The 56,702-nt window shown below is 72.0% G+C and carries 53 protein-coding genes and 1 pseudogene (1 of these 54 running past the window's edge); 34 read left to right on the top strand and 20 right to left on the bottom strand.

The genetic code is table 11. The features are described from left to right. Positions 1 to 845: the 5' portion of a pyridoxal phosphate-dependent aminotransferase gene (locus ACWGIF_RS09945; RefSeq protein ID WP_453493748.1), read on the bottom strand. It extends 346 nt beyond the left edge of the window; 845 of the gene's 1,191 nt are visible here — the first part of the coding sequence; the start codon lies at positions 843 to 845; the stop codon falls past the left edge of the window. 670 nt (positions 846 to 1,515) lie between these two features. On the opposite strand from ACWGIF_RS09945, the gene ACWGIF_RS09940 reads away from it, so the two are divergent. The 11 genes from ACWGIF_RS09940 (at position 1,516) to ACWGIF_RS09890 (ending at position 13,493) form a co-directional block, all read left to right on the top strand. Continuing rightward, positions 1,516 to 2,064 carry a DUF2617 family protein gene (locus ACWGIF_RS09940; protein WP_453493745.1) on the top strand — a complete coding sequence of 183 codons (549 nt, stop codon included), beginning with the start codon at positions 1,516 to 1,518 and terminating at the stop codon, positions 2,062 to 2,064. Between the two features lie 177 nt (positions 2,065 to 2,241). Continuing rightward, complete coding sequence (locus ACWGIF_RS09935; RefSeq protein WP_453493742.1) at positions 2,242 to 3,885, top strand: polyamine aminopropyltransferase; 1,644 nt, start codon at positions 2,242 to 2,244, stop codon at positions 3,883 to 3,885. Between the two features lie 32 nt (positions 3,886 to 3,917). Further along, entirely contained in the window at positions 3,918 to 4,730 is an 813-nt protein-coding gene (locus ACWGIF_RS09930) for an SRPBCC family protein (RefSeq protein ID WP_453493739.1), read from the top strand. Positions 4,731 to 4,810: 80 nt separating this feature from the next. After that, positions 4,811 to 5,599: an aldose epimerase family protein gene (locus ACWGIF_RS09925; RefSeq protein WP_453493737.1), complete on the top strand. Its 789-nt coding sequence runs from the start codon at positions 4,811 to 4,813 to the stop codon at positions 5,597 to 5,599. Positions 5,600 to 5,620: 21 nt separating this feature from the next. Beyond that, positions 5,621 to 6,184 carry an orotate phosphoribosyltransferase gene (gene pyrE / locus ACWGIF_RS09920; RefSeq protein WP_453493734.1) on the top strand — a complete coding sequence of 188 codons (564 nt, stop codon included), beginning with the start codon at positions 5,621 to 5,623 and terminating at the stop codon, positions 6,182 to 6,184. Positions 6,185 to 6,432: 248 nt separating this feature from the next. Then, positions 6,433 to 7,455, top strand: coding sequence for a class II fructose-bisphosphate aldolase (gene fbaA / locus ACWGIF_RS09915; protein ID WP_453493731.1), 1,023 nt, complete (start codon positions 6,433 to 6,435; stop codon positions 7,453 to 7,455). Positions 7,456 to 7,770: 315 nt separating this feature from the next. Continuing rightward, a complete protein-coding gene (locus ACWGIF_RS09910) occupies positions 7,771 to 8,184 on the top strand; it encodes a DUF3151 domain-containing protein (RefSeq protein WP_453493729.1) in 414 nt (137 codons plus the stop codon). A 165-nt stretch (positions 8,185 to 8,349) separates the two neighbouring features. Next, entirely contained in the window at positions 8,350 to 9,198 is an 849-nt protein-coding gene (locus tag ACWGIF_RS09905; protein WP_453493726.1) for a tryptophan 2,3-dioxygenase family protein, read from the top strand. After that, positions 9,191 to 10,435, top strand: coding sequence for a kynureninase (kynU, locus tag ACWGIF_RS09900; RefSeq protein ID WP_453493723.1), 1,245 nt, complete (start codon positions 9,191 to 9,193; stop codon positions 10,433 to 10,435). The genes ACWGIF_RS09905 and kynU overlap by 8 nt, the downstream gene beginning before the upstream one ends. Before the next feature lie 171 nt (positions 10,436 to 10,606). Continuing rightward, entirely contained in the window at positions 10,607 to 11,488 is an 882-nt protein-coding gene (locus ACWGIF_RS09895; protein WP_453493720.1) for an alpha/beta hydrolase, read from the top strand. 352 nt (positions 11,489 to 11,840) lie between these two features. After that, positions 11,841 to 13,493, top strand: coding sequence for a hypothetical protein (locus ACWGIF_RS09890; RefSeq protein WP_453493718.1), 1,653 nt, complete (start codon positions 11,841 to 11,843; stop codon positions 13,491 to 13,493). 45 nt (positions 13,494 to 13,538) lie between these two features. On the opposite strand, the gene ACWGIF_RS09885 is transcribed toward ACWGIF_RS09890, so the two are convergent. The 3 genes from ACWGIF_RS09885 to ACWGIF_RS09875 all read right to left on the bottom strand — a co-directional run bounded on the left by ACWGIF_RS09885 (position 13,539) and on the right by ACWGIF_RS09875 (position 16,023). Then, positions 13,539 to 14,498, bottom strand: coding sequence for an MASE1 domain-containing protein (locus tag ACWGIF_RS09885; protein ID WP_453493785.1), 960 nt, complete (start codon positions 14,496 to 14,498; stop codon positions 13,539 to 13,541). Between the two features lie 43 nt (positions 14,499 to 14,541). Beyond that, on the bottom strand, positions 14,542 to 15,366 hold the full coding sequence (locus ACWGIF_RS09880; RefSeq protein WP_453493715.1) for a PP2C family protein-serine/threonine phosphatase: 825 nt from the start codon (positions 15,364 to 15,366) through the stop codon (positions 14,542 to 14,544). A 192-nt stretch (positions 15,367 to 15,558) separates the two neighbouring features. Then, positions 15,559 to 16,023, bottom strand: a complete 465-nt coding sequence (locus ACWGIF_RS09875) for a carboxymuconolactone decarboxylase family protein (protein WP_453493782.1) — start codon at positions 16,021 to 16,023, stop codon at positions 15,559 to 15,561. A gap of 326 nt (positions 16,024 to 16,349) precedes the next feature. Here ACWGIF_RS09875 and ACWGIF_RS09870 point away from each other — a divergent pair, with 326 nt between their 5' ends. Continuing rightward, a complete protein-coding gene (locus ACWGIF_RS09870; protein WP_453493712.1) occupies positions 16,350 to 18,038 on the top strand; it encodes a hypothetical protein in 1,689 nt (562 codons plus the stop codon). A gap of 95 nt (positions 18,039 to 18,133) precedes the next feature. On the opposite strand, the gene ACWGIF_RS09865 is transcribed toward ACWGIF_RS09870, so the two are convergent. Continuing rightward, entirely contained in the window at positions 18,134 to 19,417 is a 1,284-nt protein-coding gene (locus ACWGIF_RS09865) for an adenylosuccinate synthase (protein WP_453493709.1), read from the bottom strand. A 181-nt stretch (positions 19,418 to 19,598) separates the two neighbouring features. On the opposite strand from ACWGIF_RS09865, the gene ACWGIF_RS09860 reads away from it, so the two are divergent. Then, a complete protein-coding gene (locus tag ACWGIF_RS09860; protein ID WP_453493779.1) occupies positions 19,599 to 20,432 on the top strand; it encodes a diacylglycerol kinase in 834 nt (277 codons plus the stop codon). Between the two features lie 285 nt (positions 20,433 to 20,717). On the opposite strand, the gene ACWGIF_RS09855 is transcribed toward ACWGIF_RS09860, so the two are convergent. The 8 genes and pseudogenes from ACWGIF_RS09855 to ACWGIF_RS09820 all read right to left on the bottom strand — a co-directional run bounded on the left by ACWGIF_RS09855 (position 20,718) and on the right by ACWGIF_RS09820 (position 29,706). Continuing rightward, positions 20,718 to 22,034, bottom strand: a complete 1,317-nt coding sequence (locus ACWGIF_RS09855; protein WP_453493706.1) for a protein kinase domain-containing protein — start codon at positions 22,032 to 22,034, stop codon at positions 20,718 to 20,720. 44 nt (positions 22,035 to 22,078) lie between these two features. Continuing rightward, positions 22,079 to 23,287, bottom strand: a complete 1,209-nt coding sequence (locus ACWGIF_RS09850) for a cytochrome P450 (RefSeq protein WP_453493703.1) — start codon at positions 23,285 to 23,287, stop codon at positions 22,079 to 22,081. A 29-nt stretch (positions 23,288 to 23,316) separates the two neighbouring features. Beyond that, positions 23,317 to 23,976 carry a response regulator gene (locus ACWGIF_RS09845; RefSeq protein ID WP_453493700.1) on the bottom strand — a complete coding sequence of 220 codons (660 nt, stop codon included), beginning with the start codon at positions 23,974 to 23,976 and terminating at the stop codon, positions 23,317 to 23,319. Further along, positions 23,973 to 25,315: pseudogene (locus ACWGIF_RS09840) on the bottom strand (sensor histidine kinase). Before ACWGIF_RS09840 ends, ACWGIF_RS09845 begins: the two are co-directional and overlap by 4 nt. 85 nt (positions 25,316 to 25,400) lie before the next feature. Beyond that, on the bottom strand, positions 25,401 to 26,072 hold the full coding sequence (locus ACWGIF_RS09835; RefSeq protein WP_453493697.1) for a response regulator: 672 nt from the start codon (positions 26,070 to 26,072) through the stop codon (positions 25,401 to 25,403). Beyond that, positions 26,069 to 27,412 carry a sensor histidine kinase gene (locus tag ACWGIF_RS09830; protein WP_453493695.1) on the bottom strand — a complete coding sequence of 448 codons (1,344 nt, stop codon included), beginning with the start codon at positions 27,410 to 27,412 and terminating at the stop codon, positions 26,069 to 26,071. Before ACWGIF_RS09830 ends, ACWGIF_RS09835 begins: the two co-directional genes overlap by 4 nt. Before the next feature lie 22 nt (positions 27,413 to 27,434). Next, positions 27,435 to 28,652 carry an acyltransferase family protein gene (locus ACWGIF_RS09825; RefSeq protein WP_453493692.1) on the bottom strand — a complete coding sequence of 406 codons (1,218 nt, stop codon included), beginning with the start codon at positions 28,650 to 28,652 and terminating at the stop codon, positions 27,435 to 27,437. After that, a complete protein-coding gene (locus ACWGIF_RS09820; protein WP_453493689.1) occupies positions 28,645 to 29,706 on the bottom strand; it encodes an alpha/beta hydrolase in 1,062 nt (353 codons plus the stop codon). The genes ACWGIF_RS09825 and ACWGIF_RS09820 overlap by 8 nt, the downstream gene beginning before the upstream one ends. Positions 29,707 to 29,898: 192 nt before the next feature. On the opposite strand from ACWGIF_RS09820, the gene ACWGIF_RS09815 reads away from it, so the two are divergent. Further along, positions 29,899 to 30,378, top strand: coding sequence for an HIT family protein (locus ACWGIF_RS09815; RefSeq protein WP_453493686.1), 480 nt, complete (start codon positions 29,899 to 29,901; stop codon positions 30,376 to 30,378). A gap of 77 nt (positions 30,379 to 30,455) precedes the next feature. Here ACWGIF_RS09815 and ACWGIF_RS09810 read toward each other — a convergent pair whose 3' ends face one another. The 4 genes from ACWGIF_RS09810 to ACWGIF_RS09795 form a co-directional block, all read right to left on the bottom strand. After that, positions 30,456 to 30,845: a nuclear transport factor 2 family protein gene (locus ACWGIF_RS09810; protein ID WP_453493684.1), complete on the bottom strand. Its 390-nt coding sequence runs from the start codon at positions 30,843 to 30,845 to the stop codon at positions 30,456 to 30,458. 81 nt (positions 30,846 to 30,926) lie between these two features. Continuing rightward, complete coding sequence (locus tag ACWGIF_RS09805; RefSeq protein WP_453493681.1) at positions 30,927 to 32,552, bottom strand: serine/threonine-protein kinase; 1,626 nt, start codon at positions 32,550 to 32,552, stop codon at positions 30,927 to 30,929. A gap of 245 nt (positions 32,553 to 32,797) precedes the next feature. Then, positions 32,798 to 33,280 (bottom strand): MarR family winged helix-turn-helix transcriptional regulator, encoded by a 483-nt coding sequence (locus ACWGIF_RS09800; RefSeq protein WP_453493678.1) that lies wholly within the window; start codon positions 33,278 to 33,280, stop codon positions 32,798 to 32,800. Further along, positions 33,273 to 33,902, bottom strand: a complete 630-nt coding sequence (locus ACWGIF_RS09795; RefSeq protein ID WP_453493675.1) for a DJ-1/PfpI family protein — start codon at positions 33,900 to 33,902, stop codon at positions 33,273 to 33,275. The genes ACWGIF_RS09800 and ACWGIF_RS09795 overlap by 8 nt, the downstream gene beginning before the upstream one ends. A 261-nt stretch (positions 33,903 to 34,163) precedes the next feature. On the opposite strand from ACWGIF_RS09795, the gene ACWGIF_RS09790 reads away from it, so the two are divergent. The 3 genes from ACWGIF_RS09790 (at position 34,164) to ACWGIF_RS09780 (ending at position 37,111) form a co-directional block, all read left to right on the top strand. Next, complete coding sequence (locus tag ACWGIF_RS09790; RefSeq protein ID WP_453493673.1) at positions 34,164 to 35,543, top strand: aminotransferase class III-fold pyridoxal phosphate-dependent enzyme; 1,380 nt, start codon at positions 34,164 to 34,166, stop codon at positions 35,541 to 35,543. 145 nt (positions 35,544 to 35,688) lie between these two features. Beyond that, a complete protein-coding gene (locus ACWGIF_RS09785; RefSeq protein WP_453493670.1) occupies positions 35,689 to 36,354 on the top strand; it encodes a GntR family transcriptional regulator in 666 nt (221 codons plus the stop codon). Between the two features lie 106 nt (positions 36,355 to 36,460). Continuing rightward, positions 36,461 to 37,111, top strand: a complete 651-nt coding sequence (locus ACWGIF_RS09780; RefSeq protein WP_453493667.1) for a hypothetical protein — start codon at positions 36,461 to 36,463, stop codon at positions 37,109 to 37,111. A gap of 139 nt (positions 37,112 to 37,250) precedes the next feature. Here ACWGIF_RS09780 and ACWGIF_RS09775 read toward each other — a convergent pair whose 3' ends face one another. After that, positions 37,251 to 37,997 (bottom strand): SLATT domain-containing protein, encoded by a 747-nt coding sequence (locus ACWGIF_RS09775; RefSeq protein ID WP_453493664.1) that lies wholly within the window; start codon positions 37,995 to 37,997, stop codon positions 37,251 to 37,253. A gap of 272 nt (positions 37,998 to 38,269) precedes the next feature. Here ACWGIF_RS09775 and ACWGIF_RS09770 point away from each other — a divergent pair, with 272 nt between their 5' ends. The 7 genes from ACWGIF_RS09770 to ACWGIF_RS09740 all read left to right on the top strand — a co-directional run bounded on the left by ACWGIF_RS09770 (position 38,270) and on the right by ACWGIF_RS09740 (position 44,363). After that, positions 38,270 to 38,614 carry a YbaB/EbfC family nucleoid-associated protein gene (locus tag ACWGIF_RS09770; RefSeq protein WP_453493661.1) on the top strand — a complete coding sequence of 115 codons (345 nt, stop codon included), beginning with the start codon at positions 38,270 to 38,272 and terminating at the stop codon, positions 38,612 to 38,614. Between the two features lie 60 nt (positions 38,615 to 38,674). After that, a complete protein-coding gene (recR, locus tag ACWGIF_RS09765; RefSeq protein WP_030010802.1) occupies positions 38,675 to 39,274 on the top strand; it encodes a recombination mediator RecR in 600 nt (199 codons plus the stop codon). After that, positions 39,267 to 39,914: a DUF5063 domain-containing protein gene (locus ACWGIF_RS09760; protein ID WP_453493658.1), complete on the top strand. Its 648-nt coding sequence runs from the start codon at positions 39,267 to 39,269 to the stop codon at positions 39,912 to 39,914. Before recR ends, ACWGIF_RS09760 begins: the two co-directional genes overlap by 8 nt. Positions 39,915 to 40,034: 120 nt before the next feature. After that, complete coding sequence (locus tag ACWGIF_RS09755) at positions 40,035 to 41,309, top strand: aspartate kinase (RefSeq protein ID WP_453493655.1); 1,275 nt, start codon at positions 40,035 to 40,037, stop codon at positions 41,307 to 41,309. After that, complete coding sequence (locus ACWGIF_RS09750; protein ID WP_453493652.1) at positions 41,306 to 42,379, top strand: aspartate-semialdehyde dehydrogenase; 1,074 nt, start codon at positions 41,306 to 41,308, stop codon at positions 42,377 to 42,379. The genes ACWGIF_RS09755 and ACWGIF_RS09750 overlap by 4 nt, the downstream gene beginning before the upstream one ends. Positions 42,380 to 42,549: 170 nt before the next feature. Continuing rightward, positions 42,550 to 43,284, top strand: a complete 735-nt coding sequence (locus ACWGIF_RS09745) for a SigE family RNA polymerase sigma factor (protein ID WP_453493649.1) — start codon at positions 42,550 to 42,552, stop codon at positions 43,282 to 43,284. Further along, positions 43,281 to 44,363 carry a hypothetical protein gene (locus tag ACWGIF_RS09740; RefSeq protein ID WP_453493646.1) on the top strand — a complete coding sequence of 361 codons (1,083 nt, stop codon included), beginning with the start codon at positions 43,281 to 43,283 and terminating at the stop codon, positions 44,361 to 44,363. The genes ACWGIF_RS09745 and ACWGIF_RS09740 overlap by 4 nt, the downstream gene beginning before the upstream one ends. Before the next feature lie 61 nt (positions 44,364 to 44,424). Here the strand turns inward: ACWGIF_RS09740 and ACWGIF_RS09735 are convergent, their stop codons facing one another. Together ACWGIF_RS09735 and ACWGIF_RS09730 are read right to left on the bottom strand one after the other, a co-directional pair. Further along, entirely contained in the window at positions 44,425 to 45,204 is a 780-nt protein-coding gene (locus ACWGIF_RS09735) for an SURF1 family protein (protein ID WP_453493643.1), read from the bottom strand. 43 nt (positions 45,205 to 45,247) lie between these two features. Then, entirely contained in the window at positions 45,248 to 47,053 is a 1,806-nt protein-coding gene (locus ACWGIF_RS09730) for a prolyl oligopeptidase family serine peptidase (protein WP_453493640.1), read from the bottom strand. Positions 47,054 to 47,141: 88 nt separating this feature from the next. Between ACWGIF_RS09730 and ACWGIF_RS09725 the strand changes: the two genes are divergently transcribed. From ACWGIF_RS09725 to ACWGIF_RS09680, 10 genes are all read left to right on the top strand, one after another. Continuing rightward, a complete protein-coding gene (locus ACWGIF_RS09725) occupies positions 47,142 to 47,309 on the top strand; it encodes a hypothetical protein (RefSeq protein ID WP_453493637.1) in 168 nt (55 codons plus the stop codon). Between the two features lie 17 nt (positions 47,310 to 47,326). Beyond that, entirely contained in the window at positions 47,327 to 48,628 is a 1,302-nt protein-coding gene (gene codA / locus ACWGIF_RS09720) for a cytosine deaminase (protein WP_453493634.1), read from the top strand. A 6-nt stretch (positions 48,629 to 48,634) separates the two neighbouring features. Next, positions 48,635 to 49,222 carry an HD domain-containing protein gene (locus ACWGIF_RS09715; protein ID WP_453493631.1) on the top strand — a complete coding sequence of 196 codons (588 nt, stop codon included), beginning with the start codon at positions 48,635 to 48,637 and terminating at the stop codon, positions 49,220 to 49,222. A 147-nt stretch (positions 49,223 to 49,369) separates the two neighbouring features. Beyond that, on the top strand, positions 49,370 to 49,891 hold the full coding sequence (locus ACWGIF_RS09710) for a DUF5956 family protein (RefSeq protein WP_453493628.1): 522 nt from the start codon (positions 49,370 to 49,372) through the stop codon (positions 49,889 to 49,891). A gap of 70 nt (positions 49,892 to 49,961) precedes the next feature. Continuing rightward, a complete protein-coding gene (locus ACWGIF_RS09705; RefSeq protein WP_453493625.1) occupies positions 49,962 to 50,240 on the top strand; it encodes a hypothetical protein in 279 nt (92 codons plus the stop codon). A gap of 126 nt (positions 50,241 to 50,366) precedes the next feature. Then, a complete protein-coding gene (locus ACWGIF_RS09700) occupies positions 50,367 to 51,431 on the top strand; it encodes a PucR family transcriptional regulator (RefSeq protein ID WP_453493622.1) in 1,065 nt (354 codons plus the stop codon). 137 nt (positions 51,432 to 51,568) lie between these two features. Then, a complete protein-coding gene (locus ACWGIF_RS09695) occupies positions 51,569 to 52,078 on the top strand; it encodes a hypothetical protein (protein ID WP_453493619.1) in 510 nt (169 codons plus the stop codon). A gap of 70 nt (positions 52,079 to 52,148) precedes the next feature. Continuing rightward, the gene (locus ACWGIF_RS09690; RefSeq protein WP_453493616.1) at positions 52,149 to 53,672 is read left to right on the top strand and encodes a flotillin family protein; all 1,524 of its coding nucleotides are present in this window, start codon (positions 52,149 to 52,151) and stop codon (positions 53,670 to 53,672) included. A gap of 511 nt (positions 53,673 to 54,183) precedes the next feature. After that, entirely contained in the window at positions 54,184 to 54,618 is a 435-nt protein-coding gene (locus ACWGIF_RS09685) for a hypothetical protein (RefSeq protein WP_453493613.1), read from the top strand. 104 nt (positions 54,619 to 54,722) lie between these two features. After that, the coding region (locus ACWGIF_RS09680; protein ID WP_453493610.1) for a tetratricopeptide repeat protein at positions 54,723 to 56,702 on the top strand (1,980 nt) is incomplete at its 3' end.

Raw genomic sequence — 56,702 nt, 5'->3', positions numbered from 1 at the left:
AAGGGTCCCGAGGAGACGTAGGTGAGGAACTGCTTCGCCGAGCGGACCGCCGTGACCAGTTCCGGGGGCGCGGTGACCCAGCCGACCTTCCAGCCCGTGAACGAGAAGGTCTTGCCCGCCGACGAAATGGTGACCGTGCGCTCGCGCATGCCCGGGAGCCCCGCCAGGGGGGTGTGGGCGCCCTCGAAGACCAGGTGCTCGTACACCTCGTCCGTGACGACCAGCAGGTCGCGCTCGACCGCCAGCTCGGCGATCGCGGTGAGCTCGGCCGGGGTCAGGACGGTGCCCGTGGGGTTGTGCGGGGTGTTCAGGAGGAGCAGGCGGGTGCGTGGGGTGACGGCGGCGCGCAGTTCGTCCAGGTCGAGGACGAAGGCCCCGGCGTGCGGGCGCAGGGTGACGGGGACGCGTACCGCGCCGGCCATCGCGATGCAGGCCGCGTACGAGTCGTAGTACGGCTCCAGGGCGATGACCTCGTCGCCGGGCTCCAGCAGGGCGAGGAGGGAGGCGGCGATTGCCTCCGTGGCGCCCGCCGTGACCAGGACCTCGGTGTCTGGGGCGTAGCCGAGGCCGTAGAAGCGCTGCTGGTGCGCGGCGATCGCGGTGCGCAGCTCCGGGACGCCGGGCCCCGGCGGGTACTGGTTGCCGTGTCCCGTGAGGACGGCGCGGGAGGCCGCCTCGGCGATCTGCGCCGGGCCGTCGGTGTCGGGGAAGCCCTGTCCGAGGTTGATCGAACCGGTGCGGGCGGCCAGGGCCGACATCTCCGCGAAGATCGTCGTGCCGAAGGCCGCCAGACGGCGGTTCAGGAAGGGGCGGTCGCTGCTCGCGGGTGTGCTCATGGGCGTCATCCTGCGGGCAACCTCTGGACTTGCTCAAGTGTGCTTTGGGCCGCGCGGGCCGAGGGCATCCACCCCTCACGCGGGACGCGGGGATCCCGCTCTCCGGGAGGACCGGAGCGTGAGAGAAGGGCGGGCATCATGTTCGCTTTGCTGGGGATCGGGCTTCTGTTCATCGCGGTCATCGTGTTCATCGTCTTCATCGCGGCCAAGGGGGCCGGTCCGAGCCGTCGCCACAGCGGCGGGCACCGCAGCGGGTGGGCCGGGGACGGCGGCTCGTCGTCGGGCTGCGGGTCCTCCTCGTCGTGCGGCGGATCGTCTTCCTCCTGCGGGGGCGGAGGGTGTGGCGGCGGCAGCTGACACGGGGCAGCTGACGCCGTCCGGACGAGGGCGCCCGGCGGTCCGATTTCCGTCGGGTGCCCTCTCGTTCGCCCCTGCATGACGACGCGCGGGACGCAACTCGTTGAACACGTGAACTGTGGAGCCCCCGGGGGGATGTAAACCCCGTCAAGTTGGGTAAAAGCGCTGTGAGTGCCGTGCCTTTCATGATTCCCTCGGTTGAGTAGACCAGTCCTCGGACCTTTCCTGGACTTCCTGTGGACCCGTGCCGGTGTCCCCCCACCCGTTGACTACCGCTGGCGGGCCCCGGCCCATCTCCCTCGCGCGTTTGCGGAGCCGACTCATGCTCACGACCCTCCAGACCTCATACACCGACACGCGTGCCGCCGATCTCGCCTGGGCGCTGGGTCGGGACCCGCTGCCCGCCCTGGCCGTACTGAACCTCGAACTTTCGAGCGCGAAGGTGGAGTTGCGCCTGCTCGGGGCCTCTCATCAGGTTCTCCTCGAGGAGGGGGAGGTGCTCTGCTCGGAGACGGTCGCCTGCATGCCCGGCAGCAGTACGCCGCTGCCGCTCGGCGTGGCCAAGCGGGTGGGCGACTGGGAGTACGAGTTCGCCGCGCGCGTCGAGACCCTGTCCCGCGGGTCGTTCGCGGGCAGGGCGCAGGAACTGCTCGCGCTGGTGGCGGACCACCCGAACGGGCTAGCGGGGACCTTTCCGGGAAGTCCGCACGCCTTCACGGCCATGCTCGCGCAGCGGTACGAGGGTCAAGTGCGCTGGCGGACCTGGCACGCGTACCCGCAGGAGGGGCAGCTCGTGGCCACCCGGACGCGGGTCGGAGTGCGGATGGGGGCCGCCGCGGCAACGGCTGTCGTGTCGTCGGCGCTGCTGTAGCGGGGGCGGGCGGGGCGACCGGCGGCCGACTGGGCGCGACCGGCGGGTGACCGGCGGCCGGTCGGCGCTCCGGGGTGCGGAAGGGCGACGCGGTTACGCCAACTGGCCGTACCAGCACACCACTTGCACCCATGTGGGTGACCGGATGGAGGTGGGCGGTGACGTACGGTTCGCTGCATGATCGACCGTTCCGTCCCGCGCCGGGTGCTCCCGGCTCCGGAGCCGCGGGGCGCCGCGACCGTCCCGGCCGCCCTGCCCGTACGGCCCCGGACCGGCCGACTCCTCGTCCTGGCCACCGTGTTCGTCTGCGCCGCCTGCGGGCTCGTGTACGAACTGGAGCTGCTCGCCCTGGGCACCTACCTCATCGGCGACTCCGTCACCCAGGCGTCGGTCGTGCTGTCCGTCATGGTCTTCGCCATGGGGGTCGGCTCCCTGCTCGCCAAACGCCTCCGCCACCGGCCCGCCTTCGGCTTCGGCGCCATCGAGGCGGGGCTCGCCCTCCTCGGTGGGCTCTCGGCCATGGCCCTGTACGCGAGCTTCGCCTGGCTGGGGGAGTCCCGTCCCGCGCTCGTCGCCTTCTCCTTCGCCATCGGGGTGCTCATCGGCGCGGAGATCCCGCTGCTGATGGTCCTCATCCAGCGGGTCCGCAGACAGGACGCGGGCGGGGCCGTCGCGGACCTGTTCGCCGCCGACTACGTGGGCGCCCTCGTCGGCGGTCTCGCCTTCCCGTTCCTGCTGCTCCCGGTACTCGGCCAGCTCACCGGCGCCATGCTCACCGGCACCGTCAACGCGGCCGTCGGCGGCGGACTGGTCCTGTGGCTGTTCCGGCGCGACCTGAGCCGGCGCTGCCGCTGGGTGCTGATCGCCGCGAACGTGACCGTGCTGGCGGTGCTGGCGTCCGCGACCGTCCTCGCCGACGACTTCGAGCGGCTCGCCCGGCGCGCCGTCTACGGCGGGGAGGTCCGGGTCGCCGTCCAGACCGGGGTGCAGGAGCTGGTTCTCACCGGGCCCGCGACCGGCTCACCGCGCTCCCTCGACCTGTACCTCGGCGGGCGGCTGCGGGTCAGCGGCTACGACGAGTACCGCTACCACGAGTCCCTGGTGCACCCCGCGATGACCGGGCCGCACGCCCGCGTCCTGGTCCTCGGCGGCGGCGACGGGCTCGCCGCCCGCGAGGTGCTCCGCTACCGGGACGTCGCCTCCGTCACCGTCGTCGAGCTCGACCCCGGGGTGGTCCGCCTGGCCCGCACCGATCCGATGCTCTCCGCGCTCAACGCCGGGGCGTTCGAGGACCCGCGCCTGGGCGTCGTCACGCAGGACGCCTTCCGCTGGCTGCGGGGGCCGGCCGCCCGCGACCGCTTCGACGTCATCGTCTCCGACCTCCCCGACCCGGGGATCATCCCCAGCACGAAGCTGTACTCGCAGGAGTTCTACGGGCTGGCCGCGCGGGCCCTGCGCCCCGGCGGCCGGATGGCCGTGCACGCCGGGCCGATGGCCACGCGTCCGCGTACGTACTGGACCGTCGACTCCACCCTGCGCGCGGCCGGCCTGCGCACCGCCCCCTACAGCACGGGGGGCCGCCTCTCGGGCTTCGCCGCCGGATCCGACCGCACCCCCCTCGGCGTATCCGAAGCGCCGCCGCGGGACTGGGGCTTCGTTCTGGCCGCCCGCGAGCAGGCGCCGCGGCTGCACGTGGACCACGACACGCCCGCGCTGCGCTCGCTGTCGAGCCGCTCCCTGCAGGACGCCGGGCGCGACGCGGAACGGACCCGGGTGCCCGGACTTCCGCCCTCGACCCTGCCGCACCCCCGCTATTCGTGACCGGTGCGCCTGTCCTGGGTAGGCTCGACCGCATGGAGCATCAGGTGTTCGTCCCGGTACCGGCAGACGATCTCCGCGCCGTGCTGCGCGACCCCGCCCGGGTGGCCGGGTGCGTCCCGGGTCTCCAGCAGGACGCCGACACCGAGTCGGGGCCGGTCTCGGGCCGGCTGAAGGTCCGGGTCGGCGGGAGCACCGTCACCTACCGGGGGTCCCTGGCGGTCACCGAGCGGGACCCCGGCCACTTCACCTTCGACGGTGAGGGCACCGAGGTCCGGGGCAGCGGCACCGTGAAGTTCTCCCTCGACCTGCGGCTGACCCCGGCCGAGGGCGGGACCCGGCTGGACTTCACCGGCGGGGCCACCGCGGACGGCCGCGCCGCCGCGTTCACCCCCGAGGCCGCGGCCACCGCAGTGCGGCGGCTGCTGGACCGGGCCGCCGGCCGGCTGACCGACGGGTCCGCCGTCAGCGACCCGGTGGCCGAGGCCGAGGACGCCGAGGACGCCGAGGGTGGTGCGGGGATCACCGGGGACGACGTCACCGAGGTCTCCGCGTCCGTCTTCGAGACCGAGGTGCCGGCCCCCTCCCTGGACCCCTTCCTGGCCGGGGAGTTCGAGGACCTCGACGGGACCCCGCGGCCCCCGGCCGAGGCCGCCCACGCCCGCCGCACCATGATCGGCCGTAGTGCGGAGGAGGTGGATCACGCGCCTCCGCGCGGCCGCTACGCTCCGGTCCCCGCCCCCGCCACCACCACCGCCGGTGACAGCCTGCGCTGGATCGCCCCGGCCGCAGCCCTCGCGCTGGCCTCGGCGGTCGTCATCGGCCGAGCCCTGCGCCGCCGCCGCTGACCCGCGGTGAGGGGTGTCCGGTGGATCATGGCCGGCCCTGTCCACCGGAGGCCCCCTGGACCCGCATTAGGGTCGTCCGCATGAGTACGCAACTGAGCGCCGGCGGCGCCGAGGTGACGGTCGACCAGGAGAACGGCTGCCGGATCAGCAGCCTGCGCATCGACGGGACGGAGCTGCTGCGCCAGGGGCCGAAATTCGGGGCCTTTCCGATGGTCCCGTGGTGCGGCCGGATCGAGAACGGCCGTTTCCACGACGGTGCCACCGTCCACCAGATGCCGGTCGACCACCCGCCGCACGCCCTCCACGGGTTCGGCCGTGACGCACGCTGGCGCCCGGCCGGAGCCACCGCGACCGAGGCCGCCTTCACCTACGACCTCGCCGACCCGTGGCCGTACCCCGGCCGGGTGACCCAGGTCGTCGCCCTCGCCGAGGACGCGCTGACCCTCACCATGGGCGTCGAAACCTACGGGGACTCGTTCCCCGCCCAGGCCGGCTGGCACCCCTGGTTCCGGCGCGACCTCGGGACCGGCGGCGGGGACGTCGAGATCGCCTTCGACCCCGCCTGGCAGGAGGAGCGCGGGGCCGACCACCTCCCCACGGGCAAGCGCATCGACCCGAAGCCCGGCCCCTGGGACGACTGCTTCGGCATGCCGCACGGGGTCGACGTCACCCTCACCTGGCCCGGCCAGCTGGAACTGCGGGTCACCAGCCGGGCCGAATGGGTGGTCGTCTACGACGTGGAGGCCGAGGCCGTCTGCGTGGAGCCGCAGTCCGGTCCGCCGAACGGACTGAACACCCTGCCGCGCCTGGTCACGCCGGTGGACCCGCTGGAGATCTCCACGACGTGGACGTGGCGGCGGCTGCGCTAGGCCCCCTCTAAGCTCGGAGGCATGAGTGACGTCAACGAAGTAACGCCGTCAGGCACACGCGATGCGCTTCTGCAGCAGATCAAGGACAAGGCCGTCGTGCACGGCAAGGTGATCCTCTCCTCCGGCCGGGAGGCCGACTACTACATCGACCTCCGCCGGATCACCCTCGACGGCGAGGCGGCCCCGCTGGTCGGTCAGGTCATGCTCGACCTCACCGCCGAGCTCGCGTTCGACTGCGTCGGCGGTCTGACCCTGGGCGCCGACCCGGTCGCGACCTCGATGCTGCACGCGTCCGCCGCGCGCGGCGGACGCCTGGACGCCTTCGTCGTCCGCAAGGCGCAGAAGGCGCACGGCATGCAGCGCCGCATCGAGGGCACGGACGTGAAGGGCAAGCGCTGCCTGGTCGTCGAGGACACCTCGACCACCGGTGGTTCCCCGCTGACCGCCGTCGAGGCGGTCCGCGAGGCCGGCGGCGAGGTCGTCGCCGTCGCGACGATCGTCGACCGCGGTGCGGCCGACGCGATCGCCGAGGCCGGCCTGCCGTACCTCACCGGCTACCGCCTCGAAGACCTCGGCCTGTCCTAGGCGTCCGGGACCGGCCACCGGAACAACTGGCGGCGACGTTCCTCGGCAGCCCTTGAGGCGGCCCTGACCTGCTCTTTCCCGGGCGGCCGGGATGTTTCACGTGAAACATCCCGGGCCGTTCGACCACCACGTGAGACCGGCAGGGTGGACCGCCGCGCGGAGTCTGGAAAGATAGGCGCGACGATGACGTCGCCCCCAGGTCAGGGCCCGCAATAAGCACACTCCCCGCACATCCAAGGAGCGGACAGATGCCCATCGCAACCCCCGAGGTCTACAACGAGATGCTCGACCGGGCGAAGGCAGGCAAGTTCGCCTACCCGGCCATCAACGTGACCTCCTCCCAGACCCTGCACGCTGCACTGCGTGGCTTCGCGGAGGCCGAGAGCGACGGCATCATCCAGATCTCCACCGGTGGTGCGGAGTTCCTGGGTGGCCAGCACAACAAGGACATGGTCACCGGCGCGGTCGCCCTGGCCGAGTTCGCGCACATCGTCGCCGCCAAGTACGACATCACGGTCGCGCTGCACACGGACCACTGCCCCAAGGACAAGCTGGACGGCTACGTACGTCCGCTCCTGGACATCTCCGCCGAGCGTGTGGGCCGCGGTCTGAACCCGCTCTTCCAGTCGCACATGTGGGACGGCTCCGCCGAGACCCTGGCCGACAACCTGGCCATCGGTCAGGAGCTGCTCGCCAAGGCCGCCGCCGCGAAGATCATCCTCGAGGTCGAGATCACCCCGACCGGCGGCGAGGAGGACGGCGTCAGCCACGAGATCAACGACGAGCTGTACACCACCGTCGACGACGCGATCCGCACGGCCGAGGCCCTGGGCCTGAGCGAGAAGGGCCGCTACCTGCTGGCCGCCTCCTTCGGCAACGTGCACGGCGTCTACAAGCCGGGCAACGTCGTCCTGCGTCCCGAGCTCCTGAAGGACCTCCAGGCCGGTGTCGCCGAGAAGTTCGGCAAGGCCTCCCCGTTCGACTTCGTCTTCCACGGCGGCTCGGGCTCCACGGCCGAGGAGATCGCCACCGCGCTGGAGAACGGCGTCGTGAAGATGAACCTCGACACCGACACCCAGTACGCCTTCACCCGCCCGGTCGTGGACCACATGTTCCGCAACTACGACGGTGTCCTGAAGGTCGACGGCGAGGTCGGCACCAAGTCCAAGTACGACCCCCGCACCTGGGGCAAGGCCGCCGAGGCCGGCATGGCCGCGCGTGTCGCCGAGGCGTGCGCGAACCTGCGCTCCACCGGTACCAAGCTGAAGTAGTCGGCCGCGCCAGGCCGCACAGGCCGTACCAGCGCTGCACCGAAGGGCCCGGTCCCCGTTTCACGACGGGGGCCGGGCCCTTCTGCGGCTCCCTGGCCGGGGTGCCGGGGGCCGGTGGACGGTGATCGGTTGGTGGTCGGGTCTTCGTCGGGGCTCAACGTCAGTCGCACATGCTCGGGCTCGCACTGGACCGGGAGGTCGCGGTCCTCCACACGAGTGTGATGCCGAGCCTGGTCGTCCCGGGGGCGGCGAGCCGGCTCGACACCGCGCCCGGCCGTGGCGGCAGGGCGGTGCACGGCCCGGCAGACTGGGGGCATGTCCATTCACCAGAACCTGCTCGGGGGCCCCGCCCCCACCCACCTCCCCGACGAGCCGGGCCGCGAGGCCATCGCCGCCGGCACCCCCGCCGTCGAGGTGGCCGCCGCGCACCCCACGTCCTCCCTCGCCTGGGCGCTCCTCGCCGACGAGGCCTTCGCCGCCGGGAGCACGGTCGAGTCGTACGCCTACGCCCGTACGGGTTACCACCGCGGCCTCGACGCCCTGCGCCGCGCCGGGTGGAAGGGCCACGGCCCGGTCCCGTGGGAGCACGAGCCGAACCGCGGCTTCCTGCGCGCCCTGCACGCCCTGGCCCGCGCGGCCGGGGCGATCGGCGAGAAGGAGGAGTACGAGCGCTGCTCGACCTTCCTGCGCGACTCGTCCCCGACGGCGGCGGACACGCTGAGCGCCTGACCCCGTACAGCGGGGAGTGACGCGGGCCGGAATGTGTGGTCTGCGTCACTCCCCGCTGGAGCGCTGCCGCGGCGGTGTCCTATGCTGCGGGCAGGGGACCGGGGCTCCACTCACCTCACGGAAGGAGCGGACCGCTACCCGGAAGCACGTGTCGAGGAGACAGCGATGTCGAACACCCTTGATGCCTCCGGAGTCGGCGGGTCGGACACCCCGAACCTCGACTTCGACGGCACGACCCCGTACGAGGACTACGTCCAGGCGGACGTTCTCACCCACCTCCAGCACCTCCGCTCGGACGATCCGGGCGAGATGGTCTTCCTGGTCACGACCCAGGTCATGGAGCTGTGGTTCACGGTCATCGTCCACGAGTGGGAAACCGCCGCGAAGGCCCTGCGCGAGGACCGCATCCCGGTCGCGATGGATGCGCTGAAACGTTCCCTCCGCGAGCTGGAGGCCCTCAACGCCTCCTGGCGCCCGCTCGCCCAGCTCACCCCCGGCCAGTTCAACGCCTACCGCGCCGCCCTCGGCGAGGGTTCCGGCTTCCAGTCGGCGATGTACCGCCGGATGGAGTTCCTGCTCGGCGAGAAGTCCTCGTCCATGCTGGTCCCGCACCGGGGCGCCCCGCGCGTCCATGCGGAGCTGGAGAAGGCCCTGCACGAGCCGAGCCTCTACGACGAGGTCCTGCGCCTCCTCGCCCGCCGCGGCTTCCCGGTGCCGGACGCCGTCCTGAACCGCGACCTGTCGCTGCGCTACGAGCCCTCGGCCGAGGTCGAGGCCGTCTGGACCGGCCTCTACGCCGCCCCGGACGAGCACCTGGACCTGCACCGCCTCGGCGAGGTCCTGACGGACGTCGCGGAGCTCGTCTGGCGCTGGCGCAACGACCACCTGGTGGCCACCCGCCGAGCGATGGGCGCGAAGACGGGCACGGGCGGCTCGGCCGGCGTGACCTGGCTGGAGAAGCGCGCGACGAAGAACGTCTTCCCGGAGCTCTGGACGGCCCGCAGCCATGTCTGACGCGATGACTCCGGCCCCGCCGGTCCCGCCGGCCCAGAACCCGGCCCCGTCGGCGGATCTCCGGGACCGAGCCGCAGTCCTGGACGCCGCGGACGAGCTCGCCAAGCTCCGCGAACGGTTCACCCTGCCCGACGGGGTCGTCTACCTGGACGGGAACTCCCTCGGCGCCCTGCCGGCCGGCGTCGCCGAGACCACCTCCGACGTGGTCCGGCGACAGTGGGGGGAGCTCCTCATCCGCTCCTGGGACGAGAGCGGCTGGTGGACCGCCCCTGAGCGGATCGGCGACAAGCTCGCCCCCCTCATCGGCGCGGCCCCCGGCCAGGTGGTCGTCGGCGACTCCACCAGCGTCAACCTCTTCAAGGCCCTCGTCGGCGCCGCCCGCCTCGCGGCGCCCGGCCGGACCAAGCTGCTGGTCGACGCCGCCACCTTCCCCACCGACGGCTACATCGCGGAGTCGGCGGCCCGGATGACGGGCCTGACCGTCATCCCGGTGGACCCCGCGCACGCGGCGCAGTCGATGGACGCGGACACCGCCGTGGTGCTCCTCAACCACGTCGACTACCGCACCGGCCGGCTCCACGACCTCCCCGCCCTCACCACGGCGGCCCGTGCCGCCGGGGCGGTCACGGTCTGGGACCTGTGCCACTCCGCCGGGGCCCTCCCCGTCGGCCTCGACGCGCACGCCGTCGACCTCGCGGTCGGCTGCACGTACAAGTACCTCAACGGCGGCCCCGGCTCGCCCGCGTACCTGTACATAGCCGCCCGGCACCAGGCGGGCTTCGACTCCCCGCTCCCGGGGTGGAACGGCCACGCGGATCCCTTCGCGATGACCCCGGCCTACGAGGCGGCGCAGGGCGCGACCCGCGGACGCGTCGGTACCCCGGACATCCTGTCCATGCTGGCCCTGGAGTCGGCGCTCGACGCCTGGGACGGGGTCTCGGTCGAGGCCGTGCGGGCCAAGTCCCTCGCCCTGACCGACTTCTTCCTCGAATGCGTGGCGGCGTACGTCCCGCAGGGCCGGGTCGAGTCGGTCACCCCGGCCGAGCACGAGCGGCGCGGCAGCCAGATCTCGCTGCGCACCGAGAACGCCCGGGAGGTCATGCGGGAACTCATCTCCCGGGGCGTCATCGGCGACTTCCGTGCGCCCGACGTGCTGCGCTTCGGCTTCACCCCGCTCTACGTCGGATTCGCCGACGCGGAGCGCGCGGCACGGACACTGGGTCACGTTTTCGGGTGACCCGTTAGCGAAACGTCACATCACCGGGCGGGCGGGGCTACGGCTCCGTCCGCCCGGCCATATCCCGGACCCCGCACGGAACCTCCCGTTCCAGACTGATACGGTCCCGCTCTGCCGGAACACCGGAACATCTGTCCCCGCTGTCCCACGCGTTACCGAGAGGTTGAGCCGATGACGGACCCCGCCGCAGTGGAACGGGACGCCGCCGAGGCCGCCTCGGCCTTCTCGCACCCGGCCGTCGCACCGGACGCGAGCACCGCGTACGGGGATCACCCCGACCACGTCATCGACTTCTACGCCCCCCGCGGCGAGACCCGGGGCGGTCCGGTCCCGCTGGTGGTGGTCCTGCACGGCGGCGCCTGGCGGGCCCCGTACGACAGGCAGCACATCACGCCTTTCGCGGACTTCCTGGCCCGGCGCGGCTTCGCCGTCGCCAACGTCGAGTACCGGCGAGGCAGTTCCCTTCCGCACCAGGACGCCGAAGGGCCGGTCGCCGGCCGCTGGCCGGAGACCTTCGACGACGTCGCCGCCGCGATGGACGCCCTTCCGGGGCTCGCCGCGACCGCGCTCCCGCAGGCCGACGTCCGCCGCGTGGTCGTCACCGGCCACTCGGCCGGCGGCCACCTCGCGCTGTGGGCCGCGGCCCGGCACGTGCTCCCGTCCGACTCCCCGTGGAGGCTGTCCTCCCCACCCGTGCTGCGCGGCGTCGTCGCCCTGGCCCCGATCGCCGACTTCGCGGTGGCGGAGGAACTGGGCGTGTGCGGCGGCGCGAGCGCGCAGCTGCTGGGTGGCGGGCGGTACTTCGCGGACCGCCTGCCGTACGCCGATCCGGCGGCCCTGCTGCCGACCGGGATCGCCACGGCGGTGGTCCAGGGGCGGGACGACATCGTGGTCCCGCAGCAGGTGGCCGAGGCGTACGTGGCCGCGGCGGCGAAGGCGGGCGAGATGGTGGGGCTGACCCTGCTCGACGGGGTCGGGCACTTCCCACTCATCGACCCGGCGGTGGACGCCTGCGCGGTGGTGGCGGAGGAGATCTCGCAGCTGGCCTGGTAGCGGCGCGTCGGTCCGGTAGTCCGGTAGTCAGGCGGTCCGCTAGTCCGCTAGTCCGGCGGCCCGGTAGTCCCGCGGTCCGCCCCGGCAGGCGGACGAGCCGCAGCACCCGTTCAGGCCGAAGCGGCGGGTCCTGTACCGGGGGACTGCGACGGCTTCGTGCTGGTGCCGGACGGCATCCGGCGGCCTGGCGATGCCGGTTCACCGTGGCCGAGCAGGATGGGGCATAGGGGCTCAGCCTGGGACAGAAATGCGCCAACTCCCCTTCGCGCCAGGGATATCCGGTGATCATCCGGTGAGGATCTAGGTACTCTGGAGCCTCATTCCTGAGCACGTTCAAAAAATGGGGGGGCCGGTGCGTAGTCGCCGTCTCGTAATATTCGTTGCCGTCATCGCGGCCACCATCGGTCTCGCGCCGGGACTGGCGCAGGCGGCCGAGCCGGTCGCGCCGGGGGTGAGCGCTCCCGTCGCGGACCCGGGGAAGTCCGCGGCGCCGACCCTCAAGACCTTCAAGAGCCCCGCCGAGCGCTCGGTTCGCAAGGCGCTGCCCGGCGGCAAGGCCGGAGCCGGAGCCCAGCAGGCCGCCGGCAACCCGGACCTGGCCATCGTCCTCAACGCCGCGAGCACCTCGGCGCACGCGCTGGACCTCGAGACCACCGTCATCAGCGCGGACGCCTCGCTCGGCGTCTCCGTCGACTGGGGCGACGGGAACAAGGACCTGATGGACGCGTACGGTTCGGCCGTGCTGAAGAGCAGCCACGCGTACGAGAAGCTCGGCGAGTACACCATCAAGGTCACCGTGACGGACCCGGTGAACCAGGCCGAGGTCGTCAACGAGTTTCAGATCATGACCGCGGGCTCGGACTTCGTCCCGTACACCCCGACCCGCCTGCTGGACACCCGCAACGGGACCGGCGCGGCACAGGGCAAGGTCGCCCCGTACGGCACGACGCGCGTGAAGGTCGGCGGCAACGGCGGGATCCCGGAGGGGGTCACCGCCGTGGCCCTCAACGTGACCGTCACGAACCCCACCAGCGCCGGCCACATCACGGCGTTCCCCGAGGGCACCGAGCGTCCGACCACGTCGAACGTCAACTTCGAGGCGGGTCAGTCCGTCCCGAACCTGGTGATCGTGCCGGTCGGCAAGAGCGGCTACGTGGAGCTGGCCAACCAGGCGTCGGACGCGGTCGACCTGATCGCCGACGTGACCGGCTACTTCACCCGTACCGAGGCGAGCGGCTACACGCCGATGACCCCGGCCCGCTTCGTCGACACCCGCGAGGGCCTCGGTACGTTCAAGGGCCAGCTCCAGGGCCAGAGGACCTTCGGGACCCAGATCAGCGGCCTGCGGGGCGTTCCCCAGGACATCAGCGCGGTCGCGCTGAACGTGACGGTGACCAACCCGAGGGAGACCGGTCACCTGACCGTCTTCCCGAGCGGCGGGTCGATCCCGACGACCTCGAACGTGAACTTCACGGCCGGTCAGACGGTGGCCAACTCGGTGATCGTGCCCGTCGGTCCCGACGGCAGCGTCAACGTCCGCAACGGCGCCTGGGCGGGCACGGACGTCGTCGTCGACGTGGTCGGCTACTACAGCGCCGACAGCAAGGGCGCCTTCATGCCGCTCAAGCCGGGCCGGCGGCTCGACACGCGTGCGGCGAGCTGGACCCACGGCCCGCTGCGCGGCCGCGGCTACGTCTGGCTGGCGATGTCCCCCGACGAGCCCGACATCGCCGGTTACGTGCTGAACACCACGGTGACCAACACGGCCGGCACCGGCTTCCTGTCGGTGGCCCCGGACCCGAACACGTGGCAGGCGTACAAGGACAAGACCTCCGTCTTCCCGGCGCGTCCCACCTCCTCGACCCTGAACTGGACGGCCGGCAGGACCGTTGCGAACCTGGTCCAGGCGAGCTCCGGCATGACCGGCGTCGTCGACTTCTGGAACCAGGGCTGGGAGAACGCCGACCTCGTCGTCGACATCTTCGGCTACTACGAGACCAAGTAGCACACCGCCTGGTGCCGTGCCCCGGGGACGCCGTCCCCGGGGCACTCAGCGTTCGGGCGGTCTGCCGTCCGGTGCCAGGTGCTCCACCAGTTCGGCCAGGTCCTCGCAGACCTGCTCGATCTTCAGGCGGACGTTGTTCTGCTCCGTGACGAGCGCCGACAGCAGCAGCCCGGTCAGGGCCGCCGCCCCGTTGAGCGCCTGGAGGTTGACCATGACCCCCAGGAGGCTGTGCTCGGAGAACTGTCCGGCGCGGTCGGTCGCCGCCGCGATCGCCAGGACCGACACCAGCAGGGTGCACGGCGCGCACCCGGCGAGCTGGAAGCGCACGGCCGCCCAGATGATCACCGGGAAGACGAGGAAGAGCAGGGAGATGGAGCTCCTGGTGGCGATGAGGGCGACGACCACGGACGTGGCCACCAGGGCCGCGGCCTCGACGGCGCGGTAGCCGTCCCATGGCCGCCGGGCTCGGACCAGGACGAGCAGCAGCGGGGTCACCACGAGCACGCCCATGGCGTCTCCGGCCCACCAGGCCGACCAGACCGGCCAGAACCGCGTGAGCGGCATGTCGCCGGAGAGCACCAGCGTCCAGGTTCCGGCCGTGGCGCTGATCAGCATCGGCAGCAGACCGCCCAGGAAGACCAGCGCCAGGGCGTCCCGCAGCCGGTCCATCTCGACGCGGAAGCCCGCCTTGCGGAGCATCAGGTACGCGCACACCGGAGCCAGGGTGTTCCCCGCGATGATGCCGAGGCTGGGGAAGTCGACGTCGCTGATCCGCTCGATGGCGAGATACGCGCCGAGGGCGATCCCCGGCCACATGCGCAGGCCCAGCCACAGCAGGGCGGCGACGGCGATGCCGGTGGGCGGCCACAGGGGCGTGACCTCGGCGCCCTCGACCACGACGCGCTGGCGCAGGCCGAGCCTCCCGCTCGCGTAGTAGGCGACGGCGACGGCGAGGATCGGAAGAAGGACTGCCGGGAAACGTCGCCATTCCTCGATGCGCACCACAGCATCAGACAACAGCCCGGCTCCGGGCGGGGCGTGACACGCGCTACCGGGGTCCGGCCTCGTCATGGCTGAGGACGAGTACGGCCGCGTCATCGGAGTGGCCGGTGGAGTCGGCCACCTTCATCACCTCGGCGGCCAGCTCGTCGGGATCGGTGCCCGCCCCCTCCCTGACGACGCGGGCCACGCGCTCCAGACCCTTCTCGATCGGGAACTTCGGTCCCTCGACCACGCCGTCCGTGAGCAGGACGATCGATCCCGCCTTCGTCAGCCGGCGCCGGGTCACCGCGTATCCGGACCCGGACATCAGGTTCAGCGGCAGACCGCCGGCGTCCTCCGTCGTCCCGTACCGGCCGTCGACGGTGGCCCAGACGGAGGGGACGTGGCCGGCCCGGGCGCTCTCCAGCTGCCGCGTTTCCGGATCGAAGCGGAGCAGACTGCAGGTCGCGAAGAGCTCACGGTCCATGGAGAGCAGCACCTCGTTGGCCCGGCTCAGCACCTCGCCCGGATCGACGACGACGGCGGCCACGGCACGCAGACAGATCCGGACCTGCCCCATGAAGGCGGCCGCCTCCACGTCGTGCCCCTGGACGTCGCCGATGCAGAAGGCGAGAGCGCCCCCGGCCAGCCGGAAGCCGTCGTACCAGTCGCCGCCGATGTCCAGACCGTTGCGGGCGGGCGCGTACCGGGCCGCGGTCCGCAGGCCCGCCACCGCCGGCAGTGAGGCCGGCAGCAGCTCGCGCTGCAGCGCCTCGGCCAGTTCCACCCGGGCCTGCTGCAGCTCGACGCCTGCGCGTGCCTGGGCGGTGAGCCGCCCGAGCGTGCTGAGCAGATCGGCGGTGGCCCCTCGCGGTGCGCGGCGCGGAGTCATGGAACGCTCCGAGGTGCATCCATCCGTCCGTCCCTGCTTCCGCTGCGCGCACAGCCCGTGCACATCATATTTCCGGCCACCCGGAACCCGCCCCCCGAGAGCGTTGCGGCCTCGATGACCTGGCGCGAAGGCGTCGCGCCCCTCCGGCGTCGTCCGGCGGCGGGGTCTGCCGGGCCCGGCCCGCCCGGGGCCTCAGTCCCACTGCTCGTCGGCCAGCGAGGTGACCGGCTGGGGCTTTCCGATGACCGCCAGGGCGATGAAGAAGTTGATCTGACCGATCGCGATGGTGAGGGTGGCGAGGGCCTTCTCGTCGTAGTGCTTGGCCACCTCGGCGTACAGCTCGTCCGAGACGCGCTCCCGGCCGTGCGGGGCGGGCTGGAGGGTGGCCTCCACGAGGGCGAGGGCGGCGCGCTCGGCCTCGGTGAAGTAGGGGGCGTCCTGCCAGGAGGAGACGGCGGTGATGCGCTCCTCGGACTCCCCGGCCTTGCGCAGGAAGCCGGTGTTGAGGATGGTCAGGTAGGTGTTGTGGACGATCTGCCCGGCGCGCAGGTGGACGAGGCTCATCGTGTTGCGCGGCACCGAGCGGTTGCCCGTCGCCCGGAAGAGGGCGGCGCTGACGTCGTTCAGCTCGGGGACGAACTCGGCGGGGTTGGCCATCCGCGAGATCGAAGTGTTCGAGGCGTTCGAGGCGTGCGTCGTGTCCGAGGCGTTCGAGGCGTTCGAAGCGTTCGAGGTGTCCGTCATGGCTGCTCTCCTTCAGGCTGCGTCGGCGTCTACACAGCACTGACGGACGGGCCCGCACGAATGTGACCGGCCGCGGAAGGTTTTTTGCGTGACGCCCTGAAGCACCGCACCGCGCAAACCCGTTGCAGGACCTGGCCGGGAGAGGGTTGTGTACGCTGGGCGGGTTTCGAACATGATCGACCGTTGACGAAAATGGGGGGCCGGTGCGTAGTCGCCGACTTGTAATTTCCGCTGCCCTGGTGGCGGCGGGTGTGGGGCTCATACCGGGGATCGCCCAGGCGGCAGGCCCTGCCGCTCCCGCGACGCCCGCAGCACAGGGGACGCCCCGGGCCGGGGCCGGCCCGGACGCGGCACAGCGTCTCCAGGGCAAGACCTTCACCAGCCCGGCCGCGCGCACCGTCGTGACGCCGCCGTCCGGTGCCGAGGCCGGGGGGAACACGCGGGCGCAGGGGGCGCAGGACGCGCCGGACCCGCACATCTCGATCCACCTGGACGCGACGGCTCCGACCGCGCACTCGATCGACCTGCGGTCCATCATCAGCACCTGGGACGACGCCGCAGTCGACGTGGTCGTCTCCTGGGGCGACGGAACCACGGACGACTACTCCGTGACCCTCGCCGGCTTCCGCGGCGACGCCCGGAACATCACGCACACGTACGCCGCGGTCGGCTCGTACGACGTCAAGGTCACGGTGAAGCATGCCGAGAGCGGCGTCGAGGCCGTGAACGGGCTCACCTTCGTCACCAGGGGCACCGAGTTCACCTCGCACGAGCCCACCCGGCTGCTGGACACCCGCTCGGGCCTCGGCGCCGCCAAGGCCAGAATCGGCGCGCGCAGCTCGGTGGCGCTGAAGGTCGCGGGCGCCGCCAAGATCCCCGCCGGCGTCGGCTCGGCGGTCCTCAACGTCACCGTCACCAACACGACGGGGGCGGGGCACATCTCGGTCGGCAAGACCAGGGAACTGACCGAGACCGCCGAGACGTCGCACCTGAACTTCGCAGCGGGCCAGAGCGTCGCGAACCTGGTGATCGCGCCGGTCGGCGAGGACGGGTACGTGCACCTGTTCAACGCCGGGTGGGAGCCGGTCGACTTGATCGCGGACGTCACCGGCTCCTTCAAGGCGTCGACCGCCGACGGCTACGGCGCACTGAGCCCGACCCGCGTCGTGGACACCCGCACGGGCCTCGGCACGGCGAAGGGGCAGGTCCCCGGCCACGGCACCTTCGGGGTGGAGATCGCCGGGCGGGCCGGCGTTCCGAAGGGCGCCACCGCCGTGGCGCTCAACCTGACCGCCACCAACCCGCGGTCGTCCGGGCACCTGACCGCCTACCCCAGCGGGCAGGCGGCGCCGGCCACCTCGAATCTGAACTTCACCGGCGGCCGGACGGTCGCCAACGCGGCGGTCGTGCCGATCGGCCCGGACGGAAAGATCAGTGTACGCAACGGCAGCTGGGACCCGGCCGACGTGGTGATGGACGTCGTCGGCTACTACAGCCCCGACAGCCGGTCCGCGTTCGTGTCCGCCTGGGTGCCGATGCGCCTGCTGGACACGCGCGAGGACCTCAGCTGGGGCCGCAGGAAGGCCGGCCCGGTGCCGGCCCGTACGTACGAACCCATGCGGCTCGAGGGCGATACGACGACCCCCGACGTCGACGGCTGGGCGCTGAACACCACGGTCACCAACACCCGCGGCGACGGCTTCCTGTCGGTGACACCGGACCCGAACTTCTGGTCCGACTACCGCGACGGCACTGCGGTCACGCCGCAGCGGCCCGTCGCCTCGGCCCTGAACTGGACGAAGGGCGCGACCGTCCCGAACCTGGTGCAGACACCCGGGGGCAAGGGGGGCATGGTCGACTTCTGGAACCAGGGCTGGGAGGACACCGACCTGCTCGTCGACCTGGTCGGCTACTACCAGACGAACTGATCCGGGGGCGGGTACTCCGGTACGCAGAAGGGGCGGTACACCGTACGGTGCACCGCCCCTTCGCGTGGAACGACGGGGATCGCCCCCGGCCGTTCTTACAGGAACGAGTTGATCTCGATGGTCTCGGTGCGGCCGGGGCCGACGCCGATCGCGGAGATCGGGGCGCCCGACATCTCCTCCAGGGCCTTGACGTACGCCTGGGCGTTCGCCGGCAGGTCCTCGAACGTCTTGGCCTTGGTGATGTCCTCGGACCAGCCGGGGAGGTATTCGTAGATCGGCTTCGCGTGGTGGAAGTCCGTCTGCGAGTACGGGAGCTCCTCGACGCGCTTGCCGTCGATCTCGTACGCGACGCACACCGGGATCTGCTCCCAGCCGGTCAGCACGTCCAGCTTGGTGAGGAAGAAGTCGGTGAGGCCGTTCACACGGGTGGCGTAACGTGCGATCGGCGCGTCGAACCAGCCGCAGCGACGGTCGCGACCGGTGGTCACGCCGCGCTCGCCGCCGATGCGGCGCAGGTCCTCGCCGTCCTGGTCGAACAGCTCGGTCGGGAACGGGCCCGCGCCGACTCGGGTCGTGTAGGCCTTGAGAATGCCGATGACACGGCTGATCTTCGTCGGGCCCACGCCGGTGCCGGTGCAGGCGCCGCCTGCGGTCGGGTTCGACGAGGTGACGAAGGGGTAGGTGCCGTGGTCGACGTCGAGCAGGGTGCCCTGGCCGCCCTCGAACAGCACGACCTTGTCCTCGTCGAGCGCGTCGTTGAGGATCAGGGTGGTGTCGGCGACGTACGGCCTGATCTGCTCCGCGTACTGGAGCATCTCCTCGACGATCTGGGCGGCGTCGATCGCGCGGCGGTTGTACAGCTTCGCGAGGAGCTGGTTCTTGCCCTCCAGCGCCGCTTCGACCTTCTGGGTGAGGATCGACTCGTCGTAGAGGTCCTGGACGCGGATGCCGATGCGGTTGATCTTGTCCGCGTAGGTCGGACCGATGCCGCGACCGGTCGTGCCGATCTTGCGCTTGCCGAGGAAGCGCTCGCCGACCTTGTCCAGGGTGACGTTGTACGGCGTGATGAGATGCGCGTTGCCGCTGAGGAGCAGCTTGGAGGTGTCGATGCCGCGCTCGTTCAGACCGCGCAGCTCGGAGAGCAGGACGGCCGGGTCGACGACGACGCCGTTACCGATGACCGGGGTGCATCCGGGGGAGAGGATGCCGGAGGGGAGAAGGTGCAGCGCGTACTTCTGGTCGCCGACGACGACCGTGTGGCCGGCATTGTTGCCGCCCTGGTAGCGCACTACATAGTCAACGGATCCACCGAGCAGGTCGGTGGCCTTTCCCTTGCCCTCGTCACCCCACTGAGCTCCGAGCAGCACAAGAGCGGGCACAGGCGTACACCTCTTCCGGATGGGGCATGTCCAAGGTCAGGGGACGTACGACGATGTACGCAGGCTGAGCCGTCGGACCGGTACCCCGGAATAGACGAAGGCCCTGGCGCAATAGCGCAAGGGCCTCTTGCACAAAGATGCTACCCGAGGAAGGACCGAGGTGTCGGCTCCAGAGCCCACCATGAGCCATGCGGGCGCGCCGGTAGGCGGTCTGCTCGTGCTCGTCGACCCGGTCGCCCGCCGTTTGGACGGCGAGTCCGTGCGGATCGCGAAGGATGTGTTGTCAGCGGGCGCGGCGGCGAAAATCTGCCTCCCGGATTCGCAGGAGGAATTCGCGCGGGCTCTGGCCCGCCGGGGCCATCGCCAGCCGGTGATCGTGGGTGACGACCGGGCCCTGGTGCGTGCCGTGGGGCTGCTCCACCGGGAGCGTGGTCTGGGTGAGGGCCCGCTGGCGCTGGTCCCGGTGGGGCCCGTCGGGTCCCTCGGGCTGACCCGGTCCCTCGGCGTGCCGCAGTCCGCCGTGTCCGCGGCCCGGGCGGTGCTCGACGGGTCGGTGCGGATGTGCGACCTGCTGGTCGACGACAGTGACGGGGTGGTGCTGGGCGGGCTGCGGATCCCGCCGGTGCGGGGGGCCGCGCGACCGGTCCGGCCCTCGGTGTGGAGTGCGTACCGCTCGCTGGTGCGGACGCTGGTCCGGCCGGTCGCGGCGGCGGCCGGCGGCGCGGGCGCGGGCCACCTCCGGCTGCGGGTGGAGGCCGACGGGGTGCTGGTGGCGGACGTGGACCAGCCCGTGGAGGACGTCTCGATCCGCATGCGGGACGACGGTGGTCCGGCGGAGGTCGTGGTCCGGACGGGCGGCGGTTTCGCCGCCTCGACGGTGACCGTTCGGGCGAAGACGGTGACGGTGTCGGGCGCGGACTTCCGCTACCGCGCCGACGCGACGATGACCGGCCCGGTCCGCCGCCGCACGTGGACCCTGCGGCCCGGGGCCTGGACCCTCACGCTGCCCCGGTGACGCAGGGGCGGGACGCGCAGGCGGAGGGGGACGCGCCGACGGTGCGGTATGCGGCGACGGTGCGGTGTGCGCCGCCGGTGCGGGATGCGGCGGCGGTTCGGGACGCGTGGGCGATCGGCGGCACGTGGTGACCCTGGGCCTGCTGGGCCGCGGGGTCCTTCTGGGTCTGCGGGGCCGGCGGGTCCTGACGTCGTGCGCGCCGGGCTCGTCGGAGCGGGTGGTGGTGCGGCTCGCGGCTGACCCGGCCGCGGGCGGCATCCGGGCCCCGCGCCCGGGCGCTCTCCGCTACGCCCGATCGCGGACGGGACCTGGCCGGCGGGAGCGGCTGCCGGGCACGGCCCACCAGAGGACCCAGGAGCAGGTGCCCAGGTACAAGGCGTTGTAGAGAGCTCCGAAAAAGCCCCAGTAGGGCCGGAGCAGGATCACCCCGTTGATCAGCGCGAAGTTCACCAGGACGAACAGCAGCCACACCAGGGCGGTCGGCCGGTGGGAGCGGACCGCCGTGTTCACCACGGTCATCACCAGGGCCGTGGTGATGAAGGCGGGCGTCACGACGAAGTACGCGAAGTCGTAGTGGAAATTCCACGGCAGGAGGAAGGTGCCCACCCACAACAGGACGAGGAAGCCCAGACCCCGCAGCAGGAGTGCTGACCGGGATGCGCGGGATCTCGTGCGCCGCTGCGTCGGGGTGGCCGGCCCCGGCCCGGCCGGCGGCAGGACCGCGGTGGCCGCGGGCACCTGTGCTCGTGCCGGTGCCTGTGCGGGCACCCGGATCGGTCCGGCGCCGTGGGAGACGGCCTCCAGCGCGGCCAGCGCCTGCTCGGCGGTGGCACGCCGGGCCGGGTCCTTCGTCAGCAGGGCGGCCAGCACCTCGGCCAGCGGCCCGGCCCGCTCCGCCATCCGCGGTTCCCGCGTGACGATGGCGATGCACAGGGCGGTGAACGTCTCGGCGGAGAACGGCGCCACGCCCTCGACCGCGCTGTACAGGGTGGCACCCAGGGACCAGAGATCGGTGGCGGGCGTCGGGGGCTTGCCCTCCAGTTGCTCGGGCGCCATGTAGGAGGGCGTGCCGATCAGCGTTCCGGTGTGGGTGAGCGTCATCGTGGCGTCCGACATGTGGGCGATGCCGAAGTCGGTGATGATCACCCGGTCGTCCATCAGCAGGACGTTGTCGGGCTTGAGGTCGCGGTGCACGATGCCCGCGGCGTGGGCCCGTACGAGCGCCTTCAGCATCAGGACGCCGATCTCCGCGACCCGCAGCACCGGCAGCCGGCCGTCCCGCGCCACGGCGGCCGCCAGCGACGTGCCCGTCACGTACTCCATGACGATGACGGGTGCGCCCTCGTGTTCCACCACGTCGTGCACCGTGATGATCCCGGGATGGTTGAGGCGCGCGGCGGACCGTGCCTCGCGCATGACGCGCTGCAGCAGGACGTCGCGCTGCACGTCGCTGACCCCCTGCGGGAGCGTGACCTCCTTGACGGCGACGTCCCGGCCCAGCCGCTCGTCGCGGCCCCTCCACACGCGGCCCATGCCGCCCTGGCCGATCAGCTCCAGGAGGCGGTACCGGCTGCCGATCAGTGCTCCACTCACCTCTGCCACGGCGATCACCCTAGCTGCGGCTGAGGTCCGGCCGGCCGGAACGGCTAGAACTCCACGAGCAGTTGCTCCAGACCGCGGATCACGTACCCGTCCCGCCACCGTGGTTCCTCGACGAGCCGTACCGGCGGGACCCCGTCCGCCAGCAGGGCTCCGAACGAGGCCTCCAGCTCCCGCCGAGCGAGCGGCGCCCCCAGGCAGTAGTGGATCCCGGCCCCGAAGCTCAGGTGCGGATTGTCGGCCCGTACGAGGTCCAGCGCATCGGGATCGTCGAAGCGCGCGGGATCCCGGTTCGCCGACCCGAAGAGCAGCGCGACCTCGGCTCCGCGGGGGATGTCGGTGTCCCCGATCCGGATGTCGTCGAGCACCCAGCGCTCGAACATCTGCAGCGGAGTGTCGTACCGCATGAGTTCATCCACAGCTGTGGACAACTTTTCGGGATCGCGGCTCGCGCGGAGCGCGGCGAGCTGCCCGGGATTGCGGAACAGCGCCCACCACCCGTTGACGGTGGTGTTGACGGTCGCCTCGTGCCCGGCGTTCAGAAGGAGGACGCAGGTGGAGATCATCTCCTGCTCGCTGAGCCGGCCCTCTTCGTCATGGGCGGCGATCAGCCCGGAGATCAAATCCTCACCGGGGCGCGTGCGCCGCTCGGCGATCAGCTCCCGCAGGTAATCGCTGAACTCGATGCTCGCCCGCACCGCCCGCCGCGCCGTCTCCTCGTCCGGGCGGAGCTCGAACATCCCGCAGATGTCAGCCGACCAGGGTCGCAGCGGCCCTCGGTCCTCCTCCGGCACCCCCAGCAGCTCCGCGATCACGGCCACCGGCAGCGGCTCGGCGACGGTGGTGAGCAGATCCCCGCCGCCGTCCGCGAGCAGCTGCCCCACCAGCCCTCGGGCCAGCCGCTGCACAGCCGGCACGAGCTGCTCCACCGTCCGCGGGGTGAAGGCCTTCGCCACCAGCCTGCGCACCCGCGCATGCGCGGGATCCTCCAGGTCCAGCAGCCCGTTGCCGTTGAGCACATGGAACGGCTCGTGCTCCGGCGGCGGCGCCTCCCGCCCGAACTCCTCGTGCGAGAACCGGTGGAGGTAGGTCCGCCCCAGCCGCCGGTCCCGCAGCAGCGCACTCACATCGGCGTAATGCGGCACCAGCCACTGCCCGGTGGCCTCACACCACACGGCGCGCCCCTGCTCCCGCAACTCCCGGTACGCCGGATACGGATCGGCGACGAATGCGGCATCCCACGGATCAAAGCCCATCCCCGCAGACTAAGCGCTGTCCCTGCGGATCAGGCCGGTGTCACGAGGCGGGTCTCGTACGCGAACACCGCCGCCTGCGTCCGGTCGCGCAAGCCCAGCTTCACCAGGATCCGGCTCACATGGGTCTTGATCGTGGACTCCGCGACGATCAGCCGGTGCGCTATCTCCGCGTTGGACAGCCCCTGCGCGATCAGGATCAGCACCTCCGTCTCCCGCTCGGTCAGCTCACCCACGCCCGCCGGGTCCGCGAGCTTGCGCGCCTCGGAGATCTTCGAGAACTCCGCTATCAGCCGCTTGGTCACCGAGGGCGCCAGCAGGGCCTCGCCGGCCGCCACCACCCGCACACCGTCCGCCAGCTGACGGGCCGACGCATCCTTCAAGAGGAACCCGGAGGCACCGGCCCGCAGCGCCTGGTACACGTACTCGTCGAGGTCGAAGGTCGTCAGCACCAGCACCTTCGCGTCCGTGTCCGCCGCCACGATCTCCCGCGTCGCCTCCAGACCGTTCATCTGCGGCATCCGGATGTCCATCAGCACCACGTCCGGCCGCAGGGCCGCCACCTGGGCGATGGCCTCCCGGCCGTCGACCGCCTCTCCGACCACCTCGATGCCTTCCATGGCGTTCAGCAGGACGGAGAACCCCTCGCGCACCATCATCTGGTCATCGACGATCAGCACCCTGATCGTCATGCCGCCCCCTCCCGCGGCTCCGGCTCCACCGCCGGCTCGGGACGGTTCGGCACCGGTATGAACACCGACACCTCGTACCCGCCCGCGGCCGTCCGTCCGGCCGTCATCTCCCCCTCCAGCATGGCCACCCGCTCCCGCATTCCGGTGATCCCGTGGCCCGCCCCCGGCGAGGGCCGCACATCCCCGGTCGCCGCCTCATTGACGACCCGTATCCCCAGGCCGCCCAGCACGTACGAGACCTCCACCCCGGCCACCGCTCCCGGCGCGTGCCGCAGCGTGTTGCTCAGGGCCTCCTGGATGATCCGGTACGCCGACAGCTCCACGCCCTGCGGCAGCTCCCGCACCGCGCCCGTGACCGTCTTCTCCACACTCAGCCCGGCCTCCCGCACATTGGCGAGCAGCCCGTCCAGCGAGGCCAGCGTCGGCTGCGGGGCGTCCGGAGCCTCGTAGTCCGCGGAGCGCACCACACCCAGCACCCGCCGCAGCTCCGTCAGAGCCGCCACCGCGTTCTCCCGGATGGTGACGAACGCCGCCTCCAGTTCCGGCGGAGGGTTCTTCACCCGGTACGGAGCGGCCTCGGCCTGGATGGCCACCACCGACATGTGGTGAGCCACCACGTCGTGCAGCTCCCTGGCGATCGTGGTCCGCTCCTCCAGCAGCGTCCGCTTGTCCCGCTCGACCGCCGTGACCTCCTGTTGCGCGCTCACCTCCGCCTTGGCGTGCCGGCGTATCTGGATGCTGCCGGCGATCATCAAGGCGAAGGCCGAGGTCACCGCCATTTCCGGCAGGTTCGAGCCCCACCGGCCGTTGAACAGCATGGAGATCGCGGTTCCCAGCACGAGGGTGAGCACCCACATCCAGGCCGCTACCCGCGGCCCGGTCCGCAGCGTGACGAGCACCATGACCGCGATGTAGGAGAGAAAACTCCCCCCGGACCAAGGCCAGTTGTAACCACTGCCCACGCCGGCCAGGACCACCGTCATCGCAATGGCCGCCCACCAGGCGCCGACCGGCCGCACCAGCGTCATGAGACCGGACCCGCGGCCAGCAGCGCCAGGGCGATCTGCGCCAGATCGCCCCATGGCGCCGACTGCGTGTCGAGCGTGACCAGCGCGACGACGAAGGCCAGGGCGCCCACCACCGCATGGTGCGTCCACCGTGCATACCGCCGTATCCCCTGGGGAAGCCGTCGCGCGAAGCGCCCGGGTGTCTCCTTCAGCGGCAGCGGCCGGTAGGCGAAGGCATCGGTGACGAGGTCCCGGCGAAGGGTCGCGATCACCTCCGATGCCAGTCGGAATTCAGGCGTCCGGGCTGTCCCCCCGGTGGTCGTCTCGGTCATACACACACCGTAGGTCTGTACCGCCGTCGTCCGCGTCCGCTGATGGGGATATCCCGGGATCCCTCTCAAGTACTACGCGGTCCCCTCAGTAGCCCGTCGGGCGGATGAGACCCGTCTCGTACGCGAACACCGCCGCCTGGGTGCGGTCGCGCAGGCCCAGCTTCACCAGGATCCGGCTCACGTGGGTCTTCACCGTCTGCTCGGCCAGGACCAGGTGCTCCGAGATCTCCGCATTCGACAGCCCCTGGGCGATCAGGGAGAGCACCTCGGTCTCCCGCTCGGTCAGTTCGTCGATGCGGGCCCGTGACGGCGCGCGCGGCGCCCCAAGCCGGGAGAACTCCGTGATCAGCCGCTTCGTGATGTTCGGCGAGAGCAGCGCCTCACCGGCCGCGACCACCCGCACCGCCTCGGCGAGCTGGTCGGCCGACGCGTCCTTGAGCAGGAACCCGGAGGCCCCGGCCCGCAGCGCCTCGTACACGTACTCGTCCAGATCGAAGGTGGTCAGCACCAGCACCTTCACGGTGGTGTCGGGCCCGTTCGTGATGACGGACGTGGCCTCGATGCCCCCCATCCCCGGCATGCGGATGTCCATCAGGACCACGTCCGGTGCCAGCTCGGCGACCTTGGACACGGCGTCGGCCCCGTCCACCGCCTGCCCCACGACCTCGATGTCGGGCTGCGCGTTGAGAAGCACGGTGAAACCCTGCCGGACCATCATCTGGTCGTCGGCGATCATCACCTTGATCGGGGAACTCATGGGGCCATCTTCTTACTCTCGGGAGCGGGAGCGGGAGCGGGAGCGGGGACGCGGGCGTCGGGCAGGTCCTGCGGATCCATCGGGAGGACGGCGCTCACCTCGTACCCGCCGTCGGGGCGCGGGCCCGCGGCCAGTTCGCCTCCCAGCATGCCTGCCCGCTCCCGCATGCCGAGCAGCCCGTGCCCCGCTCCGTGCGAGGGCGGCGCCGGCCGGGTGGGCGCGGTGTTGGCGATGCACAGGTGGAGGTCCCGCGGTCCGTACGCGACGCCGACCTCCACCCGCGAACCGGGGGCGTGACGGAGGCAGTTGCTCAGCGCCTCCTGCACGATCCGGTACGCGGTGAGCTCCACGCCCGGGGTCAGGGGCCGCGGGACGCCCGCAATCTCGGTGGTGACGTCCAGACCTGCCCCCCGCACGTTGTCCACGAGGCCGTCCAGCTCGGCGAGGGTGGGCTGCGGGTGGTGGGGGTTCGCCGGATCGTCGGGGTGCTCCGAGCGCAGCACACCCAGGACACGGCGCAGTTCGGTCAGGGCCTCCAGGGCGTTCTCCCGGATGCCGGCCAGGTTCTCCTTGAGCTCCTCGGACGGGTTCTCCACGAGGTGCGGGGCGACCTGCGCCTGGATGGAGATCACCGACATGTGGTGGGCGACGACGTCGTGCAGCTCGCGGGCGATCCGGCTGCGCTCCTCCAGCAGGGTCCGCCGGGCGCGTTCCTCCTCGGTGAGGGTCTCCTGCTCGACGAGTTTGCCGCGGGTCAGGCGGGTGGCCCGCAGGGCGTAGCCGAGGATCCCCACGAACCCGAAGAGGATGGCCACGCCCGCGATGATCGTCTGGCTCTGCGGCGGTCTGAGGACGGCCTCGGCCAGTCCGGAGAGGGCGAGCGTGATGCCGATGACCGAGACGGTCACCCGGGGCGGTACGCGCAGGGCGACCATCAGGATCAGGGGTGCGACCGTGAACGGTCCGGCGGGCGTCCAGGGCCAGGACTGTCCGTCGCCGACGTGGCCGTGGATGGCCCAGGCGATGAGAGCCGCGGTGACGAGCCCGATCCACCAGGCGGCCATCGGCCGGAACATGCTGAGCAGGATGGACGCGGACGTCAGAAACGCCAGCGGTACGGCGGGGCCGAGGACCCCGTAATGGTCGTTCAGCTGCATTCCCGTCAGGACGCCGCCTGGGATCGCTGCGTAGCCGAGGATCACATGGGGCAGCCAGGCCAGCCAGCGCGGCCGGGACATCTTCGGGAGGGGATCCCGCTTCAGGGTGAACAGTTCCCGGGCGAGGCCGCGCGCCAGGGTGGTGCGGTGCTCGGCGGCGGGCGGCTCGGTCTGCTGGTTCACGTCGTCCAGGCTAAGGCCGGCCCTAGACATGGGTGATCTTCTCGGAGACGGCGGCCGTCCGGGAGCTGGGGACGGCGGTGCCGGCGCTGCTGGAGGCCGTGTCGGGCCGGGGCTTCGAACGCCGGGAGGTCTGTTCGTACGTACGGAACGCGGCCCAGCAGAGAGTCAGCGCGGCCGCGAACACCGGCAGCCACAGCAGTCGGGCCGCTGTCCAGCCCACCGAGTCGGGCACCGTGTGCAGTCCGGGAAGGTCGGTGGAGACCAGCAGCCCGAGGGCGGTGACGGCCATCATGGCGGTCTGGTGCCAGAGGAAGACCGTCATGGCGGAGAGGTTCACAAGAGCCACCTTCGCCCAGGCGCCGGGCCGTTGCATGGCCCGGCCCAGCGGCTCGCGCACCAGCAGGGCCAGCCCGCACTGGGCCAGTCCGAACGCGGCCGCGGCGAGCGTCGGCGGGTTCAGATTCGATATCGGGGCCTCGGGGACACCCACCATGGAAGCCGGATATCCGCCCCACAGGACCAGGGCGACCGTGGCCACGGTGCCCGCACCGAGGAGGACCAGTGCCGGTCCTCGCCGGGCGAAGGCCCCCCGGGACCAGGCGGCGCCCAGTGTGAAGGGCACGAGCCAGCCGGCGGCCACATTCACCCAGCCGATCCATTCGGGCCCGCCGAGCCCGAAGCGCCAGACGTCGACACCGGCCACCACGGCCAGCGGCCAGAGCGGGTTGAGCCGGGCAACGAGCGGCGTCGCGGCGGTGAGCACGGCGAACACCAGCAGGAACCACAGCGGCGACAGGACCAGCCCCACCAGAGTCCGGACGGTGTCCAGCTCCGCCCCGCCGATCAGCATGCCGCCCGCCACCACGAGCCAGAGGACGAGCACCGCGGCGACCGGACGGAACAGCCGCCCGAGCCGCTGCCCGACCCAGATCCCGTACGAGACTCCCCGCTCGCGCGCCGTCGCGTACCCGCGGGCGGCGACGTGACCGCCGACCAGGAAGAAGACGGCCAGCGTCTGGAACACCCAGGACACCGGCGCCAGCCAGGCCATGTGTGCCAGCGGGCTGGTGGTGCTCAGACCGCCGTCGGTGGTGGTCAGGGCCGTGACCAGCCAGTGGCCGAGCACGACACCGAGGATCGCGAAGGCCCGCAGCGCGTCAACGGTCCGGTCCCGGCCGGCCGGGGTGGCCGCGTCGATGCCGGCTGCCAGGGCGGACCAGCGGGCGCGGAGCTCATGCACGGGGGGCCTCCGGAGCGGGGGTGGTGCCGAGGGCGATGGCGGCCAGGCTGTCGAGGGACTCGGTGCCCGGCTTCAGGTAGTCGCTGTGCCCGGCGGCGCCGGCGGTGAAGGCGCGCGCCCCGAAGGCGGGGTCGACGGGGTCGGTGCCGAAGCCGATCGCGCCGAGCCGGACGTGAGGCACGTTGGCGACCCAGTCCGCGCTGCCACGCCCGGCCCAGACGCGGGCGCGGGTCGCCAGCTCCCGGGCGGATCCGGCGCCCGTACCCGGGCTGCCGTACAGGGCCATGTCAGTGACCGCGGGCCCGGTACCGGTCCGGGCGCAGACCACGGAGCCGTAGGAGTGGCAGAGGAGGGAGAGCCGAGCGCCGGGCGCCGCCATGCCCGACAAGCGGTCCAGGAAGGGCGCCAGTTCACCGGCGGCCTCGTCGGCGCGGGCGGCGGTCAGGACGGTTGTGCTGACCGTGCCGGGGGTGTCGTACCCGAGCCAGGCGACTACGGAAGACCGCGGATGCTCGGCCTGGAGGCGCTGCTGGAGGGCGACGGCCCCGGCACGGAACCTTTCGTAGGTGTCGAGTGTGGTGTCGGAGCCGGGCACCAGGACGGTGACCCGGTCGGCGGTCTCCAGCTCGCCGAACACCTCGACGGCCCGGCCCGTGCCGCGGCCGTCGAAGGTGAGGAACTGCGCCGCTCCGGCGGCCTCCATGGCGCGGAGCCTGGCGGCCCGGCCGGGACGGGCGGCGTTCCGGGCCGTACGGACCGCCTCGGCGATGTTGGCGCGGTTCGCGGCGTAACGGCTCCGGGGCGCGGCGTCCTCGGCGAACGCGGCGGGCGCTGGGGCGGGAACGTCGGGGGTGGCGGCGGCGGATATGGGGAACACCACGGCCGCGGCGATCAGCGAGGCCAGCAGCGTGCGGCGCAGCCGGCCCGTGCCGGAGCCCGTCGTGCCGGAGGCGAGCGCCGTCCCCGCCGTCCCCGCCGTCCCCGCCGTCCCGACCGTGCCGGAGGCGAGCGTCGCCCCCGTCGTACCGGTCGTACCCGTCGTACCCGTCGCCATCGTGTGTTCCTTCGGTTGTCCGGAGGAACCGTCAGCGCTCCTCTCTGTTACCGAAGTTAGGAACCCCGACCCGTGGTCGGCGTCACGCCATGGAGCCGTGTTGGCGCGTAGCTCTCAGGTATCACGGGGGATACCTGAGAGGCATCTCAAGCGCGAACTCGCCTGCAGGCAAAGCCTTGTTAAGGTCGCCGGATGACCGGCAACGACTGGCGTCACGACCGTATCGGCAGCGCGCACCGAGGGGAGAACCCCACCGTCCTGCGGCGCCTGGACGCCGGCTTCGCCGTCATCGGAGACCGCCAGTTCCTGCCGGGGTACGCGGTGCTGCTGACCGACGACCCGGCCGTGACCCGGCTCTCCGACCTGTCCCGGTCGCGCAGGGCCGCGTACCTCTCGGACATGGAGCGGCTCGCGGAGGCCGTCGAACGGGCCTGTGGCCGGCTCGACCCGGCCTTCCGCCGCGTGAACATCGAGATCCTGGGCAACACCGACCCGTACCTCCACGCCCACATCTGGCCCCGCTACGACTGGGAACCCGCAGACCGCCTCCGGCGGCCCGTGTGGCTGTACGAGGAGGAGTGCTGGCGCGGTGAGCAGTACGCGCTGGGCCCGCGCCACGATGTCCTGCGGGCAGTCATCGGGGTGGAGTTGGACCGGCTCGAAGCAGCCTGAGGGCGGCTCGACGGCGCCCCTCGGACCGTCACGTCGAGATGTCGGCCACATCCGCAGAAGAGCGGTGAGCGCGCGGCTCAGTCCGCCACCAGGGGTTCGACGTGCTCCGCCCGCCAGCGGGGTGCCGGGTCCTGGCCGGGGCTGGTCCAGTACTCCCTCGCCGCCACGACCTCCCCGCCCACCACGGTCCACAGGGAGACGGCCCGGTAGACGACGTGGTCCTGAGGTATCTCCACCTCGGTGACGACGACGTCCCCGTCGGCCAGGATCCGCAGCAGTTCCACTGATCTCTCGTCCGCGTAGGCGTCGTCGCTGTTCACCGCGATGAAGTTGGCCCGCCCCACGATGCGCTCACCGCTCACCGGCCAATCGATGACGGCGTCCTCGGCGATGAGCCCGGCCACGCCGTCCCAGTCGCGTGCCCCGATCCGCTCCCACAGTTGTGCCACTACCTTCAACGGCTCCATGAGCCGCAGTGTCCGACAGTGCGGTTGCATGCAACAACCTTTGTCCGAAGGCTTATTGGCTTCGACACAAACGGTTGCACGTCACTGCCTGCGGTAGATGAGCGGGGGATTGTCGCTCCCCGCCAGCTCCCTCGACAGGGTGCCGTCGGGGAGCAGCCGGAGGCGGCTCCACGGGCCGGGTGTGCAGGTCGGCGGGGCGCCGGAGGTGACGGTGGAGGCGTCGAGTTCCACCGGGTCGGGAGCGCTGCGCAGAGGCGCCGTCCAGGTGCAGGCGAAACCGGGGTCCACGACGCCGAGGGACATCACCGGATCGCCGACCGCGCCGCGGGTGAGGGTGAGCCGCCAGGTCTGGCTGCCGTGGGTGGCCTGCCAGGTGCCGAGGTAGACCTCGGGGAGGCCGGTGACGGCGTAGCCGGAGGCGCCGGAGGCGGCGGAGCCGTCGGTTCCGGAGGGCGAGTGAGCGGGGGAGGCGGTGCCGGTCGTGGTCGTGGACGCGGCCGTGGTCGGTATGCGGGGAGTACCGACGGGTGGTCGGGGGTCCTGGGCTCCGCTCATCACCGCGTACACCGTGCCGGCGGACAGGACGGCGACGACGGTGGCCACCACGAGCAGGAGGGCGGTGGGCGCGGTGCGGGGACGCGGCGCAGGCGCTGCTGCCCTCGGCGGAGGCGGCGGGTAGGTGACGTACGCCGCATGCGCCGAGTACGCGGGCGGTGGTGTCGCCGGTGGTGGCGGCGTCGCCCACGGTGCTGGTGGCGCCGCCGCTGGTGCCGCACGGTCCGGGCCTGCGTCCTCGCGGTCCAGCAGGGCCACCGCGTGCCGCCCGAGCCGGGCCACCAGGGGGGCTGGAAGCCAGGGTTCCAGGGCCCTCCCGTCGGCCACGGTGTCACCCGCGCCGACCCGGGCCAGTACCTCGGCGGGTCCGGGCCGGGCGGCGGGGTCCCGCCGCAGGCAGTGCCGTACGAGGTCCAGCAGCTCGGCCGGTACGCCGGCCAGGTCCGGTTCCGCCTCGGTGCTGCGGAGCAGGAGTGCCGCCAGGCCGCCGGGCTGTTCCGCGTCGCCGAAGGGCAGCCGTCCGGTGGCCGCGTACGCCAGGACCGCCCCGAGGCAGAACATGTCGCAGGCGGCGGTCACCGGCTCGCCGCGGATCTGCTCGGGCGCCATGAAGCCGGGTGAGCCGATGACTTCGCCCACCCGGGTCAGGCCTGCGTCGTACCCGGTGGGGGCGCGGGCGATGCCGAAGTCGATGACGCGGGGGCCGTCGAGGGTGAGCATGACGTTCGAGGGCTTCAGATCGCGGTGGACGATGCCGGCGCGGTGGATGTCGTGGAGGGCGTACGCGAGGCCCGCTGCGAGGATCCGTACGGAACGGCCCGGCAACGGGCCGAAATCGTGGGCCACCACCTGGCGGAGGCTCGGGCCGGCGACGTAGCCGGTGGCGAACCAGGGGGTCTGGGCCTCGGTGTCGGCGTCGAGCACCGGGGCGGTCCATTCGCCGCCGACGCGCCGGGCCGCGGCGACCTCCTGGCGGAAGCGGATACGGAACTCCTCGCGGGAGGCGAGGTCGTGGTGGACCAGCTTCACGGCGACGGTGCGGCCGCGGTCGGAGCGGGCGAGGTAGACCTGGCCCATGCCGCCGGCGCCGAGGCGGGAGAGCAGGCGGTACGGGCCGATGTGGTGCGGGTCGTACGGGTGCAGTGGTTCCATGCCGGGTGGTCCTCCCCTGCGGGGCGGTGGAACGGCTCTGCCGGGAAGGACGGTTGAGGGGTGGCGGCCGGTTGCCTGCCGCCGGGGTGGACTGCCGGAGCTCTGCCCCGGACCCCGCGCCCCAAACGCCGGCGGGGCTGGATGTGCCGGCGGGGGTGAAAGCTCGGGGCTCCGCCCCGGACCACGCGCCCCGAACGTCGGCGGGGCTGGAACAGTGCGGCGGGTCTGGGATGGCCCGGCAGGTGTCAGGTTTCGGTGGGTTGGGTCGTGAGGGTGTCCAGGGCCGTGGCCAGGCGTTCCAGGGTGAGGACCGTTTCGGCGAAGGCGGCGTCGCCCAGCTCTGCCGCGAGGCGGGCGGCCAGGGCTGCGTGGCCGGGGGAGATCCGGGCCACCGCCGCGCGGCCCTCCTCCGTCGGGCGCAGCAGCTTCGCCCGGCGGTGGGCGGGATTCGGGACGTACTCGGCCAGGCCCTTGGCGGCCAGAAGGTCCGCGATGCGCTGGACGCTCTGCCGGGTGATCCCCATGCTCCTGGCGATGCCCGCCACAGGCAGCGGCTGCCGCAGGACCGCGCCCAGGACCTGCCACCAGGCGGCCGTCAGCCCGGCCGGCTTGGCCAGTTCCTCCGAGATCGAGAGGAACTGGCCGTTCAGCCGGAACACCCCGAGCGCGGTGCGGCTCAGCAGGTCCTGCTGGGCCCGGGTGGGCCCGAGCGGCAGAGGCTCAGGCATCGCCGGCCTCCGCGGCCGCCATCAGGACCGGGTACGCGCTCTCGTCCGAGTCGTGGAAGAGCCGGTACCACGCGTCCAGGACGTCCGGCTTGTAGACGTCGAGGCGGGCGAAGACCTCACGGGCGAAGGCCACCGGTTCCGTCGGTCCGGCGGTGATCAGGTCGCCGTCGGTCACCGCGTCGGCCTCGACGTAGCTCCCGGCGCCCCCGTAACCCGGCTGCGAGGCCAGGTAGAAGGAGGCGCCGCTGGTGTGGTTCCGGCCGTCCAGCAGGCCTGCGCGGGCGAGGCCTGCGGTGGCTCCGCAGATCGCCGCGACGGGCACCCCGGCGGCCAGGAACTCCTCCGCCTTCGCCGCGAACGGAGCCAGCTCCTCGCCCGTGTCCCACAGCGAGGCGCCGGTGAGGATCAGCAGCGAGGAGTCCTCCGGCCGCAGGTCGGACAGGGCCAGGTCGGGCTGGATGCGGACGCCGCCCATGGTGGTGACCGGCTGCCCGGCGGCGGGGCCGACCGTTCGTACCACGTGGCCGCGCTGGGTCAGGTGAGCGGTGGTGTGGCCGGTCTCCCAATCCGCGTACGTGTCGTAGACCGCGAGGTGCACGGGCTTGCGCGGGGTCTCGCTCATGGTGGTCGCCTCCAGTGTCGGATCGGGCTCCGGTGACAAGGTCCTGCGACGAGCTCTCCTGGTGCGTGACGAGCTCTCGTGGTGCGTGACGAGCTTGCGTGATGCGCGCCGAGCTCGTATGACAAGACACTGTCATGACGACAGGATGCTGTCAATGGCTCGCGAAAGTGACGGCACGCAGACAGACTGCCGAGACCGGCCCCCCACCCCCATACAGTCCGCCGATATCCCTCCCCACCTGCGCACTTCTAGCGTGACGTCATGACCCCTCACGTCACCCCGCACACCTCGCTCACCCCGCACACCCTTGCCGCGGTGAAGGACGCAGACCGGAAGCACGTCTTCCACTCCTGGTCCGCCCAGGCCCTGATCGACCCGCTCGCCGTCGCCGGGGCCGAGGGGTCGTACTTCTGGGACTACGGCGGCAAGCGCTTCCTCGACTTCTCCTCCCAGCTGGTCAACACCAACATCGGCCACCAGCACCCCAAGGTCGTCGCCGCCATCCAGGAGCAGGCCGCCCGCCTCTGCACCCTCGCCCCCGGCTTCGCCGTGGACGTCCGCTCCGAGGCCGCACGCCTCATCGCCGAGCGGACCCCCGGCGACCTGGACAAGATCTTCTTCACCAACGGCGGCGCCGAGGCCGTCGAGAACGCCGTCCGCATGGCCCGTCTGCACACGGGCCGCGCCAAGGTGCTCTCCACCTACCGCTCGTACCACGGGGCCACCGCCGCCGCGATCAACCTGACCGGCGACCCGCGCCGCTGGCCCTCCGACGCGGCCGCCGCCGGCGTCGTGCACTTCTGGGGCCCGTACCTCTACCGCTCCGCCTTCCACGCCACCACCGAGGCCGAGGAGTGCGCCCGCGCCCTCGCCCACCTCGCCGACACCATCGTCTTCGAGGGGCCGCAGACCATCGCGGCGATCATCCTGGAGAGCGTGCCCGGCACCGCCGGGATCATGACCCCGCCGGCCGGTTACCTCGCGGGCGTGCGCGAGCTCTGCGACCGTCACGGCATCGTCTTCATCCTCGACGAGGTCATGTCGGGCTTCGGCCGCACCGGGGCGTGGTTCGCCGCCGACCACTGGGGCGTCACCCCCGACCTGATCACCTTCGCCAAGGGAGTGAACAGCGGGTACGTGCCGCTCGGCGGCGTGGCCATCTCGGCCGCCATCGCCGAGACCTTCGCCACGCGCCCCTACCCGGGCGGACTGACGTACTCCGGCCACCCCCTGGCCTGCGCCGCCGCCGTCGCGACGATCACCACCATGGAGGAGGAGGGCGTCGTCGAGCACGCCGCCCACCTCGGCGAGAACGTGATCGGCCCGGCCCTCGCCGAGATCGCCGAGCGGCACCCCTCGGTCGGCGAGGTCCGGGGCCTGGGGGCCTTCTGGGCGCTGGAACTCGTACGGGACAGGGAGATGCGCGAGCCGCTCGTCCCCTACAACGCGGCCGGTGCGGACAACGCGCCGATGGCCGAGTTCGCGGCGGCCTGCAAGGCCTCCGGCCTGTGGCCCTTCGTCAACATGAACCGCACCCACGTCGTCCCGCCGTGCACCATCACGGAGGCCGAGGCGAAGGAGGGGCTGGCCCTGCTGGACGAGGCGCTGTCGGTGGCCGACCGCCACACGACGGCCGGCTAGCCACTGGGGCAGGCATCTGGGAGGGGTGGCCGATTTGCATAGGTATGGCGGGTTATGGCTCCGTATATCGGCCACCTACCGCTCGGTTTCGGCCTCGCTGTCTGGCCTATGGTGTCCGAAGCTCTACGACAGGAGACGGACCCCTATGCCAGGCAGCGGCGCTGTCACCCGCAACACACTTCGCCAGCAGATCGCGGACGCGCTGCGTGACGAGGTGCTCGCGGGACGCCTGCCTCCGGGGACCGAGTTCACCGTCAAGCAGATCGCCGAGCAGTACGAGGTCTCCGCGACGCCGGTGCGCGAGGCGCTCGTCGACCTCTCGGCGCAGGGGCTGCTCGAACTCGTCCAGCACCGGGGCTTTCGCGTGCGGGTCTTCTCCGTGGACGACTTCCGCGGAATGATCGAGGCCCGCTCGCTGGTCGTCGACGGGATCTTCCGCCGGCTCGCCGAGCGCGGCACGGCCCCCGGCTCCGGCGAGCTGCTGGTGTCGGTGCGCCGCCGGGGCGAGGAGGCGCGGCGGGCCGCCCACAGCGGTTCGCTCGAAGTACTGATCGGCTACGACCTGCGCTTCTGGCGGGAGCTGAGCGGGCTGGTCGCCAACACCTACATCTCCGAGTTCCTGCACCGCATCCGCGTGCAGTGCTGGGTCTTCGCCGTCCCTCACCTCCAGCGCGAGCCGCGGCTGCGGGGGACGCTGTGGGACGGGCACAGCGATCTGGTGGACGCCGTGACGCTGGCGGACGCCGACGCGGTACGCCGCATAGTGCAGGACTACAACCAGCACCAGCTGGACTGGGCCGCCCGCATCTAGGGCCTGTCCGGGCCCCTTCCGTGCCCAGGTTCTGCGCACCCCTTCGCTGAGCGTGTCCGGCCCACTACGCTGGCCCGAGCGGCGACAACGACTGATCGGAGGCCGCGTGGCTTGTGACCTGTGGCTGGTACCCCTTGTCGATGTGCTGTGCCACAGCCCCGACAACCCCTTCGCGGAAGAGATCGCCTCGTACGACAAGGCGCTGGGCGCGGCCGGACTGCCGTCCGTGCCCGTGTTCGCGTACATGCCCGGGCTGAGCGGGGACGTCGCCCCGGTCGCCGGCTTCGACTACGACGCCCTGCATTTCCTGAGGCGGGCGTACCTCCTGCAGCTCTGCGGGCTGCCGGTGACCCCGGTGGACGAGCTGGGCGGGGACTACGACCAGCTGCTGGAGATGTTCGAGCCCACGGCGCAGCAGTCACACCTGGTGTGGCACTACGACCACGCGGGGGCGTACGTCCCGGTGGACTTCGCGGCGCCGCTGGCGAACGAGGAGCTGCTCGCCGGGGGCGGTCCCCTGGGGTCCGCGCAGGGCTTGCTGCGGGAGCTGCTGTTCGTCGCCCCCGCCATCGGGATAGACCCGGGGAACCCGCCCGCGGCGCCGGCTCCGCCCGGGAGACCGACGCTGCTGGAGGAGCCGGCGGGGCCGATTCCCTACGACGACAGTCCCTTCGCGCGTGAGCGGCACGTCTGGCTCGGGCTGCACGCCGCTGCGACGCGGAGCCTCGGGCAAGGCTCGATGATCATCTTCAGCTGACGCGGCCGGCGGGTCGGTGGCGGGGCTGGCGGGGCCGGCGGGTGGCTGGGGACGTCCCCCTGCCCGGACTCCGCCCCGGCTCGAACCTCACTCGCCGACAGGCTGGAGCGGCACCGGTCTGAGACGGCCCCGCGGGGCGTCAGCGGGGCTGTTCCGGAGGGCGCTGGCGGGGCATGTTCGGGCGGGTGCCCGGGGGCAGGGGGAAGCGGGCCGGGGGGACGTACGCGTCGGGGCGGGTCCCGGAGGCGCCCAGGGACTGCATTACCAGCGGTGCGGGCCCGGACCGGAACTCCACCATCCAGTCCGCCGTCTCCGAGCGCACCAGCTCCGTGATGTCCTCCGAGAAGCGGCGCAGCACGGTCAGGCACCGCTCGGCGGCCTCGCTGGCCGTGCCCTCGGTGGGGCCGAGCACCTCCCGTACGTTCTCCGACGCCCAGTCGAACTGGAGGGTCAGGAGCCGCCGCTGCACCGCCTGGGCCGTGGCCACGTCGCGCATCCACCCGGACGTCAGCCCGAAGAACCGGTCGCAGGCCAGTGCGGCCGCGCCCAGCAGCAGCGCGAGGTACCCGTACGTGGACGCGCCCGGCAGCGAGCCCGTCAGCTCCAGCAGCGGCATCGAGGCGCCCGTGACGGCGCCCACGGCCGCCCCGGCGCGCAGCACACGCGCACCGCGCCGCTTCCACGCGCGGTCGGACAGGTACCACGCGGCGGTGCGCAGCGCATCGGCTTCGACCCGCCGGTAGAGCTCGTCGAGCCGCTCGGCGGGCTCGCCCCAGTCCCCGAGGGGGAACGGCCGGCCGGTCAGATCGCCCGCCGCCATCGGTCCGCCGCCTTCCTCCCGGGGATCCCGGGGTGGCCCCTCGGGCTGCATCTCCGGCTGGCTCACCCGGCACTCCCTCTGCCTGCGCTGACGTGTGGTGGTGCGCGTGTGCGCAATGATGCGCATGCTCTTCCTACCTTCGAATGACGCGCGATGGGCGACGATTCCCGGGATTTCCGCCCGCAAGGAGGTCTCCATCAGGTACGCGTACGCCTCGTCTCTCACTCGAAAGAGTTGGTCCTCTCGGCGTAGGGCGCGGCGCCCGGGGAGCACGTAGGCTCGGATTGACCAAGCGTTCCGAAGGTCTCGATCGTATCGACGTATGGAGTGAGTGCCCTGTGATTCCCGGTGGTGGCCAGCCCAACATGCAGCAGCTACTCCAGCAGGCCCAGAAGATGCAGCAGGATCTCGCGGCTGCGCAGGAGGAGCTCGCCCGGACCGAGGTCGAAGGTCAGGCCGGCGGCGGTCTGGTCAAGGCGACCGTCACCGGGTCCGGTGAGCTGCTCGCACTGGTGATCGACCCGAAGGCCGTGGACCCCGAGGACACGGAGACGCTCGCCGACCTGGTGGTCGCGGCGGTCCAGGCGGCCGGCGAGAACGCCCAGGCGCTCCAGCAGCAGAAGCTGGGCCCCCTGGCCCAGGGCCTGGGCGGCGGCAGCGGCATCCCCGGCCTCCCGTTCTAGTCCACCCGTAGACCGGGCCGGCTCCGGCCGGCCCGACCGAAAACGAAAGAAGGCAGTCCGTTGTACGAAGGCGTGGTTCAGGACCTGATCGACGAACTGGGCAGGCTGCCCGGCGTCGGGCCCAAGAGCGCGCAGCGGATCGCCTTCCACATCCTGCAGGCCGAACCCACCGACGTCCGCCGCCTCGCGCACGCGCTGCTGGAGGTCAAGGACAAGGTCCGGTTCTGCGCGGTGTGCGGGAACGTGGCGCAGGAGGAGCGGTGCGGCATCTGCCGGGACCCGCGCCGGGACACCACGGTCATCTGTGTGGTCGAGGAGCCCAAGGACGTCGTCGCGATCGAGCGGACCCGCGAGTTCCGGGGCAAGTACCACGTCCTCGGCGGCGCGATCAGCCCGATCGAGGGCGTCGGCCCGGACGACCTGCGCATCCGTGAGCTGCTGGCGCGCCTGGCGGACGGCGAGGTGACCGAGCTGATCCTCGCCACCGACCCGAACCTGGAGGGCGAGGCGACCGCCACCTACCTCGCCCGCATGATCAAACCCATGGGCCTGAAGGTCACCCGCCTGGCCAGCGGGCTCCCCGTCGGGGGAGATCTGGAGTACGCGGACGAGGTCACGCTCGGGCGGGCCTTTGAAGGAAGGCGACTTCTCGATGTCTGACGCAACGCTGCACGCCCTCGGCCAGGATCCGGACGACTTCGCCGCCTCGATCGCGGACCAGATCGAGTCGTTCATCGTTGCGGTCACCGAGGTGGCCAAGGGCGAGGACCCGGACAGTGCCGTTCCGTTCCTCCTGCTGGAGGTCTCGCAGCTGCTGCTCGCGGGCGGCCGGCTCGGCGCGTACCAGGACGTGCTGCCCGACGAGCGCTACGAGCCCGATCTCGGCCCGGAGCCGGACGTGGACGACCTGCGCGAGCGCTTCGCGATCATGCTGGAGCCGGTCGACGTCTACTCCGAGGTCTTCGACCCGTACGAGCCGCGCAAGGCCCCGGTCGCGCACCGGATCTCCGACGATCTGGCCGAAGTGGTCGCCGACCTGCGGCACGGTCTCATCCACCACCAGTCGGGCCGCATCACCGAGGCGCTGTGGTGGTGGCAGTTCTCGTACTTCACCAACTGGGGCCCGACGGCCTCGGCCACCCTGCGCGCCCTCCAGTCGCTGATCGCCCACGTACGCCTGGACCAGCCGCTGGCGGCACTCGACGGCCTGGACACCGACGAGGACCTGGCCGAGGACGACCTCGCTGAGCAGGCCGGACGGGTGATGGCCGAGGAGCTCGGCGGCCTGGGCCGGAAGTGATCGTCCGGCGGCGGAACCCATTCTTTGATCTTTTCGTCTCATGATGCGGTACGAAGCGGTCGGATCGCGGGCGCTCGTTAGACTGCACCAGCAATGAGACGGACTGAGCGAGGAGCGCACGTGGGCCTTGTCGTGCAGAAGTACGGAGGCTCCTCCGTAGCCGATGCCGAGGGCATCAAGCGCGTCGCCAAGCGGATCGTGGATGCCAAGAAGAACGGCCACCAGGTCGTCGTCGTGGTATCCGCGATGGGCGACACGACGGACGAGCTGATCGATCTCGCCGAGCAGGTATCCCCGATGCCTGCCGGGCGGGAATTCGACATGCTGCTGACCGCCGGAGAGCGGATCTCCATGGCCCTGCTGGCCATGGCGATCAAAAACCTGGGCCACGAGGCCCAGTCGTTCACCGGCAGCCAGGCAGGCGTGATCACCGACTCGGTCCACAACAAAGCGCGCATCATCGATGTCACGCCGGGCCGAATCCGCACCGCGCTGGACGAGGGCAACATCGCCATCGTCGCCGGCTTCCAGGGTGTGTCCGCGGACTCCAAGGACATCACCACTCTCGGTCGCGGCGGCTCGGACACGACCGCCGTCGCGCTCGCCGCGGCGCTGGACGCCGAGGTCTGCGAGATCTACACCGACGTCGACGGCGTCTTCACCGCGGACCCCCGCGTCGTGAAGAAGGCCAAGAAGCTCGACTGGATCTCCTCCGAGGACATGCTGGAGCTCGCCGCCTCCGGTTCCAAGGTGCTGCTGCACCGCTGTGTCGAGTACGCACGCCGATACAACATCCCGATCCACGTCCGCTCGTCCTTCTCGGGGCTGCCGGGCACGTGGGTCAGCAACGAGAATCCGCAAGGGGACGAGCAGGTGGAGCACGCCATCATCTCCGGAGTCGCTCACGACGTCTCCGAAGCCAAGATCACGGTCGTCGGCGTCCCGGACAAGCCGGGTGAGGCCGCGGCGATCTTCCGCGCCATCGCGGACGCCGAGATCAACATCGACATGATCGTGCAGAACGTCTCTGCGGCCGCGACGGGCCTCACCGACATCTCCTTCACGCTCCCGAAGACCGAGGGCCACAAGGCCATCGAAGCCCTGGAGAAGGCGAAGGGCGCGATCGGCTTCGAGTCCCTGCGCTACGACGACCAGATCGGCAAGATCTCCCTGGTCGGCGCCGGCATGAAGACGAACCCGGGCGTCACCGCCTCCTTCTTCCAGGCGCTGTCCGACGCGGGGGTCAACATCGAGCTGATCTCCACCTCCGAGATCCGCATCTCGGTCGTGACCCGCCAGGACGACGTCAACGAGGCCGTCCGCGCCGTGCACACGGCCTTCGGCCTCGACTCCGACAGCGACGAGGCCGTCGTCTACGGAGGCACCGGACGATGACCCGCACCCGGTCGTCCGCCCCGGCACTCGCCGTGGTCGGGGCGACCGGAGCAGTCGGTTCGGTCCTGCTCCAGATCCTGTCCCAGCGGGCTGACGTCTGGGGCGACATACGCCTGATCGCCTCCGCGCGTTCGGCCGGCCGCATGCTGGCCGTTCGCGGGGAGGAGAGCGAGGTGCTCGCCCTCACCGAGGACGCCTTCGACGGCCTCGGGCCGGGCGACATCGCCCTCTTCCTGACCCCGGCCGAGGTCTCGGCCCGTTGGGCTCCCGTCGTCACCGCGCGCGGCGCGGTCGTCGTCGACCAGTCCGCCGCCTTCCGGGACGACCCGAAGGTCCCCCTGGTGGTGCCCGAGGTCAACGGGCACGCCGTACGGATCCGGCCGCGCGGGATCGTCGCCGGCCCGGACTGCGTGACCGCCGCCATGATTGCGGCCCTCGGCGCCCTGCACGCCGAGTACTCCCTCTCCGAGCTGGTGGTGTCCTCGTACCAGGCCGCCAGCGCCGCCGGCCGGGCCGGCTCCGAGGCGCTGCGCCGCCAGCTGTCCCTGGTGGCGGGGACCTCGCTGGGGGAGCAGACCGGTGACGTACGCCGTGCCGTGGGCGAGGACACCGGCCCCTTCGCGGCTCCGCTCGCCCTCAACGTCGTGCCCTGGTCCGGAGAGCTGCGGACGGACGGCTGGTCCTCGCACGAGCTGGCGGTACGGAGCGAGACGCGCCGGATCCTGCAGCTGGAGCAGCTGCCGGTGTCGGTGACCTGTGTGCAGGTGCCGGTGCTGACCGGCCACTCGCTGACCGTGCGGGCCCGGTTCGAGCGCGAGGCGCAGGCGCCGCGCGCCCGGGAGATCCTGGAGGCCGCGCCCGGCGTGGTGCTCGTGGACGACCCCGCGGTGGGCGAGTTCCCCACCCCCGTGGACGCCGCCGGGACGGATCCGGCCTGGGTGGGGCGGGTGCGGGCCTCGCTCGACGACCCGTACGCCCTGGAGTTCTTCGTGTGCGCCGACAATCTCCGCAAGGGTGCGGCCCTGAATGCCACGCAGATCGCGGAACTGATCGCGGGTGAATTTGCGTAATTCGCTTTGTAGGATCGGTCCTGATCCCTTGATCAAGGTGATGGCCCGACTGCCGTCTCGATAAGACGGGGCAATCGGGAAGAGCGGGTACGCATGAGGGCAAGAGGGATTTTGCTGATGAGGCTGCCTCGCGCGTACAACCCTGACGGGGGGACGCGTGTCCTACAGGCGTGGCAGAGGCACTGCTGGAGTTGGCCGTCCTACCGGCGCATACCGGGATCATCCCGTCGCGCCGGGGCTTCCGTGTACCCGGCGGCGGTCTTCCCGTGATCCTGCCCGTCCCGCCGGCGGGGCCTGCAGAGGCGCCCGCACGGACCTCCGTACCGATCCGGGGCGGCCTCGTGCCCGCACCGCGCGACAGCGCTGAGGCGGACGGGAGCGGCAAGAGCGAGACGGCCGAGGTGGTGGCGGGCACCACCGTCGACCACCTCACGGCGACCTACCAGGCGCACTACCGCTCGCTCCTGGGCCTGGCCGCACTGCTCCTCGACGACACCGCCTCCTGCGAGGACGTGGTCCAGGAGGCGTTCATCCGGGTGCACTCGGCCCGTAACCGGGTCCGCGACCGGGAGAAGACCCTGGCGTACCTGCGCCAGACCGTCGTGAACCTCTCGCGCTCCGCCCTGCGCCGGCGCATCCTCGGCCTCAAGCTGCTGTCGAAGCCGATGCCGGACATGGCGAGCGCCGAGGAGGGCGCGTACGACCAGCTGGAGCGGGACGACCTGATCAAGGCGATGCGCGGGCTCCAGCGCCGCCAGCGCGAGGTGCTGGTGCTGCGCTACTTCGCGGACATGACGGAAGCCCAGGTCGCCGAGACGCTCGGGGTGTCGCTCGGCTCGGTGAAGGCGTACGGATCGCGGGGCATTGCCGCGCTGCGGGTGGCGATGGAGGCTGCGCAGTCATGACGGACGACCACACCCAGCCGGGCGGAGCGGGCGGCGAAGAGGCACTGCGGAGCCTGCTGCGCGGGGCCGTCGAGGGCCTGCAGCCCTCCGCGGACGCGCTGGAACGCCTGAGGTACGCCGTGCCCGCACGCCAGGTCCGCAGGAGACGCCAGGCCGTCCTCGGCGCCGCCGTGGCGGCGCTGCTCGCCGGGACCGGGATCCCGGCCGTGCTGCACCTGGCGGGCGGCGAGAGCGCGTCCGCCGACCGACCGGCCGTGGCCGGCCACGGTGCGCACTCCGGCGACAAGCCGGGGGGCGCCTCCGAGCCTCATCAGAACGGACACGGAGCCCACCCGAAGTCCACCCACTCCCTCGGCAACGCCCCGGCCGTGGGCGGCGCCACCGGGGAACCGGACGCCACGGGGGGAGGTTCCCCGGCCGGCGGTGTGACGGCGGGCCCCTCGGGCACCGGCACCTCGGGCGGAACCCTCGGCTCCGTCGGCTCGGTGGCGGGTTCGGGCCCGATGCCACCGTTGGCACCGCCGGGGAGCGTGCCCGGGTGCGGTGCGGACCAGCTGCTGGTGGTGGGTTCGTCCCGGGCGCCGGAGGCCGACGGCAGGGTGTACGGCAGCTTCAGGGTCACCAACGTCTCGGCGCACGGCTGCGCCGTCACCGGCCAGGACACCGTGGCGGCCTCGGCGGCCGGCACCCCCGGAACGGGGTCCGCGGTCGCCGTGGTGGGACACAAGCCGGGGGATCCCGCGACCGGGCTGCTGCCCGATCCGTCGTCGGCGGCGCCGGCCCTGGTCCTCACGCCGAACACTTCGTACGAGGTCCGCTTCGCGTGGGTGCCGTCCGGGGAGGCCTGTGCGACGACGAAGCCGGACGCGGGCGGGAATCCGCCGCAGGGCGACTCCGCGGGCACCTCGGGCGGCACCGGGAATCAGGCGGCCTCCGACCCGACGACGGGCGCACCCCCGGTTCCGGCCGGCGTCGCGGTGTCCCACGTTCCTCAGGCGGGTGCGGCGACCACGCAGACGACGATCCCCGAGGTCTGCGGCGGCACGGTCTACCGGACGGGTGCGATCCCGACGGACTAGTCCGCCGGATCAGTCCGCCGGATCAGCCCGCCCACCTGCCCGTCGGATCCGCTGCGGGGGATCAGTCCGCCGGGACCGGCTGCGGTTCGGGGTCGAGCAGGCCCGCCTCGGCGTCGCGGAGGGTCTCCACCTCACGCCGGTAGAGCCGGAACCACATGAAGAGGACGAAGGCGGCGAAGACGAACCACTCGCCGGTGTAACCGAGGTTCTGGAATGCCTTCAGATCCAGCCCGGTGTTGTTCGGCGCCTGAGCCGGCACCGGAACCATCCCGTCCGCCGGGGTCTGCACGGTCAGCCAGGCGTCGTACAGGTCGTACGGGACGATGTTGACCAGCGAGGCCGCCCCGATGACCCCGAGCTGCCCGGCGGGCAGGCCGCCCTGGGAGTGGACCCCCTTCGTGCCGGAGTTCTCCGAGGACTGCAGGGCCCCGGTGACCTCGACGCGGCCGGTCGGCGGGGCCGGCGCCCTGGCCGGGTCCGCCGCTCCCGGCAGCCAGCCCCGGACCACCGGGACGGCCTTGCCGGAGTCGGTCTTCAGCAGGGTCAGAACGTAGAAGCCGGTGGCGCCGTCGAGCCTGCGCTCGGGCACCAGCAGCTGGTCACCGTACTCACCGGCCGCGGAGGCCAGCCGTCCGGAGGTCTTCCTGTCGACCGGCAGCAGCGAGTCCAGGGGCGCGGCCACCTGGTCGGCGGGCCGCTCGGCGTTCGCCTCCCGGTGGCTGTCCACGCGGTCCTCGAAGCGGTCGAGCTGCCAGGTCCCCATGAACAGGCAGAAGGGGACGGCGAGCGCGACGAAGACGTTGATCCCCCACCAGCGCGGGGTAAGGAGAAACCGGTGCACCCCACCACCGTACGGGGGGTGCACCGGTGGCCGTCCCGCAGGGTCAGACGGGCAGGTGCTTCAACGCGAACTCCAGCTCCATCCGGACCTGCTTGATGCGTTCCTCCACCACCAGCGAGCCGTGACCGGCGTCGTACCGGTACACCTCGTGGACCGCGCCGCGCGCGGCGAGCCGGTCCACGTAGTTGTCGATCTGGCGGATCGGGCAGCGCGGGTCGTTGACGCCCGCCGCGATGTGCACGGGGGCCGACACCCGGTCCACGTACGTCAGGGGCGAGGACGCCGCGAAGCGGTCCGGGACCTCCTCCGGCGTCCCGCCGAAGAGGGTGCGGTCCAGGGCCTTCAGCGCCTCCATCTCGTCGTGGTAGGCCGTGACGTAGTCCGCGACCGGTACGGCCGCCAGGCCCACGGCCCAGGCGTCCGGTTCGGTGCCCAGGCCCAGCAGCGTCAGGTACCCGCCCCAGGAGCCGCCCGAAAGGACCAGGCGCGCCGGGTCGGCGAGGCCGGTGGAGACCGCCCACTCCCGGACCGCCGCGATGTCTTCCAGCTCGATCAGGCCGACCCGGTGCTTGAGGGCGTCCGTCCACGCCCGGCCGTAGCCCGTGGAGCCGCGGTAGTTGACCCGCACGACCGCGAAGCCGTGGTCCAGCCAGGCCGCCGGGGTCGCCGCGAAGGCGTCGCTGTCGTGCCAGGTGGGGCCGCCGTGGATCTCGAAGATCGTCGGGAAGGGGCCGTCGCCGCGGCCCGCGGGCCGCTGCGCGAGAGCGTGGATCCGCCCGCCCGGGCCCTCGACCCACACGTCCTCCACCGGCAGCGAGCCGGGCGCCCGGAAGCCGGGCGGGTCCAGGACGATCCCGCCCGCCGTGGACCGCACCGACGAGGGCTCGGCGGCCGAGGACCACAGGTACTCCACCGTCCCGTCGGGCCGCGCGGTGGCCCCCGACACCGTTCCCGGCGGCGTGTCGACGCGTACGAGCTCCCGCGCGGCCAGGTCGTAGCGCCACAGCTCGCTGCGCGCCTGGTAGCTGTGCGCGACCAGGAGCGCGGAACCGTCCGGGTACCACTCGGCGCTGACGTCTCCCGGCAGGTCGATCGCGAGGTCCTCCTCGGCGCCGGAGGCCACGTCCCACACCATCGGCTCCCAGCGACCGCGCCGCTGGTGGCCGACGAGGAGCCGGGTGTCGCCCGCGACGGGCGCGAAGCCGAGGACCTCCAGGCCGAGCTCCTCGGTGGCGCCCCGGGAGTCGTCCAGCTCGGCGACCGTGGTCCCGTCGAGGGTCACCACGCGCAGGGCGCAGTGCATCGCGTCACCGTGCTCGGTGTGCTCGACGGCCACGAGGGTCCCGTCGCGGGACAGGTCGCCGACGCCGGCCGACTCCCGGTGCCGGTAGATCACGGTGGGCGCGGAGCCGTCCGGCCGGACCACGTGGATCGTCGAGCCGCCCTCGTCGGTGGAGCGCCCGACGACGGCCGTCCCGTCGCGGCCGATGGCCAGCCCGGCGGGGTACGAGGGCTCCAGGCCGGGGGTCGCCGGTTCGTCGGGGCCGCCCCCGAAGGGCTGGCGCACCCAGGTGCCGAACTCGTCGCCGTCCGTGTCGGAGAACCACCAGATCCACTCGCCGTCGGGGGAGAGGGCGCCGTCGGTGGTGCCGTTGGGGCGGTCGGTGGCCTGCCGCTGCGCGCCGGTGTTCCGGTCCCAGGCGTAGAGCTCGAACGTTCCGGTCGCGTTGGAGACGAAGAGAGAACGGTCCGGTGCGTCCTCGGCCCAGTCGGGGAGCCCGACGCGCGGTGCCCGGAACCGCTTCTCCCACTCGGGCGTCTCGGGGGTGATCTCGCTGTCGCTGGTCATGCGCCCCATTGTGGCCGCAGCGGTCCCCCGGATGCCGACTGCTCCGAACGGGCGCACAGTGGAACCCGTAGCCCAAGGAGGAAAGATCATGGCCAAGAAGGCCCGTACCGGCCACCACAGCCACCAGGACTCCGAGCGTGCCCTGGCGAAGAACACGGCCGCCGAGGCCCGCGCCAAGGCCGCCGCCCGGGACGGGATGTCATCCGCCGCGAAGACGCGCGGCATGCAGCAGAAGGCCCAGGCGAAGCGCGGCTGAGTCCGTAGGCTGGCGCCATGCGGATGATCGTCCGGGGCGCCCGGCTGCTCCACACCTCCGGCCTGTCCGACGTCGAGGTCGCGGAGGACGGCCGCATCGCGCGGGTGATCCCGTACGACGACCAGAAGGAACCCCCCGCCACCGGGCTCCTCGTCGAGGCCCACGGCGACCTGCTCACCGCCCCCTTCGTCGAGCCGCACATCCACCTCGACACGGCGCTGACCGCCGGAGAGCCGCGCCCCAACGCCTCCGGCACGCTGTGGGAGGGCATCGCCTGCTGGAGCGAGCGCAAACGGACCCTGACCCGCGAGGACGTGATCGCGCGGGCGAGCGAGGTGCTGCGCTGGCAGGCCGCCCAGGGGGTGCTGCACGTGCGCACGCACTGCGACATCACCGACCCGGCCCTGACCGCGCTCGACGCGCTGCTCGAAGTGCGCGACCGGGTGCGGGACGTCATGACCCTGCAGATCGTGGCCTTCCCGCAGGAGGGCATCGTCTCCTTCCCCGACGGCGAGGCGCTGCTGCGCGAGGCGGTCGCCCGCGGAGCGGACGTCGTGGGCGCGATCCCGCACTTCGAGGACACTCGCGAGGACGGCGTGGCCTCGCTGCGGACGGCCTTCGCACTCGCCGAGGAGCACGGCCTGCGGGTGGACGCGCACTGCGACGAGATCGACGACGAGCAGTCCCGTTTCGTGGAGGTGCTGGCCACGCTGGCCCTGCGCTCGGGCCTGCGCGAGCGCGCCACGGCCTCGCACACGACGGCCATGGGCTCCTACAACGGCGCGTACAGCTTCAAGCTCCAGCGGCTGCTGTCCCGTTCCGGCATCAACCTGGTCGCCAACCCCTTCGCCAACCTCAACCTCCAGGGCCGCTTCGACGCGTATCCCAAGCGGCGCGGCCTCACCCAGGTCAAGGAGATGCTGGCGGCCGGGGTCAACGTGGCCTTCGGCCACGACGACGTGATGGACCCCTGGAACGCCCTGGGCACCGCCAATCCGCTCCAGACCGCCCTCGTCGGGCTGTACGCGGCCCAGCTGACCGGGGCGCAGGACATCCCCACCGCCTTCTCGATGGTGACGGACCGTGCGGCCCGCGTGCTGGGCCTTTCCGAGGCGGAGTACGGCATCACCGCGGGCGCCCCCGCCTCCTTCGTCCTCCTCCCGGCCCCGTCGCCCGAAGAGGCGATCCGCCGCCAGGTCCGGCCCCGGTACGTCGTCTCGCGCGGCTCGGTCCTCGCCGAGACGCCGCCCGCCCCGACCCGGCTGTCCTGGCCGGGGGAGCCCCCGTCGCAGGTGGACTTCGCCCGCCGCCTACGCTGACGCCCCATGACGTGGACGCTTGACACCAACTCAGCCCGGGCCGCTCTGGAGATCGCGTCGGAGTATGCGGACACGGCGCTGCTGAACCACTCCGTCCGCTCCTATGCCTTCGGAGCGCGGTACGCGGCCGACCACGGCCTGGAGTACGACGCTGAACTCCTCTACGTATCGGCCCTGCTGCACGATCTGGGCCTGACCGCGCCGTTCGACAGCCACACCCTGCCCTTCGAGGAGGCGGGCGGCCACGTCGCCCGCGTGCTGACGGCGGGCCTGGGCTGGCCGACGGCCCGCCGGGCCCGCGCCGCAGAGGTGATCGTGCTGCACATGCGGGACGACGTGAGCGCGGACGAGGACGTGGAGAGCCACCTCCTGCAGGTCGGCACGAGCGCCGACGTCTCGGGCCTGCGCGTGGCCGCGTTCGATCCGTCCTTCACGGCCGGCCTCCTCGCCGCGCACCCGCGGGGCACCTTCGGCGCCGACTTCCTCGCTCGTGTCGAGGACCAGGCGGCCCGCAAGCCCGACTGCGCGGCGGCCGCGTACGTCGCGGGCGGGGCGGCCGGCCGCATCGCCGCCAATCCCCTGGAGCGGATGTAGGAGGGGCCGCGCCTCAAGCGGTCCGGCCCGGTGCTCGCTGCGGGACGGCGCCCACGAACGGGCCGGGCCGCCGCCGCACGCGGAGCGGACCGTACGGCCACCCCGGAGGTCACCCACATCCGCCACCGCGTCGGATAGCGTGCCCGCATGTCGTGGGACGAGGACGGAACACCGCACCCGCTCGCACTGCGCCGCACCGGCCGCAGCGAACTGGAGCCGGACCGGCTGCCCGAGATCAGGGAGCTGGAGGTGCTCGGCTGGGAGCCCGCGCCCGAGGGCCTGCGCTGGGTGTTCCTCCCGTACGTCTGGCCCCCGGCGGCCCGGACGTGGATCCCCGACCGCTCCACCCACTGGGCGGTGGACACCGCGCTCGACGGCCACGGCCACGTCACCGGGGTCGAGTGCGCCCCCCTTCCCGGGCCCGATCTCCGCGACCTCGACCGGGAGGCCGACGCGGCCCTCGCCGGCCTCGGCCTCCCGCCCCGGCCGCCCGGCCGCCTCTGGCTGCTCCGCCCCGTCGGCCCTTTCGCCACCGTCGGCGCGGTCCTCGACCACCTCGACACCGTGGCCGCCGAACGCGCCGTGGAGGCCCGGCCCTCCACGGCCTTCCTCACCCTGGCCCGCGCCGAGCTCGCCGAACTCGCCGCACTGCACTCGGACGGCGGCTGAGACACGTCCCAGGCCTCCCGGCGCTCTCGTGGCTACCCTGGTCATGGGGGGTCACGCGGGAGGCGAACCCATGAGCCGGCGCCATCACTTCCACATCGACCACGGCGGGCACTCGGTCAGCGCCACGGTCCAGACCGGGCACAAGGCCGTCGTCGAGGTGCTCGTCGACGGCAAGGAGACGGGCTACGCCACGACACACCACGATCACCCCGTGACCGTGCGCGTCGAGCTGCCGACGGATCCCCCGACGCAGGTGTCCGTCCGCGCGACGCCCGGCCCGGGTGTGCCCCGCTGCATCTTCGAGGCGCCGGCCGTCGAGCCGCACATCATGTCACCACGCCCCTACTGAGGGTCGGCCTGGCGGCCCGGCCGGGCCCGGTGGGAGCGCGGCCGCACGCGAGGGGCGCCCCGGCACGTGTCACCCTGGTCCCCGACGTCGAAACCTGTCATGGAGGCGTCAGGATCGGGGGAAACCATGGCCGAGGGGACGGCTCCGGCAGATCATCTGGCGGGGTACGCCGACATCCTGCTCGACGCCTGCGCCACAGGACGCCGGCTCACGCGCGCCGAGCTGGACTCGCGCAGGGCGCAGGGCATGCGGGCGGCGGAGGCGGGGTTCGCCCTGCGCGGGCTCGTCCGGGCCCACCTGGCCGGGGCGCGGGAGGTGCATCCGCGGTTGCCGGCCGGGGCGGTGGAACCGCTGCTGGCGGCGGTGGAGCAGGCGGTGGACGCCTTCGCAGAGGGTTACGAGCGCTCGCAGCACCAGGCCGTCCGCCAAGAGGAGGCCGCACGGCGCGAGTTCATCGACGACCTCCTGTACGGGCGCAGTGACCTGGGCCGGCTGGCGGAGCGGGCCGTGCGGTTCGGTCTGCGGCTTTCACAGGCCCATGCGGTCGCGGTGGCCCAGGGCCGCGAGCCGTACGGCGACGGCTACCCGGTGGCCCGCGGGATCGAGGAGACCGTGCTGGCCCGGTTCGGCAAGCGGCAGATCCTGCTGACCACGAAGGACGGCCGGCTGGTCTGCGTCGCCCCCGGCGAACAGCCCGAGGTCCTGGACTACTTCGCCAAGCAGGCGTACGCCGCCACCGACGGCGGCCGCGTCGCCATCGGCCGCTCCCACCAGGGACCCGGCGGGGTCGTCCACTCGTACGAGGAAGCCCTCAACGCCCTCGAACTCGCCGACCGGATGGGGCTGGAGGGACCGGTGCTGCACGCTGCCGACCTGCTCGTCTACCCGGTCCTGACGCGAGACCGGCAGGCCATGGCCGACCTGGTGGAGAGCGTCCTCGGCCCGCTGCGGGGGGCCCGCGGCGGTGCCCAGCCCCTCATCGAAACCCTGACCGCGTACTTCGACAGCGGCTGCGTGGCGACCGAGGCCGCGCGGCGGCTGTCGCTGAGCGTGCGGGCGCTGACGTACCGGCTGGAGCGCATCCAGGGCCTGACCGGAGCCGACCCGGCCGATCCCCGGCACCGCTACAGCCTGCAGACCGCGGTGATCGGCGCCCGGCTGCTGGACTGGCCGGGTGACACCGGGGCCTGAGCCCGGGCCTCCGGTCCTTCCGGCCGTGCGTTAAAGAAGCGTAAAGACTGCCGGGCACAGGCAATGCGCACGACCGCGTCGCGGTGGCACGATCCCCGCATCCGGGTGGAAACGCCGGCGGAGGGGGGAAGGTGCTCGTGGGCTTGTTTCTCGGTCTCGGCATGGCGGGGATCGCGCTGCTCGTCGCCTCGCTGGTGTTCGACGGAATCCTTGAGGGCGTCTTCGACGGCGCCCTGAACGGGCTGTTCGACGGCTGGCTGTCGCTCCCGGTCGTCGCCGGCTTCGTCTCGATGCTCGGTTTCACGGGGGCGATCGTGCTCGGGACCACCGAACTCGGGCCGGGAGCGGCCATCGCCGCCGGAGCCCTCGCGGGAGCGGGCGCCGGCTGGCTCACCTGGCGGCTGAGCCGGGCCCTCCTACGGGATCACAGCGGAGCCGCGCCGCGCCAGGACGATCTCGTGGGATCGGCCGGGACGGTGGTCACGGCAATTCCGCCCTGCGGCTACGGCGAGGTGCTCCTGCGCCTGGCCGGGCAGCCGGTCAAGTACGCGGCGACCGCCGACGGCCCGCTGGCGCGAGGCGCCGAGGTATGGGTCACGGCTGCGCCTTCGTCCACCTCGGTCAGCGTGCGGGCCGTCGAGCACTGACGGTCCCTCCTCCACCTGCCCCTTCATCCACCACCGATCTGCCCCCAGAGGGAGGCAGGGGGGATTGATCATGAACCCAGTCGTCATCGCGGTCGTGGGAGTCGTCGTACTCCTCGTCCTGCTCGCCCTGGTCGTCGTCACCCGCTACAAGGTCGCCGGGCCCAGCGAGGCGTTCATCATCACCGGCCGCCGCGGGAAGAGCTCCACCGACCCCGAAACCGGACGGATATCGACCGACAACAGCGGCCAGAAGGTCGTGGTCGGCGGCGGCGTGTTCGTCGTCCCCTTCGTCCAGCAGCGGTACAGCCTCGACCTCTCCAGCCGGCACATCCCGGTCGCCGTCCGCGGCGCGGTCACCCTGCGCGGCATCAAGGCCAACCTGGAGGGCGTCGCGATCGTCAAGGTCGGCGGCACCGAGGACGCCATCCGCGCCGCCGCTCAGCGCTTCCTCCAGCAGCAGGACGGCATCGTCGGCTTCACCCAGGAAGTACTGTCCGGTGCTCTGCGCGCCATCGTCGGACGGATGTCGGTGGAGGACATCATCCGGGACCGCGCCGCGTTCGCCGGCCAGGTCGCCGAGGAGGCCGAGGCCAGCCTGTCGGGCCAGGGCCTGGTCCTGGACGCCTTCCAGATCCAGGACATCACCACCGAGGGCTCCTACCTCGAAGACCTGGGCCGTCCCGAGGCCGCCCGCGCCAAGCAGGAGGCGGACATCGCCGAGGCCAACTCCCGCCGGGTGGCCGAGCAGGCCCGGCTGAAGGCCGAGGAGGAGATCGCCGTCGCCGAGCGGACCCTGTACCTGCGCCAGGCGGAGATCAAGGCCGAGACCGATGCGGCCGCCGCCCAGGCCAACGCGGCAGGCCCGCTCGCCGAGGCCGACCGCCAGCAGCAGATCCTGGCCGAACAGGAGAAGGTAGCCGAGCGCCAGGCCGCCCTGACCGACCGCCAGCTCGACACCCAGGTCCGCAAGCCCGCCGACGCCCGCCGCTACGAGGCCGAACAGGAGGCGGAGGCCAAGCGCGTGGCCCGGGTCAAGCAGGCCGAGGCCGAACGTCTCGCGGCCATCGCCGCCGCCCAGGCCGAGGCCGAGCGGGCCCGGCTCACCGGTGAGGGCGAGAAGCAGCGCCGTTCGGCCCTGGCCGAGGCCGAGGCCATCGAGGGCGCCAAGCGCGGTGAGGCCGAGCGGGCCCGGCGCGCGGCGATCGCGGAGGCGGTGCGCCTCGAAGGCGACGCGGAGGCGGCGGCCATCGCGGCCAAGGGCGCCGCCGAGGCCGAGGCGATGCAGAAGAAGGCCGACGCGTTCGCGAGCTACGGCGACGCGGCGGTGATCCAGATGATGGTCGAGGCACTGCCGCAGGTCGTGGCCAAGGCCGCCGAACCGCTGGCCGCCATCGAGAAGATGACCGTCATCTCCACCGACGGCGCGAGCAAGCTCTCCCGTACCGTCGCCGACAACGTCGCCCAGGGCATGGAACTCCTCGGCGCCACCACCGGCGTCGACCTGGCCCAGCTCCTCAAGGGCCTCACGGCGGCGCAGCCGGACTCCGCACCCGCACCCGCGGCGTCCAACGGGAAGATCGAGATCGCCGGCTAGCCGTCCGCCCCGCCCGGGGGTCCGCAGCGCGGAAGACGCGTGAAGCGGACCCCGGGGCCACTGCCCGGCGGAGCGCATTCGGGCGCGGTCCTCGTCCCCGCCGACGATCCCGCCGACGGTCATCCGCCGCCAGGACCCGCCGCCGGGAACGCAGGAAGGGCCTGATCCGCGATGCGGATCAGGCCCTTGACCTGGTCTTACGAAGGAACCCACGACCTCTTCGTCCCGAATGAGGTCACGTAGAGCCGCTGCCCCCGCCGGTATCCAGTCGCCGAAGCTCAGAGGCTGGGAAAGCGCTGGCTGCCGGGTGTCTGAGAGGCGGCGAAGCCAAGATTTTCTCCCCAATTTCTCCCAGACCCATGAGCGCGCACTCGTCCAGTTCGCGGGGCTTGTAGGCTCCTCGGCCGCCGACGTCGTGGCAGGCGGACGCGGAGTTGGTGGTTCGGCTGAACGGGTGCGAGGTCTCTTCCTATGCTGGGCTTCTTGTCCGTTGATGCGTGGGGGTGTTGTCGTGTTGGTCGAGGGACTGATTGCGGTGGCGGCGGCTGGTGGCGGGGCGATCGTGCAGGCGGCGGGGACGGATGCCTGGGCCGGGATCCGCAGCGGTGTCGCGCGGATCCTTGGTCGGGGCGAGGCAGGGCGGGAGCGTGCCGAGCTTGAGCGGCTCGATCAGACCCGGGCGGAGCTGGAGTCGGCCGGCGACGGAGCCGGGTCGGAACGGGTGCAGACCGTTCTGGTGACCCGCTGGCAGACCCGCCTGGAGATGCTCCTTGAGCAGCTCACGGAGGAAGAGCGGCAGGGGGTGGCTGCTGAGCTGCAGGCCCTTGTCGAGCAGGTTCGGGCTCAGGCCCCGGTACAGAGCACGCACAACGACTTCAGCAACGCGACATTCACGGACAGCCAGGTTCTCGGCAGCGGCACTCAGAACAACACGATCAACCGGTAGCGGTACAGGCGGTGGGCGTGGGGGGGAAGACACCCGGAAAGCGCAAGAGCGCCGGGAAGAAGGACAAGCATCCCAGGCAGGGACAACCATCCGGTAGCAGTTTCGTGGGTGCGTCTTTCGAGCGCAGTCAGGTGCTCGGTAGCGGGACGCAGACCACGAAGATCAACGTGCAGGCGTACGCGGCGGTGCCGACCGCACTGAACTCTCTACCGGGGCTGCCACAGGAGTTCACCGGCCGCGAGGACGAGCTCGCCAAGATCCTGTCCATGCTTGACCCGGGAAGTGGTTCGGGTGCGGCGGTCGGGTCGGTCGCGGGGCTGCCGGGCGTGGGCAAGACCACGCTCGCCCATGCCGTCGGGCATGCCGCACTCGATAAGGGCTGGTTCACCGGAGTTCAGGTGGTGAACCTGCGCGGCTACGACCCGACCCCAGTTTCGCCGGAGGACGCCCTGGAAGCGCTGCTGCGCGCCCTTGGTGTCGCGGCGGCTCACATCCCGCCCACGCTGGACGAGCGGGAGGGGCTCTACCGGTCCCAACTCGACGCTCTGGCAAGGGAGGAGCAGCGGGTTCTGATCCTGGCGGACAACGCCTCGACCTCGGACCAGGTCCGGCCGCTGCTGCCAGCCCGTCACCACGCAGTACTGGTGACCTCACGACACGCCCTGCCCGGGCTCGGCGCCCGCCTGTTCAATCTTCACTCTCTCCAGCCGGATGCCGCTGTCGACCTCCTGCACCAGCGACTGGAGGTCGCCTACCCCGACGACCGGCGGGTCGAGGACGAGCCCGCGGCCGCGGATGAGCTCGCCGCACTCTGCGGCTACCTGCCCCTCGCGCTGCAGATCGCCGCCGCTCTCCTCGCCGACGACCCCGACCAACCGATTTCCGAGCGGGTGCGGATGCTCGCCGATGCTGGCACCCGCCTCGGCGGCCTCGACGACGGCGAACGCAACCTCCGGGCCGTCTTCGACGAATGCCTCACCCGCCTCTCCCATCAGGAGGCTGACCTCTACCGCCTCCTGGGTCTCCACCCCGGCCCGGACATCTCCACCCTCGCCGCCGCGGCCCTCACCGGCCAGCCCGCCGACAAGATCACCCCGCTGCTGCGACAGCTCGTCCGAGCACGCCTGCTCACTCAGAACAGCCAGGCACGCGACCGCTGGTCCATGCATGACCTCCTGCGCGTCCACGCCCAGGAACAGGCTCGCACCAGCATGGACCGTGACCGAGTTCCCCGCCGACGCTACGAACAGGCCCGCACTCGACTCACCGATTACTACGTCCGCCACTCGCAGGCAGCCGACACCCACCTCCGGTCGCCCGGCGAGGTTGTATCGACGTTGTTCGCCGGACGGGAGCAGGCGCTGGCGTGGTTCGACGCCGAGCGCGAGAATCTCCTCGCCTCCATCCACACCCACGCCCGCACCCGGCCGGCTTCAACCCTCGGGTTCGCCCTCGGCCGCTACCTGGGATGGCGACGCCGACTCCAGGACCTGCTGACCGTGCGCGCCCACGCACTCGAAGCCTGCCAGGCACTCGGGGACGCTTTGAATCTGGCCGGCGCCTGGAACAACCTCGGCAACGCACTCAGGGAGCTCCGGCGCGACGCGGAAGCACTCGACGCCCACCAAACCGCCCTCGACCTCTTCCAGCAGACCGGCGACACCAACGGCCAAGCCAGGGCCTGGAACAACCTCGGCGCCGCACTCAGGGAGCTCCAGCGCGACGCGGAAGCACTAGACGCCTGCCAAACCGCTCTCGACCTCTTCCAGGAGACCGGCGACACCAACGGCCAAGCCGGCGCCTGGAACAGCCTCGGCAACGCACTCAGAAAGCTCATGCGCCACGCGGAAGCACTCGACGCCTGCCAAACCGCTCTCGACCTCTTCCAGGAGACCGGCGACACCAACGGCCAAGCCAGGGCCTGGACCAGCCTCGGCACCACACTCGGAGGGCTCCGGCGCCACACCGAAGCACTCGACGCCTGCCAAACCGCCCTCGACCTCTTCCAGCAGACGGGCGACACCAACGGCCAAGCCAGGGCCTGGAACAGCCTCGGCACCACACTCGGAGGGCTCCGACGCCAC

Source organism: Streptomyces sp. NPDC054849, assembly GCF_053610945.1.
This window is presented reverse-complemented; position numbering and strand designations above follow the sequence as displayed.

Excerpts from the sequence above, each read along its gene's own strand:
- ACWGIF_RS09940 (WP_453493745.1), top strand. The coding sequence starts at position 1,516 with ATGCTCACGACCCTCCAGACCTCATACACCGACACGCGTGCCGCCGAT.
- ACWGIF_RS09935 (WP_453493742.1), top strand. The coding sequence starts at position 2,242 with ATGATCGACCGTTCCGTCCCGCGCCGGGTGCTCCCGGCTCCGGAGCCG.
- ACWGIF_RS09930 (WP_453493739.1), top strand. The coding sequence starts at position 3,918 with ATGGAGCATCAGGTGTTCGTCCCGGTACCGGCAGACGATCTCCGCGCC.
- ACWGIF_RS09925 (WP_453493737.1), top strand. The coding sequence starts at position 4,811 with ATGAGTACGCAACTGAGCGCCGGCGGCGCCGAGGTGACGGTCGACCAG.
- pyrE (WP_453493734.1), top strand. The coding sequence starts at position 5,621 with ATGAGTGACGTCAACGAAGTAACGCCGTCAGGCACACGCGATGCGCTT.
- fbaA (WP_453493731.1), top strand. The coding sequence starts at position 6,433 with ATGCCCATCGCAACCCCCGAGGTCTACAACGAGATGCTCGACCGGGCG.
- ACWGIF_RS09910 (WP_453493729.1), top strand. The coding sequence starts at position 7,771 with ATGTCCATTCACCAGAACCTGCTCGGGGGCCCCGCCCCCACCCACCTC.
- ACWGIF_RS09905 (WP_453493726.1), top strand. The coding sequence starts at position 8,350 with ATGTCGAACACCCTTGATGCCTCCGGAGTCGGCGGGTCGGACACCCCG.
- kynU (WP_453493723.1), top strand. The coding sequence starts at position 9,191 with ATGTCTGACGCGATGACTCCGGCCCCGCCGGTCCCGCCGGCCCAGAAC.
- ACWGIF_RS09895 (WP_453493720.1), top strand. The coding sequence starts at position 10,607 with ATGACGGACCCCGCCGCAGTGGAACGGGACGCCGCCGAGGCCGCCTCG.
- ACWGIF_RS09880 (WP_453493715.1), bottom strand. The coding sequence starts at position 15,366 with ATGACTCCGCGCCGCGCACCGCGAGGGGCCACCGCCGATCTGCTCAGC.
- ACWGIF_RS09875 (WP_453493782.1), bottom strand. The coding sequence starts at position 16,023 with ATGGCCAACCCCGCCGAGTTCGTCCCCGAGCTGAACGACGTCAGCGCC.
- ACWGIF_RS09860 (WP_453493779.1), top strand. The coding sequence starts at position 19,599 with ATGAGCCATGCGGGCGCGCCGGTAGGCGGTCTGCTCGTGCTCGTCGAC.
- ACWGIF_RS09850 (WP_453493703.1), bottom strand. The coding sequence starts at position 23,287 with ATGGGCTTTGATCCGTGGGATGCCGCATTCGTCGCCGATCCGTATCCG.
- ACWGIF_RS09845 (WP_453493700.1), bottom strand. The coding sequence starts at position 23,976 with ATGACGATCAGGGTGCTGATCGTCGATGACCAGATGATGGTGCGCGAG.
- ACWGIF_RS09835 (WP_453493697.1), bottom strand. The coding sequence starts at position 26,072 with ATGAGTTCCCCGATCAAGGTGATGATCGCCGACGACCAGATGATGGTC.
- ACWGIF_RS09820 (WP_453493689.1), bottom strand. The coding sequence starts at position 29,706 with ATGGCGACGGGTACGACGGGTACGACCGGTACGACGGGGGCGACGCTC.
- ACWGIF_RS09815 (WP_453493686.1), top strand. The coding sequence starts at position 29,899 with ATGACCGGCAACGACTGGCGTCACGACCGTATCGGCAGCGCGCACCGA.
- ACWGIF_RS09810 (WP_453493684.1), bottom strand. The coding sequence starts at position 30,845 with ATGGAGCCGTTGAAGGTAGTGGCACAACTGTGGGAGCGGATCGGGGCA.
- ACWGIF_RS09805 (WP_453493681.1), bottom strand. The coding sequence starts at position 32,552 with ATGGAACCACTGCACCCGTACGACCCGCACCACATCGGCCCGTACCGC.
- ACWGIF_RS09800 (WP_453493678.1), bottom strand. The coding sequence starts at position 33,280 with ATGCCTGAGCCTCTGCCGCTCGGGCCCACCCGGGCCCAGCAGGACCTG.
- ACWGIF_RS09795 (WP_453493675.1), bottom strand. The coding sequence starts at position 33,902 with ATGAGCGAGACCCCGCGCAAGCCCGTGCACCTCGCGGTCTACGACACG.
- ACWGIF_RS09790 (WP_453493673.1), top strand. The coding sequence starts at position 34,164 with ATGACCCCTCACGTCACCCCGCACACCTCGCTCACCCCGCACACCCTT.
- ACWGIF_RS09785 (WP_453493670.1), top strand. The coding sequence starts at position 35,689 with ATGCCAGGCAGCGGCGCTGTCACCCGCAACACACTTCGCCAGCAGATC.
- ACWGIF_RS09760 (WP_453493658.1), top strand. The coding sequence starts at position 39,267 with ATGTCTGACGCAACGCTGCACGCCCTCGGCCAGGATCCGGACGACTTC.
- ACWGIF_RS09750 (WP_453493652.1), top strand. The coding sequence starts at position 41,306 with ATGACCCGCACCCGGTCGTCCGCCCCGGCACTCGCCGTGGTCGGGGCG.
- ACWGIF_RS09740 (WP_453493646.1), top strand. The coding sequence starts at position 43,281 with ATGACGGACGACCACACCCAGCCGGGCGGAGCGGGCGGCGAAGAGGCA.
- ACWGIF_RS09730 (WP_453493640.1), bottom strand. The coding sequence starts at position 47,053 with ATGACCAGCGACAGCGAGATCACCCCCGAGACGCCCGAGTGGGAGAAG.
- ACWGIF_RS09725 (WP_453493637.1), top strand. The coding sequence starts at position 47,142 with ATGGCCAAGAAGGCCCGTACCGGCCACCACAGCCACCAGGACTCCGAG.
- codA (WP_453493634.1), top strand. The coding sequence starts at position 47,327 with ATGCGGATGATCGTCCGGGGCGCCCGGCTGCTCCACACCTCCGGCCTG.
- ACWGIF_RS09715 (WP_453493631.1), top strand. The coding sequence starts at position 48,635 with ATGACGTGGACGCTTGACACCAACTCAGCCCGGGCCGCTCTGGAGATC.
- ACWGIF_RS09710 (WP_453493628.1), top strand. The coding sequence starts at position 49,370 with ATGTCGTGGGACGAGGACGGAACACCGCACCCGCTCGCACTGCGCCGC.
- ACWGIF_RS09705 (WP_453493625.1), top strand. The coding sequence starts at position 49,962 with ATGAGCCGGCGCCATCACTTCCACATCGACCACGGCGGGCACTCGGTC.
- ACWGIF_RS09700 (WP_453493622.1), top strand. The coding sequence starts at position 50,367 with ATGGCCGAGGGGACGGCTCCGGCAGATCATCTGGCGGGGTACGCCGAC.
- ACWGIF_RS09690 (WP_453493616.1), top strand. The coding sequence starts at position 52,149 with ATGAACCCAGTCGTCATCGCGGTCGTGGGAGTCGTCGTACTCCTCGTC.